This window comes from Pseudoalteromonas sp. McH1-7, from assembly GCF_013366255.1.
GTDB lineage: Bacteria > Pseudomonadota > Gammaproteobacteria > Enterobacterales > Alteromonadaceae > Pseudoalteromonas > Pseudoalteromonas peptidolytica.
In genome coordinates this window covers 115,343-165,603 of sequence record NZ_JABWPQ010000009.1, presented here as the reverse complement: position 1 = coordinate 165,603, position 50,261 = coordinate 115,343, and the positions used below count along the sequence as shown (strand labels likewise).

Annotated in this window: 49 protein-coding genes and 2 tRNA genes (1 of these 51 cut by a window edge); 14 read left to right on the top strand and 37 right to left on the bottom strand. The window is 42.4% G+C overall.

Going from position 1 to position 50,261, the window contains the following annotated elements:
* Positions 1-193: 193 nt before the first annotated feature.
* Both HUZ36_RS08730 and HUZ36_RS08725 read right to left on the bottom strand, forming a co-directional pair.
* Positions 194-1,123, bottom strand: a complete 930-nt coding sequence (locus HUZ36_RS08730; protein ID WP_125254339.1) for a porin — start codon at positions 1,121-1,123, stop codon at positions 194-196.
* A gap of 148 nt (positions 1,124-1,271) precedes the next feature.
* Complete coding sequence (locus HUZ36_RS08725; RefSeq protein WP_125254340.1) at positions 1,272-2,117, bottom strand: LysR family transcriptional regulator; 846 nt, start codon at positions 2,115-2,117, stop codon at positions 1,272-1,274.
* Positions 2,118-2,204: 87 nt separating this feature from the next.
* Here HUZ36_RS08725 and maoP point away from each other — a divergent pair, with 87 nt between their 5' ends.
* Complete coding sequence (gene maoP, locus HUZ36_RS08720) at positions 2,205-2,576, top strand: DUF413 domain-containing protein (protein WP_125254341.1); 372 nt, start codon at positions 2,205-2,207, stop codon at positions 2,574-2,576.
* 203 nt (positions 2,577-2,779) lie between these two features.
* On the top strand, positions 2,780-4,015 hold the full coding sequence (locus HUZ36_RS08715; RefSeq protein ID WP_176032596.1) for a diguanylate cyclase: 1,236 nt from the start codon (positions 2,780-2,782) through the stop codon (positions 4,013-4,015).
* On the opposite strand, the gene rarD is transcribed toward HUZ36_RS08715, so the two are convergent.
* Positions 4,004-4,894: an EamA family transporter RarD gene (gene rarD / locus HUZ36_RS08710; RefSeq protein WP_176032595.1), complete on the bottom strand. Its 891-nt coding sequence runs from the start codon at positions 4,892-4,894 to the stop codon at positions 4,004-4,006. The two genes, HUZ36_RS08715 and rarD, sit on opposite strands and share 12 nt — an antisense overlap.
* Positions 4,895-5,103: 209 nt before the next feature.
* On the opposite strand from rarD, the gene recQ reads away from it, so the two are divergent.
* From recQ to HUZ36_RS08690, 4 genes are all read left to right on the top strand, one after another.
* Positions 5,104-6,918 (top strand): DNA helicase RecQ, encoded by a 1,815-nt coding sequence (gene recQ / locus HUZ36_RS08705; protein WP_125254344.1) that lies wholly within the window; start codon positions 5,104-5,106, stop codon positions 6,916-6,918.
* The gene (locus HUZ36_RS08700) at positions 6,919-7,206 is read left to right on the top strand and encodes a DUF3630 family protein (protein WP_128729597.1); all 288 of its coding nucleotides are present in this window, start codon (positions 6,919-6,921) and stop codon (positions 7,204-7,206) included.
* Between the two features lie 112 nt (positions 7,207-7,318).
* On the top strand, positions 7,319-9,025 hold the full coding sequence (locus HUZ36_RS08695) for a POTRA domain-containing protein (RefSeq protein ID WP_176032594.1): 1,707 nt from the start codon (positions 7,319-7,321) through the stop codon (positions 9,023-9,025).
* A gap of 56 nt (positions 9,026-9,081) precedes the next feature.
* Complete coding sequence (locus HUZ36_RS08690; protein ID WP_176032593.1) at positions 9,082-9,645, top strand: mechanosensitive ion channel domain-containing protein; 564 nt, start codon at positions 9,082-9,084, stop codon at positions 9,643-9,645.
* Here HUZ36_RS08690 and HUZ36_RS08685 read toward each other — a convergent pair.
* From HUZ36_RS08685 to HUZ36_RS08675, 3 genes are read right to left on the bottom strand one after another with little or no spacing between them, the layout of a single operon-like run.
* Positions 9,635-10,663: a succinylglutamate desuccinylase/aspartoacylase family protein gene (locus HUZ36_RS08685; protein WP_125254348.1), complete on the bottom strand. Its 1,029-nt coding sequence runs from the start codon at positions 10,661-10,663 to the stop codon at positions 9,635-9,637. The genes HUZ36_RS08690 and HUZ36_RS08685 overlap by 11 nt on opposite strands.
* A complete protein-coding gene (gene rimK, locus HUZ36_RS08680) occupies positions 10,650-11,555 on the bottom strand; it encodes a 30S ribosomal protein S6--L-glutamate ligase (RefSeq protein WP_128729593.1) in 906 nt (301 codons plus the stop codon). The genes HUZ36_RS08685 and rimK overlap by 14 nt, the downstream gene beginning before the upstream one ends.
* Positions 11,552-11,986, bottom strand: coding sequence for an ATP-dependent zinc protease family protein (locus HUZ36_RS08675; protein WP_147390126.1), 435 nt, complete (start codon positions 11,984-11,986; stop codon positions 11,552-11,554). Before HUZ36_RS08675 ends, rimK begins: the two co-directional genes overlap by 4 nt.
* Before the next feature lie 394 nt (positions 11,987-12,380).
* Between HUZ36_RS08675 and HUZ36_RS08670 the strand changes: the two genes are divergently transcribed.
* Positions 12,381-13,346 (top strand): zinc transporter ZntB, encoded by a 966-nt coding sequence (locus HUZ36_RS08670; protein ID WP_176032592.1) that lies wholly within the window; start codon positions 12,381-12,383, stop codon positions 13,344-13,346.
* A 4-nt stretch (positions 13,347-13,350) separates the two neighbouring features.
* Here HUZ36_RS08670 and HUZ36_RS08665 read toward each other — a convergent pair.
* A tRNA-Arg gene (locus tag HUZ36_RS08665) sits at positions 13,351-13,425 on the bottom strand.
* A gap of 216 nt (positions 13,426-13,641) precedes the next feature.
* On the opposite strand from HUZ36_RS08665, the gene HUZ36_RS08660 reads away from it, so the two are divergent.
* Positions 13,642-13,824, top strand: a complete 183-nt coding sequence (locus HUZ36_RS08660) for a helix-turn-helix domain-containing protein (protein WP_010378988.1) — start codon at positions 13,642-13,644, stop codon at positions 13,822-13,824.
* A 70-nt stretch (positions 13,825-13,894) separates the two neighbouring features.
* Here the strand turns inward: HUZ36_RS08660 and HUZ36_RS08655 are convergent, their stop codons facing one another.
* The 15 genes from HUZ36_RS08655 to trmJ all read right to left on the bottom strand — a co-directional run bounded on the left by HUZ36_RS08655 (position 13,895) and on the right by trmJ (position 27,496).
* Complete coding sequence (locus HUZ36_RS08655) at positions 13,895-14,707, bottom strand: phosphotransferase (RefSeq protein ID WP_252094883.1); 813 nt, start codon at positions 14,705-14,707, stop codon at positions 13,895-13,897.
* Complete coding sequence (gene pnuC, locus HUZ36_RS08650) at positions 14,670-15,290, bottom strand: nicotinamide riboside transporter PnuC (RefSeq protein ID WP_128729590.1); 621 nt, start codon at positions 15,288-15,290, stop codon at positions 14,670-14,672. The genes HUZ36_RS08655 and pnuC overlap by 38 nt, the downstream gene beginning before the upstream one ends.
* Positions 15,290-15,556: a hypothetical protein gene (locus tag HUZ36_RS08645; RefSeq protein ID WP_125254354.1), complete on the bottom strand. Its 267-nt coding sequence runs from the start codon at positions 15,554-15,556 to the stop codon at positions 15,290-15,292. The genes pnuC and HUZ36_RS08645 overlap by 1 nt, the downstream gene beginning before the upstream one ends.
* 236 nt (positions 15,557-15,792) lie before the next feature.
* Positions 15,793-17,169: a Gfo/Idh/MocA family protein gene (locus HUZ36_RS08640; protein ID WP_128729589.1), complete on the bottom strand. Its 1,377-nt coding sequence runs from the start codon at positions 17,167-17,169 to the stop codon at positions 15,793-15,795.
* A gap of 353 nt (positions 17,170-17,522) precedes the next feature.
* The gene (locus HUZ36_RS08635) at positions 17,523-18,596 is read right to left on the bottom strand and encodes a phosphotransferase enzyme family protein (protein WP_176032601.1); all 1,074 of its coding nucleotides are present in this window, start codon (positions 18,594-18,596) and stop codon (positions 17,523-17,525) included.
* Positions 18,597-18,642: 46 nt separating this feature from the next.
* A complete protein-coding gene (locus HUZ36_RS08630; RefSeq protein ID WP_176032591.1) occupies positions 18,643-19,524 on the bottom strand; it encodes a nucleotidyltransferase family protein in 882 nt (293 codons plus the stop codon).
* 94 nt (positions 19,525-19,618) lie between these two features.
* Positions 19,619-21,052 (bottom strand): NAD-dependent succinate-semialdehyde dehydrogenase, encoded by a 1,434-nt coding sequence (locus HUZ36_RS08625; protein ID WP_176032590.1) that lies wholly within the window; start codon positions 21,050-21,052, stop codon positions 19,619-19,621.
* Positions 21,053-21,140: 88 nt separating this feature from the next.
* Positions 21,141-21,479 (bottom strand): ISC system 2Fe-2S type ferredoxin, encoded by a 339-nt coding sequence (gene fdx, locus HUZ36_RS08620; protein WP_125254358.1) that lies wholly within the window; start codon positions 21,477-21,479, stop codon positions 21,141-21,143.
* 1 nt (position 21,480) lies between these two features.
* Positions 21,481-23,343: a Fe-S protein assembly chaperone HscA gene (gene hscA, locus HUZ36_RS08615; RefSeq protein ID WP_176032589.1), complete on the bottom strand. Its 1,863-nt coding sequence runs from the start codon at positions 23,341-23,343 to the stop codon at positions 21,481-21,483.
* A gap of 41 nt (positions 23,344-23,384) precedes the next feature.
* A complete protein-coding gene (gene hscB, locus HUZ36_RS08610) occupies positions 23,385-23,909 on the bottom strand; it encodes a co-chaperone HscB (protein ID WP_176032588.1) in 525 nt (174 codons plus the stop codon).
* A gap of 60 nt (positions 23,910-23,969) precedes the next feature.
* Complete coding sequence (iscA, locus tag HUZ36_RS08605; RefSeq protein WP_125254361.1) at positions 23,970-24,293, bottom strand: iron-sulfur cluster assembly protein IscA; 324 nt, start codon at positions 24,291-24,293, stop codon at positions 23,970-23,972.
* Positions 24,294-24,302: 9 nt separating this feature from the next.
* Positions 24,303-24,686, bottom strand: a complete 384-nt coding sequence (gene iscU / locus HUZ36_RS08600) for a Fe-S cluster assembly scaffold IscU (RefSeq protein WP_125254362.1) — start codon at positions 24,684-24,686, stop codon at positions 24,303-24,305.
* A gap of 60 nt (positions 24,687-24,746) precedes the next feature.
* Entirely contained in the window at positions 24,747-25,961 is a 1,215-nt protein-coding gene (locus HUZ36_RS08595; RefSeq protein ID WP_125254363.1) for an IscS subfamily cysteine desulfurase, read from the bottom strand.
* A 23-nt stretch (positions 25,962-25,984) separates the two neighbouring features.
* Positions 25,985-26,476: a Fe-S cluster assembly transcriptional regulator IscR gene (gene iscR, locus HUZ36_RS08590; protein ID WP_125254364.1), complete on the bottom strand. Its 492-nt coding sequence runs from the start codon at positions 26,474-26,476 to the stop codon at positions 25,985-25,987.
* Positions 26,477-26,767: 291 nt separating this feature from the next.
* On the bottom strand, positions 26,768-27,496 hold the full coding sequence (gene trmJ / locus HUZ36_RS08585; protein WP_128729583.1) for a tRNA (cytosine(32)/uridine(32)-2'-O)-methyltransferase TrmJ: 729 nt from the start codon (positions 27,494-27,496) through the stop codon (positions 26,768-26,770).
* A 216-nt stretch (positions 27,497-27,712) separates the two neighbouring features.
* Between trmJ and suhB the strand changes: the two genes are divergently transcribed.
* Positions 27,713-28,516 (top strand): inositol-1-monophosphatase, encoded by an 804-nt coding sequence (gene suhB / locus HUZ36_RS08580; protein ID WP_125254366.1) that lies wholly within the window; start codon positions 27,713-27,715, stop codon positions 28,514-28,516.
* Between the two features lie 267 nt (positions 28,517-28,783).
* Here suhB and HUZ36_RS08575 read toward each other — a convergent pair whose 3' ends face one another.
* The 4 genes from HUZ36_RS08575 to HUZ36_RS08560 all read right to left on the bottom strand — a co-directional run bounded on the left by HUZ36_RS08575 (position 28,784) and on the right by HUZ36_RS08560 (position 31,788).
* Positions 28,784-29,959: a mandelate racemase/muconate lactonizing enzyme family protein gene (locus tag HUZ36_RS08575; protein ID WP_128729581.1), complete on the bottom strand. Its 1,176-nt coding sequence runs from the start codon at positions 29,957-29,959 to the stop codon at positions 28,784-28,786.
* Positions 29,960-29,967: 8 nt separating this feature from the next.
* Positions 29,968-30,735 (bottom strand): class II aldolase/adducin family protein, encoded by a 768-nt coding sequence (locus tag HUZ36_RS08570; protein WP_125252081.1) that lies wholly within the window; start codon positions 30,733-30,735, stop codon positions 29,968-29,970.
* A gap of 119 nt (positions 30,736-30,854) precedes the next feature.
* Positions 30,855-31,178, bottom strand: coding sequence for a c-type cytochrome (locus HUZ36_RS08565; RefSeq protein ID WP_125252082.1), 324 nt, complete (start codon positions 31,176-31,178; stop codon positions 30,855-30,857).
* 73 nt (positions 31,179-31,251) lie between these two features.
* A complete protein-coding gene (locus tag HUZ36_RS08560) occupies positions 31,252-31,788 on the bottom strand; it encodes a DUF2058 domain-containing protein (protein WP_125252083.1) in 537 nt (178 codons plus the stop codon).
* A gap of 189 nt (positions 31,789-31,977) precedes the next feature.
* Here HUZ36_RS08560 and HUZ36_RS08555 point away from each other — a divergent pair, with 189 nt between their 5' ends.
* Complete coding sequence (locus HUZ36_RS08555; protein WP_176032587.1) at positions 31,978-33,111, top strand: MFS transporter; 1,134 nt, start codon at positions 31,978-31,980, stop codon at positions 33,109-33,111.
* Here HUZ36_RS08555 and HUZ36_RS08550 read toward each other — a convergent pair.
* Positions 33,076-33,582: a prolyl-tRNA synthetase associated domain-containing protein gene (locus HUZ36_RS08550; RefSeq protein WP_176032586.1), complete on the bottom strand. Its 507-nt coding sequence runs from the start codon at positions 33,580-33,582 to the stop codon at positions 33,076-33,078. The genes HUZ36_RS08555 and HUZ36_RS08550 overlap by 36 nt on opposite strands.
* Positions 33,579-33,974 (bottom strand): hypothetical protein, encoded by a 396-nt coding sequence (locus HUZ36_RS08545; protein ID WP_176032585.1) that lies wholly within the window; start codon positions 33,972-33,974, stop codon positions 33,579-33,581. Before HUZ36_RS08545 ends, HUZ36_RS08550 begins: the two co-directional genes overlap by 4 nt.
* Before the next feature lie 129 nt (positions 33,975-34,103).
* Here HUZ36_RS08545 and HUZ36_RS08540 point away from each other — a divergent pair.
* A tRNA-Ala gene (locus HUZ36_RS08540) sits at positions 34,104-34,179 on the top strand.
* A gap of 323 nt (positions 34,180-34,502) precedes the next feature.
* On the opposite strand, the gene HUZ36_RS08535 is transcribed toward HUZ36_RS08540, so the two are convergent.
* Together HUZ36_RS08535 and proB are read right to left on the bottom strand one after the other, a co-directional pair.
* Complete coding sequence (locus HUZ36_RS08535) at positions 34,503-35,750, bottom strand: glutamate-5-semialdehyde dehydrogenase (protein ID WP_176032584.1); 1,248 nt, start codon at positions 35,748-35,750, stop codon at positions 34,503-34,505.
* Between the two features lie 3 nt (positions 35,751-35,753).
* A complete protein-coding gene (gene proB / locus HUZ36_RS08530; RefSeq protein WP_404824199.1) occupies positions 35,754-36,860 on the bottom strand; it encodes a glutamate 5-kinase in 1,107 nt (368 codons plus the stop codon).
* Between the two features lie 557 nt (positions 36,861-37,417).
* On the opposite strand from proB, the gene HUZ36_RS08525 reads away from it, so the two are divergent.
* Positions 37,418-39,289, top strand: coding sequence for a cation:proton antiporter (locus tag HUZ36_RS08525; RefSeq protein WP_176032583.1), 1,872 nt, complete (start codon positions 37,418-37,420; stop codon positions 39,287-39,289).
* Positions 39,290-39,486: 197 nt separating this feature from the next.
* On the opposite strand, the gene HUZ36_RS08520 is transcribed toward HUZ36_RS08525, so the two are convergent.
* From HUZ36_RS08520 to HUZ36_RS08505, 4 genes are all read right to left on the bottom strand, one after another.
* Complete coding sequence (locus tag HUZ36_RS08520; protein ID WP_176032582.1) at positions 39,487-40,125, bottom strand: tetratricopeptide repeat protein; 639 nt, start codon at positions 40,123-40,125, stop codon at positions 39,487-39,489.
* A 569-nt stretch (positions 40,126-40,694) separates the two neighbouring features.
* The gene (locus HUZ36_RS08515; RefSeq protein WP_176032581.1) at positions 40,695-42,011 is read right to left on the bottom strand and encodes an adenylosuccinate synthase; all 1,317 of its coding nucleotides are present in this window, start codon (positions 42,009-42,011) and stop codon (positions 40,695-40,697) included.
* Positions 42,012-42,351: 340 nt separating this feature from the next.
* Positions 42,352-43,404 (bottom strand): recombinase RecA, encoded by a 1,053-nt coding sequence (gene recA / locus HUZ36_RS08510; protein WP_128731631.1) that lies wholly within the window; start codon positions 43,402-43,404, stop codon positions 42,352-42,354.
* 66 nt (positions 43,405-43,470) lie between these two features.
* Positions 43,471-43,962, bottom strand: coding sequence for a CinA family protein (locus tag HUZ36_RS08505; protein ID WP_128731630.1), 492 nt, complete (start codon positions 43,960-43,962; stop codon positions 43,471-43,473).
* A gap of 24 nt (positions 43,963-43,986) precedes the next feature.
* Between HUZ36_RS08505 and mutS the strand changes: the two genes are divergently transcribed.
* Positions 43,987-46,578 (top strand): DNA mismatch repair protein MutS, encoded by a 2,592-nt coding sequence (mutS, locus tag HUZ36_RS08500; RefSeq protein WP_125252093.1) that lies wholly within the window; start codon positions 43,987-43,989, stop codon positions 46,576-46,578.
* Positions 46,579-46,633: 55 nt separating this feature from the next.
* On the opposite strand, the gene HUZ36_RS08495 is transcribed toward mutS, so the two are convergent.
* Complete coding sequence (locus HUZ36_RS08495) at positions 46,634-47,893, bottom strand: outer membrane protein transport protein (RefSeq protein WP_128731628.1); 1,260 nt, start codon at positions 47,891-47,893, stop codon at positions 46,634-46,636.
* Positions 47,894-48,267: 374 nt separating this feature from the next.
* On the opposite strand from HUZ36_RS08495, the gene HUZ36_RS08490 reads away from it, so the two are divergent.
* On the top strand, positions 48,268-48,585 hold the full coding sequence (locus tag HUZ36_RS08490) for a hypothetical protein (protein WP_125252095.1): 318 nt from the start codon (positions 48,268-48,270) through the stop codon (positions 48,583-48,585).
* 16 nt (positions 48,586-48,601) lie between these two features.
* Here the strand turns inward: HUZ36_RS08490 and HUZ36_RS08485 are convergent, their stop codons facing one another.
* Together HUZ36_RS08485 and rraB are read right to left on the bottom strand one after the other, a co-directional pair.
* Positions 48,602-49,876: an HD-GYP domain-containing protein gene (locus HUZ36_RS08485; RefSeq protein ID WP_125252096.1), complete on the bottom strand. Its 1,275-nt coding sequence runs from the start codon at positions 49,874-49,876 to the stop codon at positions 48,602-48,604.
* 200 nt (positions 49,877-50,076) lie between these two features.
* Positions 50,077-50,261 carry the 3' portion of a ribonuclease E inhibitor RraB gene (rraB, locus tag HUZ36_RS08480; RefSeq protein ID WP_125252097.1) on the bottom strand. The gene runs 151 nt beyond the window's last position, so the window shows 185 of its 336 coding nt (coding positions 152-336); the start codon falls outside the window, past its right edge; it ends in the stop codon at positions 50,077-50,079.

Here is a 50,261-nt window from a genome sequence, read left to right as displayed (position 1 = left end):
CTTTTCAGCGTTGCTCCCCGTGTCGGTGGATGCGCATTATAGGGAGATCCGATTTAAGTGCAACCCTTTTTTTGAAGAAAACTGCAAAAAATACGTCAACCGAACAAAAAGAAATCAAACAGTTCAAAACACATACAAAAACACCCGCTATAAGCGGGTGTTTTGCTCTTTAATCTTAGATAGCGCCTATAGATTAAAACTTATATTCAATACCTAGACCTAAATAATCTTTTTCGACCTGGTTATCTGCATCATATGTAGAATAGAAACCATACACCTTCGCATTTTTGGCAAGTTTGTAATCGACACCAACAGAGACTCCATCAACTTTGTCACCCGCGTCAAAATCAATAACTTGATACTGAGCCTTCAATGTCGCACTACCTAACTTATATGCTGCATTTAATAAATAGCCATCCGCTTCTGCGCTACCATCCACTTTTTCTTGAGTCTGGTACATTGCACCAAGTTTAAAGTCAGCTAGTTTCCCTTGCACACTAAAACGAATCGTGTCATAGCCGTTAACTTCACTGTCAGCTGCAATCGCTGCATAGACAGTTGACTCTTTTAAACCCGCGTCACCATAAGTAACCGCTGTAGAGAAGCCGTTTTCACCTTCTTCATTATCTTCAGCAATAAAACTACCTAAAACTCTAATGCCATTAAAGCTAGGTGATTTATATGAGATTGAATCGCCTAAACGATTCTCACCTTTGAACAGTACCTTAATATCACCTTCAAGGTCATTGAATTGATCTAACTTGCCTTGTGATTGTTTTAATGCGGTGTCGTTACGACCAATCACTACTTCACCAAAGTTACCTTTCAAACCAACATACTGGTTACGTGCTGTAATATTGTCTTTGTCACCTTTGGAGTCGGCGTCAGACACATCCACTTGAAATTCAAGCTTGTAAATAACTTCTAAACCTGAGTTTAATTTCTCAGAACCTTTGAAACCAAAGCGAGAAGCGTTACTTTTGATTTCAGTAACAGAGCCGGCACCATCATCTGAAGATTGCACCGATACGTTCGCTTTACCATAAACATCTACTTCAGCATTTGCTTGAAGGGTGATTGCACTTAATAATGATAGCGCCAAAGCAGTCTTAGTTAGTTTCATGTGTATTTCCTCAATATCGCAACACGTATTTTTAAAACATGCGCAGTGTGACATTGCTAAATGACAAAAATATTACACATAAAATATTTCTGAAAATAAAGTGACACTCAAAATTAAGAAATACGTCACAAAATATTCATTATAGGAACTACTGCACCGCTCCTAACAAATTTACTATCGTTTCAATCTGTTCTAACTGATCATTATCTTTGTGGTACGCTACATATATCTCCCTTGAATTACTCTCGACGTCATTAATTTGGAATAATTTTTCGGCCTCAATAGCCTCCAGCGCTAGCGCTTCCGGAACAAAGGCTGATCCGCCACATTGTAAGATCAAATCCAGCGCGATCCGTCCTGTACTTGTTCTGAAATATGGAGGTGTCGCACCTGTAAATTGCTTTGCATGCCATAATGAAAAAGCAGTACCCCAATCGACATAAACATATTGGTTGTCAAAGAAGTCTTCCTTGGTGGCAGTATCAAAGGTGCTCACAGGAATAATTGCCAAGTCACTGATCGGCCTGACCTCCAGCTCATCTACTTTAGGTGGATCGAATAGAACCGCAAGATCTAATGTTCTTTCTAATAGCAATCTTGTACTTTCTTGCTGCGTTTTGACTTCTGCTACTAGAGATACGCCTGGCATAGCAGAAACGATATGATTGATACCAAACTGTAAAAAAGCATCCCAAATATTCGCTGTGCCGCTTAGAGACAATTGTTTGTGCATATTATTTGCGAGCGCAACATCGACTTTTGCTCTTTGCATGCCCGTCAGTATCATTTTTGCGTGAGGTAGCAGTCTTTCACCGGGTGCTGTCAATTGAATATTGTTACGCTGGCGAATGAACAAGTTTACCCCTAGGCTCTGTTCTAATTGACGGATCCTAAAACTTACAGCTGATTGTGTAATGTATAAATTTTCAGCTGCCCTGCCAAAATGGCGGGTCTTCACAACTTCAACAAAAGTTTTTAATAGATCTATGTCCATTTTTCTTCCTGACGATAAAAATTACTCGTTTAAAAAATTTGAGAACTTGGTCCATACTCCAGCCAGATAACCTTAGAGGACTCAGTTATGGATCATAATTTAGCGACTTTGAAAAATGCCTTTGCAAGCAACAGAGCCTTTTATGATGATGCCAATTTCCCTAGAGGATTTGGACGCAGTGGCCACTTTACCCTTCAAGAAGCCGAGATTCTTGAACGCTGTGGAGCCACACTAAGAAGCTTATACAGCAAAGCAGCAGAACCTCAAAATAGTTTCCAGTCACAATTCGTTCAAGTGATGGATGGCTTAATCCCACCGACTAATGCCGTTGAAAAAGCTTGGACCAAATACCTCAAGCATACAACCTGCAAAACAAAGTTTCATACTCTATTTGGTCGCTCAAAAGTACAAAATGATAGCAGCGTGGTAATCCCAGCGGATATTGACGACGAACTATAACATCATGAATGTTAATAGTGTGCCGACACTATCATTGGCAGTTGTTGACAATATTTTAGTTCACAACTGTCAGTGTTTTCCTTCTTCAATCATTATGACAGTAGATTTATACGCTGTTATCCCGTTCAATTATTGATCCTCTCATTGCATTTCCTTTCAGTTAGGTTAAGAATTAATAAAACAGGAAATAATTGGCGAAGGTTGTGTTACGGAAAATCCTAATTATTGAAGACACCCCTACCATTGCGAAAGTGCAAAAGCACATTGCAACTTCTGCTGGGTATCAGGTAGATATTGCAGAGTCTCTTGCTGAAGCGCAGGCGTTGTTATCACAGCATACTTACTTTTGTGCTGTTGTTGATTTTGTACTGCCAGATGCGCCCCATGGAGAAGCTATCCCATGCACTGTTAGCGCAGATATTCCAACTATTGTTATGACTGGTAATATAGAAAGCCAGACTCGCTCTATTGTCGAACAGTACCCGATTATCGATTACATCATAAAAGAAAATAAACAGGCTTATCACTACTTACGGCGACAGTTGGAGCGCTTGCCAAGGAATGAAAATGTAAAAGTTCTCGTTGTCGATGACTCAATGGCATCTCGAAACTATGTATCGGCACTTCTAATTAGACATAAATATCAGGTTCTAGAAGCATGTGATGGGCTTGAAGCACTAGCGGTATTAAAAGAGAACCCTGAAATTTCTGTGATCATTACAGACAACGAGATGCCAAATATGCGTGGAGAAGAGCTTTGTATCGAAATACGACGACTCTACTCAGATGACGATAAAGCAATCATCGGTATTTCAGGAGTAGAAAATGCCAACCTGTCCACACGCTTTTTGAAAAATGGAGCTAATGACTATTTAAGAAAGCCATTTAATGCTGAAGAGTTTTATTGCCGCCTTAGTCAAAACGTCGATATGCTCGAACATATCCAAACAATCAGACGACAAGCTAATACTGACTACCTCACCGGACTGCCTAACCGCCGCTACTTTTTCGACACCGTAAAAAAGAGTTTAAAAGCACGATTTGGCAAAAAGCAGCATGGACTAATAGCCATGATTGACATTGACCACTTTAAACAAGTGAATGATAAGTATGGTCATGACGGTGGCGACGCTGTACTGGAATCTATTGGCAAGGTGTTCGCTACACACTTTGCGAGTGATCTCGTTGCGCGATTAGGCGGAGAGGAGTTCGCTATCTATTTTAAAGATACAAAATCAGAAGGTTGCGTGGAAAAGCTCGAACAATTTAGAAAATATTTGGAAAGTAACAGTAGCAAGCTGACAACTCAGAAAATTGCCTTTACTGTCTCAATGGGACTCGCTTCACAAGTGACAACCAATATAGAAAGCTTGATAAAAGATGCCGATGAGCAACTTTATCAAGCTAAAGATACCGGTAGAAACCGCTTAGTTTACTAAGCGCTTTCTCCTATCACGGTAAGAGTCGAGACTAAACATCACCAATGCACTCCAAATAAAAGCAAAGGTAACGGCTCGTTCAGCGTCAAACGGTTCTCCGTAAAATAGTACAGCCAACATAAACATTAAACTCGGCCCGATATATTGAAAAAAACCTAACGTTGAGTATGGAATGCGCTTGGCGGCACCTGTGAAACACAGTAATGGCAAAGTAGTTACAACCCCTGCGCTAACAAGGAGTATATTAGTATACCAATCATTGTTCATAAGGTTACTAGTAGCACTAGGTTCCACCCACCACCAGTACACCAATGCTATTGGCGTTAAAATAAGCGCTTCAACCAATAGACCCGGTAGTGACTCTACCGCTAACGTTTTTCGAAGCAAGCCATAAATCGCAAATGAGCCAGCCAAAGAAAAGGCAATGATAGGAAAAGAGCCAAAACTAATAAGCTGTAGCAATACGCCAAATATTGCAAGCATCACAGCAAACTTCTGCCCTGCTCTTAGCTTTTCAGAAAGAAATACCATGCCCAGCAACACATTGAGTAGCGGGTTGATATAATACCCAAGGCTTGCATCTAACATATAGTCGTTTTGCACAGACCAAATAAACAACCCCCAGTTAAACCCGAGTAATAAAGCAGTTAATGTCAGCATCGCCAACAGCTTGGGGTTAACTAAAATCGCTTTTATCTTTGGCCACTGTTGTCTAGCCAGCACAATAATAAAGATAAACAGCACCGACCATATTACGCGATGAATTAATATTTCAATCGCATCAACATGAGTCAATTGCTTAAAATAGATGGGGGCTAATCCCCACATCAAAAAGGCAAGTACAGCGAGTAAATGTCCTTTTTTCTGTTCTTCAATCACAGCTTTAGACCTTGTTTAATCTTGGTAGGATCCACTTAAAGGTCAAACAGTATACTATGGTTTGTAGTTAACAGCGATGAAAGTTGGATGAATATATACCAAGGCTTCCTCCAGTTTGTAGAGAGTTAAGTGTTTAAATCTTATTCACTCCCTCAATCCGAGCGTAAAAAGCAAAGACAAGGGTCAAAAAAAACTCTAAAATAGCGGCGATGAATACCCTCGAGAACACGCCAGCTAACGACCCTCATACAGTACTGAAAGATATATTCGGTTACAGTACGTTTCGACATGGTCAACTTGATATCATTCAGTCTAGCTTAGCTGGTCAGGACACGCTTGTGTTGTTGCCAACAGGCGGTGGCAAGTCTTTATGCTATCAAGTTCCTGCAGTATTACTGCCCGGGGTTACACTTGTTATTTCGCCCCTTATATCACTGATGCAAGACCAAGTTGCTCAATTAAAAGCACAAGGTATTGCCGCTGAATATATAAATAATAGTGTTGCATGGGAACAGCAGAGAGACATTTACGACAGGCTCTATAATGGAGACATAACGCTACTTTATGTTGCACCTGAAAAAGCCTTACAGCGAGAGTTTATTGACCGCATTGCTGGCTGCCACATCAGCTTATTCGCAATTGATGAAGCGCATTGTGTGTCTCACTGGGGGCATGACTTTAGACCTCATTACTTTCGCTTGAAAGAGTTACGGCAGTATTTTCCTAATGTTCCAATGATGGCATTAACGGCAACCGCTGATTTAGCAACGCGAAAAGACATCGTGCAGCAACTCGGGATGTATGAACCGTTTATTTATACTGGTAGCTTCGACAGACCGAATATCCGCTACACCATAGAAGAAAAATTTAAGCCACTATCACAACTGTTTCGGTACCTTAAAGAGCAAAAAGGCCAAAGCGGAATTATCTACTGTGGTAGTAGAAAACGTGTAGACGATATTGCCGAGCGACTTATCGATGCGGGGTTTAACGCTGCAGGTTATCATGCTGGCTTGGATAATGACCAACGACAATTTGTGCAAAACCGCTTCGCACGAGACGACATTCAAATTGTCGTAGCCACTGTTGCATTTGGAATGGGGATCAATAAGCCCAATGTTCGGTTTGTTGTACATTACGATATCCCAAAAAGTGTTGAGGCCTACTATCAAGAAACTGGTCGCGCCGGTCGAGATGGCCTTGCTGCTGAGGCAGTAATGTATTTCGATCCTGCTGACATTCCAAGAGTTAGGCGTTTTTTTGAAGATATTCCAGATGAGCAGCGCCGCAAAGTGGAAGAGCAACGTTTTCAAGCAATGTCTAGCTTTGCAGAAGCCCAAACTTGCCGCAGGCAAATTTTACTCAATTATTTTAGTGAGTATCAGCGCGAGGCTTGCGGCAACTGCGATATTTGTCTAAATCCTCCAAAGCAATTTGATGGTACTTTAGTTGCGCAACAAGCATTATCTTGTGTATACCGCGCAGAGCAACGCTTTGGCATTGGCTATATTGTCGATATTCTACGTGGGGCAAATACTGCCAGAATAAGAGAATATAACCACCATACACTGTCTACATACGGGATCGGAAAAGAACATAGTAATGAGTTTTGGCTCAGTATTTTGCGTCAACTTATCCATCATGGCTTATTAAATCAAGATATAACTCAAGGTGCGACTCTCAGACTTACCGAAGCCGCAAGAGCGGTGCTCAAAGGTGAATATGTTTTACAGCTGGCAGAGCCAAGACTCGTTGCTAAACACGTTTATCAAGACAAGCTTGCCCAGTTTAATTACGACAAAAAACTATTTGCTAAATTACGTGCATTGAGAAAACAATTAGCAGATGAAGATGACGTACCCCCGTATGTTGTATTTAACGATAGAACACTCGCTGAAATGGCACAAAAAACACCGACAAACGATAGTGAGTTTTTGCAAGTGTCAGGGGTTGGTTTCACCAAATTAAGTAAATATGGTGCTCCATTTATGCAATTAATTAGAAACTACTTGGAAAGAGACTAAATGACAACTCTGACTTTAGATCTGCTACACGAAGTGATCATCATTCACCCAGAGTTGTTACCTCAAGATGATGAGTTTGAATTATGGGGTCAAGTCTTCTTGCACCATGATGCCGTCGAGCTAATTGAGTTTTCGACAGGCGCAGATAGACATCTGTGGCGTTTTACATTTAGCGGCTGCTATTTCAACTTAAATTTTGAACACTACAGCAACAGCGTTTGGATAGCACCAGATGGTGTTGACGCCCTAGATTTACTGCCCTCGCTACACAAAAACCTTTCTCGTTAAGTCCATATAAAGCTCTTTAAGTCTATAAATATTATTACTTTTGTTGCAGATACAGAGCAAGTTGCAACAATATAATCCATACTAAAGGAAGATTCGACTTAAAGGCTTCAAGATGAAAGTAAATCGGTTATCGTACAGTTGTGTGCTACTCTTTTGCGGTACAAGCACCTTTGCTAACACAGAAAAAGTGACCGCTGAACACTACACTGACAGCTGCAGTAACAACCGTGTTGAAGCTAAAAGTGATGAAAACTTATCTCGTCAGCTTGATGTTGAGCAGATATATCCAGAGCCTGCCAATGGTAAGAAAATCGCAGAGATTACATTAAAACAGCTGAATGTTTTTGATACTAGCAACCCAGAAGAAGATAACGCATTATTTCGATTTGCAAATAATTACCATATCCAAACCAAACCTGAAGTACTGAAAAGTGTGCTCTTATTTCAAGAAGGTGATAAATACAATCCGAGGAAACTCAGCGAATCAGAGCGGCTACTTCGCAATCAGTCTTATTTATATGATGCACGGATCTTTGCCAGCGAAAACTGTGATGGTGATATCCTTGTTACTGTCGTCACTCGAGATCTATGGACTTTGCTACCCGACTTAAGCTTTAGTCGCAGTGGAGGGGAAAATACCTCAAGAGTAGGATTTCGAGAAAGTAACTTATTCGGCTGGGGTAAGCGACTTTCTTTTACTCAAATAACTGAAGTTGACCGCTCTGGGTATCAATTTGTTTATGATGACCCCAATATTTTAAATTCACGGTACCGAGGGAGAATTGAGTATTCCGATAACGACGATGGTGAGCGCCACTATATTGACGTGAGCTACCCATTTTTTGCTACGGATACGCCGTATAGTTATGGTTTTACTAGTTATTCCGATAAACGCGAGGAGCCTTTGTACTCTGAAGGGGAAACCATATCAGAATTTAGTCAATCCACAGAGGTAACCCAACTCTATTTTGGTCACTCAAAGCCATTGTCAGGGAACTGGACTCGTCGCTTAATAGCGGGTGCTCGCCATGAGCAACATACATTCGAGGAGATCGGCGACACTACATTGCCTATCGCAAAGGATCGAACACTAACCTACCCATATATCCAAGCACAATGGTTTGAAGACTCTTATGTCAAAGTGCGTAACTTTGATTCGATTTATAGGACAGAAGATCTCAATTTAGGCTGGAATATTAATGCACTACTTGGTTACTCAACACAAGCTTGGAGTGATGATACTGAGCGACTAATATATTCGTTCTCTGCTAACACTGCACATTACACCTCAGATCATAGCCTATGGCGTTTTTATTTTGATATTGAAGGAAATTGGGATAAAGAAGCAAAGAAATCTGAAAATCTCATCGCCACCACCACCTTTCAGTACTACTTTAACACCAGCATATATGAGTCTTGGTTTCTTAATGCAAGCTATACCTATGGTAAAAACCTTACCTTGGACAATCAAATTACATTAGGAGGGGAAACGGGCTTAAGGGGCTACCCAATAAAATACCAACAAGGTAGCCGCAGCATGCTGCTTAATATTGAAAAGCGTTACTACTGGGAATATGATTTATGGCGCCTATTTAAAGTAGGTGGTGCGGCGTTTTTTGATGTTGGCAGAGCTTATCATTCACACCTTGCGATAGAGGGGAATGAGTCAGTGTTAAAGAATGTTGGTATTGGGCTGAGATTAGCACCAAGTCGAGCAAATTCAGACATCATGGTACATATAGACCTAGCAACGCCTATTAACGGACCAGATAATGTCGATAGTATCCAATGGCTACTAACCGTAAAAAATCGTTTTTAGCGATGTCTTGAATAGGTAAACATGCTATAAAGCAAAAAAATTATTAGGATACCACCGTGCATTTTTTAGACTTTGCACTTAGCCAATACAAACTCATTGTTACTCTGCTGGCCATATTAAGCTTTCCACTGTTAATGAAAGCGTGCTGTAAATTACTAGAAAAAGTCACCAGAGGTAAAATTGATTCTCACCGCAAGCAACGAGCTGACTTACTCGTTAGGGTTCTAGTTGCATTTGTGTTTGTCTGCTTTATGTTGGTATTTTGGGGAATAGAACTACGAGGTCTACTTGTACTTGGGTCATCGCTTTTTGCAATGCTCGGTGTTGCCATGTTTGCTGGCTGGTCACTTCTTTCAAACCTAACGTCATTTTTACTCATGTTTATTCAAAATGATTATCGAGTTGGTAACTGGGTTAGAATAGTTGATGGAGCCAACTTTGTTGAGGGTTGTATTGTTGAAATGGGGTTGATGAGCGTCGTTTTGCGTCACGTCGACGGTCATAAAGTCGTCTACCCTAACAATTTATTCGTCACTAGACCTGTACTTGTACTGAGCCAAGAACCAGTCAAGCCAAAACAGCCAGCTGCGCCAAGACGAGCACTAGGCCCTAAGAAATAGGGCCTATATCATCGATAAAGGTTTCTAGCTGCTGCTCCACAATACTATTCGCATGAGCAAAATAGGCAATATGAAATACCGCATCACCCTCATTGACTAAAGGCAACATCTGCTGCCCAATCACTATACCACTTCTAGGAGCAATAATTGCCTCTTCACTTTGACCTAAGGGGCTGTCAATGTAAGCAAGAATTTGCCCTTTTGAAACGCGCTCACCTAGCGTAACCTGTGCACGTACAATACCGTCCACATCCGCCCTAACCCAGCTAGTCGCTGCTGCAATAACAGCATCATGAACTTGCTTTCGGCGTCGCCCTCGTAGCATTTTTAAGTGACGCATGACATTTTCTACACCTTGTAAACCAGCTGCTATCGCAAGCGCATCAAAGCGTAATGCCTCTCCAGCCTCGTATGTGATCACCGGTATATCTAGACCTGACGCTTCACTCCGAAGTGAACCATTGCGCAGTCGTGCATCAATAGCCACAGGAGTACCAAATGCCATCGCCATTTCTTTTGTCATCTCACAAGACAAATCTCCACGGATCTGAGGCAAATTTGAACGATGAATAGCGCCCGTGTGCAAGTCGATGATATGAGTGGATTTTTTCACCACTAGATCGAAAAACATATGCGCCATTCTCGCTCCAAGTGAGCCTTGCTCTGATCCTGGGAAGCAGCGATTCAAATCCCGCCTATCAGGAAGGTAACGAGACTTGTGAATAAAACCGAAAATATTCACGATCGGTACCGCTATTAGTGTACCTCGCAATGTAGCTGCATCGACTTTACTCAATAGCTGACGCACCACTTCAACCCCATTAAGTTCGTCACCATGAATAGCCGCACAGACCATTAATACAGGGCCAGACTCTGCACCATTAACGACTTCAATTGGAATAGTCATTGGAGTGTGGGTATACAGCTTCGCCACCTCCAATTGTACGGTTTGTCTTTCAGCTACCCCGACACGTGTATCGAGTAAAGTGAAAGGCTGGTTAATTTTAACCTTTGCCACGTGTCGCAGTCCTCTTAGCAGCCGCATTTTTCTCGATGAACGAAATTATCATGCCCGCAATATCTTTGCCTGTTGCTTTTTCTATCCCTTCAAGGCCAGGTGATGAATTTACCTCCATTACCAAAGGTCCACGTTCAGAGCGAAGTAAATCAACCCCCGCAACGTTCAAACCCATTGCTTTTGCAGCCGCTACCGCAGTGCGGCGTTCTTCAGGAGTAATTTTAACCAATGTTGCCGAGCCCCCTCGGTGCAAGTTAGAACGAAACTCACCTTCTTGCGCTTGGCGTTTCATCGCAGCGATAACTTTATCACCAATCACAAAACAACGAATATCCGCTCCACCAGCTTCTTTAATATATTCTTGCACCATAATGTTGGCTTTGAGACCCATAAATGCCTCAATAACACTCTCTGCTGCTTTGCGCGTCTCAGCAAGTACAACACCAATACCCTGTGTGCCTTCTAGCAATTTGATCACAACGGGTGTCCCACCTACCATTTCAAGTAGATCTTTGACGTCGTCTGGCTTACTCGCAAAACCAGTGATCGGCATGCCCACTCCCTTCCTAGACAACAACTGTAATGAACGTAGTTTGTCTCGTGAGCGCGTAATTGCTACCGATTCATTTAATGGGTAAACCCCCATCATTTCAAACTGTCGAAGTACGGCACATCCATAAAATGTCACAGACGCGCCAATCCGAGGTACAATGGCATCGAACCCACTGAGTTGCTGTCCCTTAAAATGGATCTCTGGCTCACTGCTATTAATATTCATGTAACAACGCAGCGCGTCTATTACAGCAACCTCATGTCCCCTTTGCTCAGCAGCTTCAATAAGGCGACGTGTTGAGTATAAAGATTGATTCCTTGAAAGAATGCCAATTTTCACGATTTATCCGTTTTATTACTTAAGTATGAATGTTCTGGGTCAACAATAATGCGGCCTCGCATTGCTGTGCGCCCTAGCAGCATTCTAAATTTCATGGTTTCTCTATTGCTCAGCGTAATTTCAATAGGCCAAGCCTGTTCACCAATATGTAAGTTTGTCTCGATGACATAACGCAGCTCTTTATGACCTCCAGAGTCTGTGACTACACGTTCATCGAGTACTTTTGCTTCACAACATACTTCATAGTCAGTGTCATCCTGGAGTGGATGAAGCCAAAACCTAACCCATCGCTCGCCACTATCTGATTGAAATGCTTCAACCTTAAAAGCATGAAGACAAGATGTTCTTGCTCCTGTATCAACTTTTGCTTTTATCTTATTAATTCCTAAGTCAGGTAATGAAAGCCATTCTCGCCAACCAACTGTGATCATAGTGTGCTCTTTTATAGAATGAATTTGGATTTATACGCGCAATTAAGTCATATGAAAAACAAAATAAATTTATCCTAAAGATAATACTGTTTTGTCTTGGAGCTTTCTCAATTTGAAAGATAGCCTAACTCCTATAACCCTGCACACCAATTTAATATTTATGACTCGCGCTAGCGCTCAAACAGGCAACTGAAGATTCATAAATTACCTGCGACTCAGAGTGATTGCTCTACGGTAACAGCACTCGTACACTTTTCAAGCGAGTACTCTATACTTGCTAATATTGTTCAGGGCATATCAAAACAATTTATTTTATCGCCAAGATATTGAAATGAATTTGAAAAATAAATTATCTATGTCAGGCTTGATATGAACTTTTTGCTGGGGATAAACAATGACAGGATTACTCCATGCGTGCGTGCTTGATGGTCAAGGTGGCGGTAGAGTACTGTGCGAGCTCTCTGAAATTGGATCAGTCATTCACAAAGAACCCTTATGGCTTCATTTTGATTATAGTTTTGAAGACACCACAGAGTGGTTAAAAAACCAGAGCTTTTTGGACGAATGGGAATACCAAGCCCTCACTGCTGATGAGACCAGGCCAAGAACGGTTAATGGTAATGAGGGGTTATTGGTATTCTTACGCGGCGTGAATTTAAACCCAAAGCAAAGTCCAGAGGATATGGTTTCTCTTCGCTGTTTTGCTAATGAAAAGCTTTTAATAACCTGTCGTAAGCGGCACATTATGTCTGCTCAAGACATGCTAACACAAATTAAAAAGGGTCAAGGGGCAAAGAGTATTGGTGAACTTCTCTCGACTTTAGTCATGCGTCTTTCAATGAGAATGCAAGATATTATTTGGCAAATAGAAGAGCAACTTGATGAGTTTGAGGAAGCCCTAGAAAATAGCGAGCAACTACCCAACTATCAACAACTATCGGTATTAAGAAGACAAACCATCGGCTTAAAACGATACCTCAAACCACAAAAGCTGGCGATCAACGAATTACTACTAGTTAAAGTAAATTGGCTAAATGAAGACCACTTACACCAGTTAGAAGAAACGAATAATGCACTCAGCCGTTATATTGAAGAATTAGAAGCTGCGATTGAGCGGGCACAAGTGATTCAAAATGCGATCACTAACCACCAAAATGAACAGTTAAACCAGAGAATGTACATCATGTCGGTTGTGGCGGCATTATTTTTACCGCTGGGGTTCTTAACCGGATTGTTAGGTGTCAATATTGGAGGGATACCAGGTACCGAATGGAATGGGGCTTTTGCCTTGTTTGTAATCATGCTGGTTGTGATCACCGCTGGAGTCGGAGTGTATTTCAAACGCAAAGGCTGGCTATAATGACTGGCGCTCTCGCTAGGGATCGAACCTAGAACTTAGCCTCCGGAGGGCTACGTGATATCCATTTCACCACGAGAGCGACGTCAACATAATAATGCGAAGTGCTAAGAAATACCAGACTATGTTTTCTATATGATTAATTAATAACCGAATTTTGAAAAAAAGCTGTACTTTGAGCAAAAAACCAGTTATTCAACTATGCTTTGAAAATAATAAAATAGAATGAGAGTGCTGTTTAACTGTCAATTCTGACAGAAAAAGGCAGTACCACAATACTTGATTGAGGATCACAAATATGACACCAATGACCACAGAGCAAGTTGCAGAATTTCTTGATGTTAAAGTTGAACGTGTAAGACGTCTTGCTCGAGAGAACCTGCTAGTAGCAAAAGACACTGATGCCAGTGGCGAGCCAATTTTTGACAAAGCCGATGTGGAAAAATACAAAGAGCTTGCACAACGCTTAGGTGGCATTTAAGTCCAGCTTCTCCCGGTGCCAGTATTGTCAGTCAAGGGAACTGATGCATTACTGGCGTAGAGCCTTGCGTTTATATCCAAAGCGTTAATATTTCTCTCAATTTGTTCGCTTCATCGACAACTCCTTTTTGCTCATACCAATGAATGCTCAGCAATAAGTATATTTGACAATATACCTTCAATTTAACGTCTGCATAGAATGGCGTGCACTTCTGATTAAGTAGAAAGTAGGTATCAACAAGACGATATGCTGATGCAACATCACGCTGAAAGCTGCATACTAATGCCGCCAGATCAAAAAAAATATCGTTGTGGCAGGCATATTCAAAGTCAATAAGACGCACGCCTTCAGGACTGCAAATAATATTACTAGTTACCAAGTCATTATGACAAAATGCCACGTCACTTGGTAACCCAGCAAGCTGAGACAAAAGCCATTGCACGTTTACAATAGCGCTACTCTCAAGCTCAATAGCCCTCATATAACCAACAAGGTCAAGAGTTTCATATACAGCAAGCTCAAGCCTGTGTACTTGGAGCAATGGTTTTAATAGCGTCTCATCATCTAGCACACGGTTGTACTTACCCTCAGGGATATAACTGAATATGGCCATTCGCGTATCCATATCATATTGTAGTGCCGTCGAGGTAACTCCAACGCAAGCAAGCTTATTCTGTGCTGCTAGTGCTGCAACAGGAATATCATGACTGTAGCACTTTATGACAAATTGCTGACCATCACTGGTTATCAGATAATTGTTATTGCTCACCCCTTTCGTAAGCTTTCGTATATCATTAACAGCCACACCAAAAACTGCATTTACGCTTGCTTTTATTGCTTCTAGTTCAGAGTGTCGCAAGAGACTTACCTTGCTTTGCTTCATACTCTTCATACCAACGTTTATAGCCCCAACAAGCCATTAAGGTGTAGAAGATGAAAAGTACTAACGTCGGGTAGAACCCTTTTAGATAATAAAGATAAATAGATGCTGCATCTATCACAACCCAATATAGCCAATTCTCAAGTACTTTCTTTGCCACCAAGTAGGTGGTCACCACTGCGAAACAGGTTGTAAAGCTATCTAGATAGGCTAAATCCGCAGACATATAATGTTTAGTCACATAGCCAAGTACAACTGACACAATAGCTGTCACGGCTATCACACTAAGATGTTTTGACATCGACCAAGAGGTTATCCGACTTGGGGTATTCTTGTTACCTTGACGCCACATCCACCAACCGACAACTGCCATCACCATATAGTAGAAATGCAGCAAGGACTCCATGACGAGTGCACCGTTCCAATATAAGACTGTGTATATAAAAGTATTGATAAATGCCACAGGCCAGCACCAGATATTTTCTTTAATGGCTAATAATAAATATGCCACGGCTAGCACGACTGCAATGTACTCCCAAATAGACATGGCAGTAAAGCCAGCTAGCGTATCCGTTAACCACTCCATTAAATAACCGCACTTTGTGTTGGAGATAAATCACCGGCAATAAACTTACAAACAAAAATACTCTTACCAAACGTTTCAAAAGAGCGTTTCATTTCTTGGTTTATGATAGAAGTAACGAGATCAAACTCTCCAAAGACCTGAGTCGACATGGTATTGGTGAGTACTTTTATATCATCGTGTTGATTTAATCTATCAATAAAACCTTGAATAAAAGGGATGTAGTCTTGATGAAGTGGATATTTACTGATTTCAACAGAAACTTGCATGAACGCTCCTTACAAATAGCAATCAATTGGCAATGTATGTATTCATTTTATTTTAACTTAATATGGTACTAATTTGAGGGAAAATTTAAGACTCCGGCGTTAGTCTAGTGTAAAAAATATAGTCACTTAGTAAAAGGCGAACTTCTCTTCGCGGATATAGTTCGCCCCATCTTATTACTCACTGTTTTTATTCTTTTCAATGTGCTTTAGCACCTACGAAAGCGCCATGGCCACTCCTAAACAGTAACAATCCCAAGCGGTGCTGCGGTTTGCCAAGCACCACGAGTAAAATCAGGAATGCTTAATGATTCACTACGATTTGCCACAGATTGTACCGATAGTGGCGAGATCACTGACCAAGCTGCGCCATCATAAACATCTTGATCAAGCGGCTCACCATTGCGTAAACAATAAATCATGCGCCAAAACATTAAAAAGTCCATACCACCATGACCACCATTGCGCTCTGCTTCTTTACCCATTTTAATCCATAGTGGATGGTCATATTGTTTATACCACGACTCCATGTCGTGATCCCATTCATGGAAGCTCTTAGTACCACCTTGCTCCAAAGCAATACGGTTAGGAAAGCCAGCAAAGACACCATTGGTACCTTGGATGAGGTTATGACGAGAGTAAGGTCTTGGGGTTGTTGTGTCATGTTGCACCACGATACTCCGTCCCTTAATGGTTTTGATCATTGTTGTGTTCATATCACCAGCCACGTAGTTTAACTGATTACGCTCGTGATCTGCTGAAAACTCTCGCTTTGCATATGCAGCACGGCCAAGTGCTGGGGAGCTCATTGAAGTAAGGTAATCGAAACGATCGCCTCGGTTGATATTCATGTATTGGGAGACTGGCCCCAACCCATGGGTTGGATACAAATTACCATTACGCTTCGTATGCCAATGAGTACGCCACGACCCTGTTTTATGCTCAATTTCTTTCATCTGCCAACGCAGTTCGTGGATATATGCGGCCTCTGCGTGAAGCAATTCGCCGAATATACCTTGTCGAACCATATTCAGCACCATCAGCTCATCGCGGCCATAGTTGACATTTTCCATCATCATGCAGTTCTTTTGCGTGCGCTCAGCGGTGTCAACGATTTGCCACATTTCTTCAACAGTTAATGCCAATGGCACTTCGACAAAAGCATGCTTGCCACTGTTCATCGTGTCAATGGCCATTGGCGCATGCCATTTCCATGGCGTTGAAATGATAACGATGTCAATATCATCCCGATTAAGCATATCTTGATAAGCTAAATCACTACCACGATACAGCTCAGGCTTTGGTAGCCCCCGTTCGTCAACGAGGTAACTAGCTGACTTTTCGAGAACTGCATCATGAGTATCACAAATGGCAACAATGTGCGCGCCCTCAATATGACTCATACGTTTAACATGACCATAGCCACGCTGACCCACCCCGATAAAACCAACACGAACAACATCCATTTTTGGTGCAACAAGCCCAATGACCGAACGCCCTTGCTGCTTGGGTATGATATTGCTATTTTGATTTGAACTTGCGCAGCCAGCAACAACACTGGCAGCCGCAGCAGCACCTGCGGCTTTTAAAAAGTCGCGGCGATTTACATTTTTCATTTTGACTCCTAAACGATACTTCATCAACAGCGTACATGTACCAGTTAGCCTTAATACTTGCTCAATTTGAAGAAGCAAACCTGACGTTAATTGCGTTCAAAATTTCTCATTTAAAACACTAAATAACAAATTTTTTGCCTTCCTGCATGAATGTAGGTAGCTTGGCGATAACAGGACGCAGTAGCGGTGTTAGCAACAAAGTTTTCTCGCCTCAAAATCGCAAACTCAATCAAGCTAATCGGTATCGGTGCTGAGTGTAAACAAGCTAAACCATACCGATTCTAGGTTCAAAAGATTGCGATAAAACCATAAAAAAAGCGCCTAAGCGCTTTTTATCAATACCCTATTTTCAACTAGATAGATTGTATAATTTCTATTAAGTTAGGTTCTTTTTCTAAGACACTCGCATAAAGTGCCAGCTGGTTTTTAGCCCTATCTAGATTATGGCCAGTTCGATGAATAGCAAAATAGTTATCGCCATCCAGGTAGTCGGTCAAAAAACGCAAGCCTATCATTAATGGCATAACTTTAGCGCCAAGAATAAAGCTATCTTTCTCAGCTTTTGTCACGCTAGCTTGCAAAGGTTCAATATAACCCCGAGCGAGTGCCGAAAATATGTTCTCCCTAACTCGTACTTGAGCCAAGTTGGTTGAATCTTCCGGCTCAGGAGAGCAAAAAGTGCGCACCATATCACCAAAATCAAATAGCCAATGGCCAGGCATGCAGGTATCTAAATCAATGACCGCTCTGGCTTGGTCACTATTTGTTGAAAACAGCATGTTATTGATTTTAGTATCATTGTGACAGGCTCTTAACGGTACAGCTTGCTGTACTTTTTGTAATTCATCCGCGAGCGAGAATTGTTGCTGAAAAGCCTCTATTACCTCACCGCACAGCTTAGCTCTATTATGCTCATCTTTCTTTAGCACCTTATTGAAAGTATCAATACGCATCGCCAAATTATGAAAATCAGGGATCACATGATGTAACTGGGTTGCATCAAAATCATTTAGGGCATGAGCAAATTGTCCAAACGCATTTGCAGCGGTTTGAGCCTGCTGTTCGCTTGTAACCACATCTTCACTATAACTGCGACCAATAAATGCAAGCGCACGCCAAACTTCGTCGTTAATATCAACTAAATATTGGCCTGAACTCGTTGCTAAATGCTTAATAATAGCGAGACTATATTCACCATTGAGCGCTTTCGATGTTAAGTGTTGCTCAATGGCACGAGCATTTTCTACTAAATGCTGCGGATTGGGGAACACATTAGTATTGAGCTTTTGTACTACCATGGTTTTCTGGGCGTCTTGCAACAACATTGTTGTATTAATATGCCCATTGCCGATCGGCTTCATTTTTGCTTCTTCACTAATGAGCCCATATTCATCAGCGAGCTGTTGCGCAACAGCTTGATATTCCATATTCACCTCAAAAGAAGATAAATCGAATGTTGTTGTGTGAAGAGGGTTATTTTCCTTGACGTGCTTCATAGATCTTTCTTGCGACAATATTAAGTTCGCTCTTATAGGTTATGCCATACCAATTAGATTTGGCCTGATAGACAGACACCGCTTGCGTGGCAGTATTGATACAGTGTTGAATACAATCTGGCAGATAATACTCGCTTTTGACACCGTTGTCATAATTCTTTAGAAACCCGATAAAGCCACTTTCAAGTGCAGTGAACAACTCAGGTGTAATCCCCCAGAAGGTCATAGAAGACAACGCTCTGGTGTCTAGATAACAAGGCTTTCCTGAAATTTCACCATACAATTGACCGTTCTCTAAACGGATATTGAGCGCCTCTTCAACAGAATGCAGCTTTCCTTCTTCAATTACACAAATACCTCGGTTTACACCACCTTGCTCTGATAGCGTATTAATAATTGGATATGCCACCATTGCCATATTATTGTGGTATTGAAAGTGTTCCACGAGTTGTAAGAACGCATCAGCTCCATAGTAATCGTCCGCTGTAATGACGATGGCAGGTTTATTTACATAAGGTTTGGCACATAGCAGTGCATGTCCAGTTCCCCAAGGTTTATCACGGCCAATTAGACAATCTTGGTAACCCTCAGGTATATCCGTTAACTTTTGCTCCACTAAGGTAACGGTTAACGACTCTGGTAATCTTGGTATGATGACATCTTCGATGTAATCTCGCACTTTATCGTTGACTATCATTATGACATCGCGCACACCAGCTCGGTGGGCATCTATGATGCTCAATTCCATAATGCTCTGGTTAAGATTCGGCAGCTCAGCGACCTGCTTATTACCACCAAATCGACTTCCCAGCCCACCCGCTAAAATAATGAGTGCGGGATATTGATTGATTCCTGTCATTGAAAAAATATCAAAAGTCAAATGAGCGGATTAGTGTACTGAGCTTTTGCATAGATTAAAAGCGAATACGAGTAAGCAAATGAAAATAGTATTTTTAATAAAACTTTTGACACAAATATTTTATTTCCTGATATTCACTCAACCCCTCTTGCGCACCTTCCCGGCCAAGCCCTGAGAACTTTACACCGCCAAAAGGCGCGACAGGATTGGATATGATCCCTTCGTTAATTCCAACCATACCATATTCAAGTGCTGCACTGACTCGTCTGATTTGATTAACTTCATTTGAATAAAAATAGGCTGCAAGTCCTTCTGGTACAGCATTTGCCATTTTCACCGCCTCACTCTCCTGCTCAAAGCTAATAATACTGACAATAGGAGCAAAGATTTCTTCATGGAAAAGCGCCATCGTATTATCTACGCCCGTGATCACCACTGGTGCCATAAACTGGCCAGCTTGGTTATCGCCTTGATAGGCAATATTTGCGCCTTTAGCTAACGCATCCTCGAGTAAGCGCTGTGCTTTTTGCTTTGCCTCAATAGAAATAAGTGGCCCAATGTCAACGCCTTCCTCGAAGCCATTGCCAACCTTAAGTTGTTCAACTTGTCGTGATAACTTGTCAGTGAAATCAGCAGCAATACCTTGTGCAACAAACACGCGATTTGCAGCTACACATGTTTGTCCTGCGTTTCTAAACTTCGCCGCCATCAAGCCACTTATCGCTTGCTCAATGTCGGCGCTATCAAAAATAATAAATGGGGCGTTGCCACCAAGCTCCATGGACGTTCTTTTTACCGTGTCTGCGCATTGTTTTAATAGTGCACTACCTACTTGTGTTGAACCCGTGAACGTAAGCTTTCTTACTTGAGGGGACTGAGTCAAATGCGCCACTAATCCTTTTGAGTCATTAGTAACAAGGACTTGAAAAGCACCGACTTCCATTCCCGCTTGTATCGCAAGCTTAGCTAAAGCGATGGCCGCAAGAGGGGTTTTCTCGGAAGGCTTTAGAATAAAGCTACATCCTGCTGCATAGGCTGGTGCTACTTTTCTGGTGATCATCGCCAGTGGAAAGTTCCATGGTGTGATCCCAAGTACCACACCAACCCCCTGCCGAATGGTAGTTAGCGTATGCGATTGTGAGTGACTAGGGATCACTTGACCATAGGCTCGTTTAGCTTCTTCACTATACCATTCGATAAATCCAGCAGCATAATCCGCCTCAGCAAGCGCTTCTTTAAGCGGTTTGCCTTGTTCTTTAGTCACTATCTCAGCCAGTGCTTGTCGATACTCAACAACCAGCTCATACCATTTTCTAAGTACTTTGCTACGAGTGTGGGCTGTTGAGTTAGAGAGTGTTTCAAAAGTTTCAGCCGCGGCTTGCAGCGCTATATCAGCAGCCTGATTATCTGCCTCAGAAACCTGGGTAATGGATTCACCTGTCGCAGGGTTTATCACATCGACTTGCTGTTTACTGCTATGCGATTGGCCATTGATAAGTGAAAATTCGGGATTACTGATGAGTGACATAGCGTTCCTCCTAGAAAAACAAAAAGCCGTAGTACAAGACTACGGCTTTATTAAATGCGTCATTAACAACCTAGGTTGTTAACTGTACTTAATGGTCTTCATTAACGATATTGAGATTGTACTTTGGAATTTCAACCACCAAGTCTTCATCACTAATTATCGCTTGGCAACCTAAACGTGATTCAGCTTCCAGTCCCCAAGCTTTATCTAGCATGTCATCTTCAAGCTCATCACTTTCTTCTAGTGAGTCAAAACCTTCACGGATCACGACATGACAAGTGGTACATGCACATGACTTTTCACAAGCATGTGGAATACTAATGCCATTTTTTAATGCCACATTAAGCACTGTCTCACCCGTTTTTGCTTCAATTGCAGCACCTTCTGGACACAACTCTTCATGGGGTAAAAAGATAATTTGTGGCATATTACACCTCGTCTACCGACTGCCCTTGCAGTGCTTTCTTAATTGATTGATCCATACGACGTGAAGCAAAATCGCTACTCGCCTGATCGACTTCTTCGATCGCCTTTTTGATTTGCTCTGGGTTTTCTGCACTTTCACGAATGTTAGCAAGCTCTGTCATTGCAGTACGTAGCGTATGAAGTTCGTCTTCCAGCAGCAAGTTACCATCAGTAGCTAATGATGCTTCTAGCGCTTCTAATACTCGTAGCGCTTCAACTTGCTGTTCTTTAAGCATCCGAGCACTCATGTCTTCTTTTGCGTTACTCATTGAGTCTTTAAGCATTTGTGCTACTTGATCGTCACTCAAACCGAATGATGGCTTAACTTGGATCTCAGCTTGAACACCAGTCGATTTTTCTTCAGCCGACACACTCAATAGACCATCAGCGTCCACTCTAAAGGTCACACGAATATGCGCAGCACCGGCAGCCATTGGCGGTATACCTTTGAGACTAAATTTCGCTAAACTACGGCAATCATCAACGAGCTCTCGCTCACCTTGCAATACATGCAGTGCCATAGCCGTTTGGCCATCTTTAAAAGTAGTAAATTCTTGTGCACGTGCAACCGGAATGGTGGTATTGCGCGGAATAATTTTTTCAACCAATCCCCCCATAGTTTCCAAGCCTAAAGATAATGGCAATACGTCAAGCAGCAGCATATCAGAGTCTGGCTTGTTACCTACTAAAATATCAGCTTGAATAGCAGCGCCTAGTGCCACAACACGGTCTGGATCAATTGAGGTTAGTGGCTCTTTGGCAAAGAAGTTACCGACTTCTTCTCGTACTACTGGCATGCGGGTCGAGCCTCCAACCATCACAACTTGTAGTACTTCCTCTTGGATCACATCAGCATCTTTTAACGCACGACGGCAAGAGCGTAAGGTTTTTTTAACCAACGGCATCGCAAGTTCAGCAAATGCTTGGCGCGTAATCGTCACAACAAATTTTTGCTCACGAACAGGTAGCTCAACGTTTACGGTCTCGTAACTTGATAGTGCTTCTTTACAGGCTCTCGCCTTATTGATAAACAGGCGTAGCTCTTTTGGATTTAAATCAAACAGTTGAGTTTGCTGCTTAAAAAAGTCGACCAGCAATGAATCAAAATCATCACCACCAAGGCTCGAATCACCGCCTGTTGATAATACCTCGAACACCCCTTGATTCAGGCGTAAGATAGAGATATCAAACGTACCACCACCGAGGTCATACACCGCGATAACACCTTCTTGGCCAGAGTCTAGGCCATAAGCTACTGCCGCTGCGGTCGGCTCGTTAAGCAACCTCAATACTTTCAGACCAGCAAGATCGGCTGCATCTTTTGTACTTTGTCTTTGCGCATCATCAAAATACGCAGGTACGGTGATCACCGCGCCCATTACATCTTCACCTGCAAAGCTATCGATAGCCCGTTGGTGTAATGTTTTTAAAATTTCAGCGGAGGCTTGTACTGGGCTTACAGCGCCTGTCACAGTTTCAATAGCAAGCGAACCGTTATTATCGACAAAGTTATAAGGCAACTGGCCATAGCTTTGTTCTATTTCAGATTGCGTTTTACCTAAAAAACGTTTTACAGAAATCAGCGTATTAGTCGGGTCTTCAGCAGAAGCAGCTTGGGCTTGTTCACCTACTATAACCTCTGAGTCAGTATACCTTACTACCGAAGGCAACATGGCCTTACCCATTAAGTCGCTCAGGGTTTTTGTTTCGCCACTTTGCACCGTGGCAACAAGAGAGTTTGTGGTACCTAAATCGATACCAATTGCTAATTTATGCTCATGAGGTGCCGCGCTCTGCCCCGGCTCAGCAATTTGCAATAATGCCATAATGCTCTTTTCACTTTAACGTTTGTTGATGTTACACATCATCAATCGAATAAATCATCTTCGATACGTGCTAATTCATCGCGTAATTTGTAGACAAATTTCAGCTTGCGAATATTATCGGCTGCCGCTTCCAATACGTTCGTATCATCGCTTTGAAGCTGTTCAGCAAGGGAGGCGCTAAACTCTATATCTAACGCTTTAATTTGAGTTTCAAATTCTGCAATGGCGCTGTCTGGGTCCGTGGTATTAGGGAGTTCCTCTAATGCTTCACGCAGTTCCATTTGCTGCATTAAAAACAGGGGATCTTGCAGTGTTTGTTGCTCAGCTCTAATATCAACGCCCTTCTCGCTCAGCATATATTCAGCACGCTTAACAGGGTGCTTAAGTACTGCCAGCGCATCGTTAATCTCAGCTGTTTTTTGGACCGCAAGTAGTTTCTCACGCTCACTTTTACCAGCGAACCTATCTGGGTGAACCGCACGTTGTAGCTCCAGGTAGCCTTGATTCAATTTATTTAAATCAACGTGATACTCGACAGGTAAATCAAATAATTCAAAATAACGCATACGCACCTAATACAGCAAAGCCCCACCAAGGCAGGGCTTTAAGCTATTCACTGTTGCAAACTATACGGTGAAGCTTTCGCCACAGCCACATTCGTCTTTCTGATTTGGGTTATTAAATTTAAACCCTTCGTTCAGACCTTCTTTTGTGTAATCTAGCTCTGTGCCGTCAATATAAACTAGACTCTTCGCATCGACGATGAGTTTTACGTTTTTGTCTTCAAAAACCTCATCGCCTTCATCTAAGTCGTCGACAAATTCAAGAACATAAGCAAGACCTGAACAGCCCGTGGTTTTTATACCAACGCGCAGCCCAATGCCTTTTCCACGGTTACTCAAAAAGGCTAATACGCGATTAGCGGCTGCATCTGTTAACGTCACTGCCATAATATTCTCTTACTTCGCTTGTTTACTCTTGTAGTCTGCAATCGCAGCTTGTATCGCATCTTCGGCTAAAATTGAGCAGTGGATCTTCACCGGTGGCAACTCTAGCTCAGCGCTGATATCTGTGTTTTTGATGGTCGCAGCTTCTTCTAATGATTTGCCCTTCACCCACTCTGTTACAAGTGATGAAGATGCAATGGCACTACCACAACCATAGGTTTTGAACTTTGCATCTTCAATGATACCTGTATCAGAAACCTTGATTTGTAGCTTCATCACGTCACCACATGCAGGCGCCCCCACCATGCCAGTTGCAACGTTTGGATCATTTTTGTCTAGAGAACCTACATTACGTGGATTCTCAACGTGGTCGATAACTTTATCACTGTAAGCCATAACTATTTCCTCACTACCTGCTTGCGGCTGGAGCGTATCCAGCCAGCGGCCAAAACTTGCTTAATGGTGTGCCCACTCAACGCTATCTAAATCGATGCCATCTTGGTGCATTTCCCAAAGTGGCGACATCTCACGTAGGCGACCTATTGAATCTTTGATCAGATTGACGGTGTAATCGATCTCTTCTTCTGTCGTAAAACGACCAATACTAAAACGAATTGAGCTATGTGCAAGTTCGTCGTTACGTCCTAATGCACGTAGTACATAAGATGGCTCCAAGCTTGCCGATGTACATGCTGAGCCAGAAGAAACAGCGATATCTTTTACCGCCATCAGTAGGCTCTCACCCTCAACAAAATTAAAGCTAATGTTTACAATGCCAGGTACTGATTGATCGATAGCACCGTTAAAGTAAACTTCATCCATATCCATAACACCATCTAGCAAACGCTTACGCAGCGCGCTGATATGTGCATGGTCTTTTTCAAAATCTTGCTTGGCAACTCTACATGCAGCGCCCAGCCCTACAATCTGGTGTGTCGCAAGCGTACCTGAGCGCATACCGCGCTCATGACCACCACCGTGCATTTGTGCTTCTAAACGCGCGCGTGGTTTACGGCGAACATATAACGCGCCTATACCTTTAGGACCATAAATTTTATGGCCAGAGAATGACATAAAATCGACCTTTAATGCTTGTAGGTCAATTTGCACCTTACCGGCGCTTTGTGCTGCATCAACGTGGAACATAATCTTACGCTCACGACACATTTCACCGATAGTCGCGATATCTTGGATCACACCCAGTTCGTTATTAACGTGCATTACGCTCACTAAAACAGTGTCTTCGCGCATTGCAGCTTCTAACTTTTTAAGATCAAGCAAGCCGTTCTCTTCCACATCCATATAAGTGACTTCAAAGCCTTGGCGCTCAAGCTCACGACACGTGTCTAGCACCGCTTTATGCTCTGTTCGTACCGTGATGATGTGCTTACCTTTCTTTTTATAAAACTGCGCGGCACCTTTAATGGCAAGGTTGTTTGATTCAGTTGCACCAGATGTGAAAACGATTTCACGCGGATCAGCATTGATTAAATCAGCGATATCATTACGCGCCTGATCAACCAGCTCTTCTGCTTGCCAACCGAAACGGTGTGAACGAGAAGCTGGATTACCAAAGTTACCATCCATTGTCAGGCACTGCATCATCTCGTCTGCAACACGCTGATCAACCGGTGCGGTTGCTGCATAATCTAGATATATCGGTAATTTCATTTATCTCTCCGCTTGACGTCAACTTAGAGTTGACAGCTCACTTGAATATTGTCTAATTGCTCAATTGCACGTCTTACGTGCTTGTCTTGTCGCGTTGCTACAGACTGCACATCTGCATCAGCGACTAACTCTGCTAGGGAAATATTATTTAAAAACTCTTCTATTCGCACACTTAGGTCAGACCATAAAGAGTGAGTCAGACAGCGCATACCACTTTGGCAACCACCGCCCTCGCCGTGGCAACGGGTCGCATCAACGGACTCGTCAACGGCATTAATCACATCACCAACAGAAATTGTGTGCGCATCACGGCCTAGTAAATAGCCGCCGCCAGGGCCGCGTACAGAGCTGACTAAACCATGTTTACGTAGACGGGCAAATAATTGTTCAAGGTAAGATAGCGAAATCTCTTGTCTTTCAGAGATATCTGCTAGTGGAACAGGGCCAATACTTGCGTGTAACGCAACATCTAACATTGCTGTCACGGCGTATCTGCCTTTTGATGTTAGTTTCATGCACAATCCCCGCTAATTTACCAAGCCGCAAATTTTAATTACTTGACTAGGATAGTCAAGTATTAACCAAGCATAAAAACGGCTTTAGACCGACAAACCTTGTATGCTTCACCCTAATACCTGAGTAATTTAATCAGGTATTATCGATATTGTAATTACCTGAGTATTTTAGTCAAGTATTACTGTTGAAGATTTATGCAAAAATATGAAGGGTCAATCAAACTATTTTAGGAGGGTCAAAATGAGAAGCACCGGTGTAGAGTGCTCACCGATGCCAACTGAGTGTTCATTTTATTTTTTGGTAGATTTGTCCACTGAACTTAATATCCCACGTAAAATATTAAGCTCTTGATCTTCAGGCCTGGCACGATTGAACAAACGCTTCAGTTTAGTCATCACCATGCCTGGATGCTGTTTAATGATAAAGCCTGTATCATTTAAGGTATTCTCGAGATGCTCGTAAAATAGCTCCATTTGTTTTGATGAAGGATAAATTGTTTCATCAACTTCTTCAGGCTGCTTATCAAGCGTATCCAGATACGTCATTCGTGTTTCATAGGCGAGTGTTTGCACCGCCATTGCAAGGTTCAGCGAGCTATATTCTGGGTTTGCTGGAATACACACATGGTAATTACAAAGCTGTAATTCCTCATTCGTCAAGCCACTATTCTCTCGGCCAAATACTAATGCAACGGGAGCATTTACTGACTCTGCTACTAGTTTTTGCGCACATTCACGCGGGTCGACCATTGGCCATGATAAGGTACGTGAACGAGCACTAGTGCCTATTGTTAAAGCACAATCAGCAATAGCCTCCTGAAGTGTATCGACTTTAATTGCAGCACCAAGTACATCCGTTGCACCGGCAGCCAGCGCACTGGCATGACTGTCCACTTCACACGCAGGATCAACTAAATAGAGTTTAGATAACCCCATCGTCTTCATTGCCCTTGCGACAGAGCCAATATTGCCAGAGTGTGAGGTGTTTACTAATACGATTCGAATATCTTCTAAAGCCATTTACACGAGTCTCAAACAAAAATAATGACGCAGTGTAGCATATCTCAGCGGTGTTAAGCCAAATTCAACTCTGGGGAAATAAAAATCCTATACACAGCATGAATGTACAAAAAACACCCAGAAAAATTCTCTATTAGATGTTTACTTTAGAGAAAAAACCGCTAGAATACGCCGGCTCAAAATGATCCTGTTCTTTTACAACCTAAAGGTAATGCTATGCATCCAATGTTGAACATTGCGGTACGCGCTGCGCGTAACGCGGGTAAGGTTATCCTACGTGCAAGTGAAGATTTATCGCGCGTTGAAGCTACTCAAAAAGGCACCAATGATTTAGTTACAAACATCGATAAAGATGCGGAATCAATCATTCGTGACACTATTTTAAAATCTTACCCTGATCACGCTATTGTTGGTGAAGAATTTGGTCACCACGAAGGCAAAGATGCAGACTACCTTTGGGTTATCGATCCCCTAGACGGTACTACTAACTTCGTTAAAGGTATTCCTCATTATGCTGTTTCTATCGCACTAAGAGTTAAAGGGCGCGTAGAGCAAGCAGTTGTATACGATCCAATCCGCGATGAATTATTTACCGCTTCTCGTGGTCAAGGCGCGCAGCTAAACAACAAACGTATTCGTGTATCTAAGTCTATTGAATTACAAGGTACTGTGCTTGCAACAGGTTTCCCTTTCAAGCAAAAGCACCATATGGATGCTTACCTAGAAGCGTTCAAAGCATTATTCATTCATACCGCTGATATCCGCCGTGCAGGCTCAGCTGCACTAGATATGGCATATGTTGCAGCAGGTCGTGTGGATGGTTTCTTTGAAATTGGTCTTAAGCCTTGGGATACAGCAGCCGGTGAGTTGCTAGTAAAAGAAGCAGGTGGTATGGTCACTGACTTTGCAGGTGGCGCTAACTTTAACCGTAGTGGCAACATCATCTGCGGCGCACCTAAGCTTTGCCAAGCAATTGTAAAAGAAATTCGCCCAGTATTGACTGAGTCATTGCTAAAATAATAGCGCTGGCTGAGATGAAAAAACCCAAGCATTGCTTGGGTTTTTTTGTGTCTGACTCGGTCGCAACAATAGCAAGCGCTAGCTGTTATTCCAAAACTATACCAATTTTCTTTTTTAAGTGGGCTATTTTGAGACGAGAAAATCTTGTCGATAACACCACTTCCGCGTCCTGCTCTCGCCGAGGTACCTACGTCCTGTAGGCAAGGCAAAAATTTTGCTACTTAGTTGTTCTAAATAAAAATTTTTAACGCTGTTAGCGTCAGATACCTACTTAATTTCCACACGGGCTGAGCGCATTACGATTTCATCGTTTAACTCAATACCAAGCCCCGGCTCTTCTGACACTCTAAAGATACCGTTTTTAGGTTGTGGATCTTGCAAGCACAATTCTCTGTTCCACTTTTTAATTGCATAAGTATGGTGCTCATGGATCAGGAAGTTGGGGATCGCGGTTTCTAAGTGTAATGAAGCCGCGGTTGCGACTGGCCCGCCACAAACATGCGCCTGAATACGAATATCAAAGATATCGGCGTAGTCACATACTTTCTTGGTTTCTGTAAAACCACCACATAAGCCAATATCTGGCTGTAGTACATCAATACTTTGATCTTCAAAATAAGGACGGACACCCCAACGGTTATACAATCGCTCACCACCAGCGATTGGCACAGAGGTTTTGTTTGCTACCTTTGCATGTAAAGAGTGGTTAAGATAATTCACAGGCTCCTCATAATACATACAATCAAATTCTTCAGCGATATCCGCAATTTGAATAGCTGATGTCGCGCCTGGTAGGCTGTGGCACTCAAAAATAATGTCCACTTCATCGCCTACCGCTTCACGAATAGCCTGCATTCTCGCACGGTATAATTTCATTTCTGCGCGTGAAATTAGCTTTGTTCTATCGTAATAAGTGTTGCCATCTTTATCGTACTGAATCGGGTCAACTTTAACCGCATCGTACCCTTCAGCAATGGCTTTATGTGCCGCTTCGGCATATTCGTGTGGTTGCACCAATGCTTTAAACTCGCTATCCCAGTCAAACTGTAATTGTGAGGCATAGGTGCGAAGCTCAGGGTTCACTTTACCACCAAGCAACTGATAAACCGGTAGATTTAAGGCTTTACCTTTGATGTCCCAAAGCGCGGTATCTATTGCTGACATCGCCGCATAAACCACAGGTCCCCCACCTAAACCCCAGAAGCTTTCTCTGAGCATACGTGACCAGAGCAACTCCGTTTGAAAAGGGTCGTGACCAATCAAAAAAGCTTCAGCCATTTCTTTGATCATACTGGCCGCGGCGCTGTGACCAAGGTCGTATGCAAGGCCTGCTTCACCTACTCCTGAAATACCTTCATCGGTGTGAATACGTACAAAAACCGGTGTCCAAGCAGGTCTATCTGGACAATGAATATCGAAGACTTCGACGCGATTAACTTTCATGTTGACTCCTATTGAGCAAAGCTTGGGTCTAGGCGGTAAGCTTTACGAAGCATTGCAGGCCAAGCAAGTTGGCCTCCGGTGCTACCGCTGTGCACGACATTCGCTTGATTATAAATATTATCAATAATGGGCTGTGGTACAGGTACCGCTTGTTGTCCCGTTGCTTGAATCGCAACTTGAATTTCGCATGCACGCTGTAAGTCATAAAAACGCATAAAGGCGTCACCTACCGTTGGTCCTACCGTCAAACCGCCATGGTTTACTAAGAGCATATGGTTTGTAGTGCCCAAGTCATCTTGCAGGCGCTTTTTCTCATCCATATTGACCGCCAAGCCTTCGTAACCATGATACGATAACGATGGTAAGGAGAACATACTATGCTGACTCAACGGCAGTAACCCACATTCTAGGCTTGCGACGGCTATCGTCTCCTTGGTATGAAGATGGATAACACAATGCGCATCTTCTCGCACCTCATGGATTGCGCTATGAATAGTAAAGCCCGCAGGGTTAATTTTAAATGGCGTGTCATCAAGAATATTCCCCTGCAAATCAACCTTCACCAGGTTGGAGGCGGTCACTTCATCAAACGTCAAACCAAAGGCATTAACAAGATAATGGTCTGTCCCAGGTAAACGCGCCGACATATGCGTATAAATTAAGTCTCCCCAACGAAAGTGCTCAACCAGTCGATAGCAAGCTGCAAGGTCAACACGCAGTTGCCATTCATCTGCGCTTACTTTGTCTTTTAGATTTAACTGAGGTAATTCGAACATGGGGATCCCTTATTGACTCCACATCTGGATGTATAGAAGTCTAAAATAGCTTAATTATATCTTCAACTAAAAACCACCGCGAACGGTGGTTTTTTATTTTTAACGTCGAGCTGATGTTGTTATTCAACTTTAGATAGATACTCTGCAATAGCATCGATTTCTGCATCAGAAACATTCGCAACCATCGCTTTCATTGCAGCCGACATACCATTGTTGCGTTTACCTGATTTAATGTCTTTCATCTGTGCCGCTAAGTATTCTTTGTTCTGACCGTTTAGCTTTGGATACAGAGGCATGATTGGTGCTTTACCTTCTGCACCATGGCAGGTTTGACACATTTTAGCTGTGTATAGCGCTTTACCATCAGCAGCCATCGAACTTGTTGAACCAAGTGCACATATAGCCACAGCAGTCCCTACTAGTAGTTTTTTCATCTTGCTCATATCATTACTCTTTTTTGTTGACGGTTAACATTGTAAGTCAGTGTAGACTAAAGTTTGACCTTAAGCCTAATCACTACCACATCAAATCATCTGGGACTTCAAAGTCAGCATAAGGGTCATCCTCGTCACCTTGCTGATTGTCCTCTACATGGAAAACGATATATTTTTCGTCTACCTCAGCAATCTTTCTTGCTGGTTCATCTTGTAATACGTAGAACTTATCCTCTAATACACAAATGGCCAAACGCCCCTTAGCTAAGGCTTGTTGTGTTTGAGCGTTTACGTCTAGCTCTTTAACTTTATTTTGATAAGTAAAGTTAAAGGTGACATCTCCACGGATAGCATCTTGATTGTGATGTTCCAAGATCTGTTTTACTCGAGCTATCTGCTCTTTGTTTTTTTGCGCCTCTAACTTGGCTTGATTTAACTCTTCAGCACGTTTTTGCTGCTCAAGCTTGGTTTGCTCAATATGCTTTTGAAGATCGGTTTGGTCGCTTGTAGCGCCCTTCTTTTTTTTCTTTTGCTGCTTACGCTTTTGCGTTTTCGCAACTTTCGCTTTGTGCTCAGTTGTTAGGCCAGCTTTTAGCAACTGCTCTTGCAGTGAACCCATAATGCAACTCCGTAAAATAGACTTTTCACTATTTTAACTCAGCAATTTTGATTGACCAGTGAGTAATTACGCCAATTCACTGTAAAACTATCAAAATTACTCTATAACATCGTGATGTAGCGCAAAAAATTGTCAACTAGTTTGCTTTAATTTAAGCTAAGTCATCAAAATTTAAAGCTTTCCAGCGCAATGCCCATCATCCACTTACTACTCTGCTCTGTTGCAATCTTTTTTGTATTGTACGCACCACAACCATTATTAGCTGAATTTTCAGAGCAATTTATGGTGTCCGCTTCCGATGCTGGAATGCTGATGTCTGCAACCATGCTACCGCTTGCCATTGCCCCAATTTGCTATGGTTTAATACTTGCCAAATCTAATCCCTTGAAAATTTTAAAGTGGACAATGCTGTTACTGGCGTTAAGCAACCTTGCTTTTGCATCTGTAGACTCATTCTCTGGACTGTTATTAATTAGGTTGATCCAAGGGTTATTGTTACCAGCTGCACTTACCGCCATGACGGGCTACATAGGCCAACAATTTAGTGGAACATTGTTGAAAACAAATATGAGCCTGTATATTGGTAGCAGTATCGCTGGGGGTTATTTTGGTCGTACATTGGCTGCAAATTTTGCAGTGTGGTTTGAATGGCAGAGCTTTTATTATCTTAACGCTTTATTGTTGATAGTACTTGCTTTTAGCATTAGCGCGAGTAAAAACAAACCACCTATCATTACTGCAACTAAGATTAAAGACTATTTAGCGCCACTTAAGCAGGCTCACCTAGTTCGGCTATATAGCTCGATATTTTGCATGTTTTTTTGCTTTGCTGGCTTACTTAACTTTTTACCCTTTATACTCAAGTATGACTTTAAGTTAACCGACCCTAGTAAAGTAGGCTGGGTCTATACGGGTTACTTAGTGGGAGCATTAGGCTCGACAATTACGCCTTGGCTACAAAATAGATTTCAATCAACATGGCAATTTCTGGCCATAGTGTTTTTTATCTACGCTACAACTATTGCGCTTTTACCAACAGCTTCACTCGTCTTTTTTGTGCTGTTATTTACACTTTTTTGCGCGTGTATGTTTGTCATCCACACTACCGCAGCACCGCTGGCTAACAGTATTAGTCAAGCTCCCGCAACGGTAACAAATGGCGCCTATGTATCTTTCTATTACTCAGGTGGAGTACTCGGCTCCTACCTACCCGGCCTCATTTATGAGTATGCAGGATTAAACTGGTTTGCCGTGTCACTTTTTGCAGTATGCACATTAGGGCTATGCTTAAGTCTTAGAAATGCAATCCAACCAGCGCGGTGAGTGCCCCGTTGATTGCCAAAAATGATTTAGGTTATCTAGAGTCACAACCCAAGTTTTAGTATTCACTAATGGGTGGCACTGCCATCGCATCGCAGATTGTAGTTCACTATCGAGCCACAGCTCTACTTTTTGCTCGCTATCATTACAAAGGGCAAGAGCTGAAACACAGCCTTGTTCAACACCCAAATATTTTGCTAATCGCTCTTTGGAAGCAAAACCCAAACGAGATAGTCCCTGCGCTTTTGATAACGCTTTTAAATCGACTTGCTTATCAGCAGGAATAATAAAAAGAAAATGGCGCTTTCCATAGTTGTCTCGCAAAAAAAGATTTTTCAGGCGCGTCCCTTCTCTTACTAATCCCAGCTCATCGGCATCGCTACACGTATGTAAAGGAGGATGATTGTAATTCAGGTAGTCGATACCTAATGTAGCTAACTGCTTTGCCAATGCTTCGGGATTGTTTCTAATCACAAGCACTGGCCTCTAAGCTGTACACTACGTTGGCGCCAATAAACATCGGTAATTTTATAGCCTGCGCCACAATAGCGCTCGCTAGCCAAAGCAGGCTTTAATAACGCAACAGCTTGTTCTTCGAGCTTGAGTTTGAGCGCGGGTGAATCTTCTATGCGTTCAAACTCAGCAAAACGTTTAAGCTCGCGCCTTGACACTGGCTTGCTTGAGTCCAATTCCATTCTTGGAGTTGCCTCTACCGTCACAATAAATGCAAACTCTTGCTCACCAGACGCTGACTGACGTTTGTGGAGCGATTGTTTCTCAATTACTAGCACAGGTTCGTCAGACTTAGATGCACATCCAGCGAGTGTACTAAATGCAATAACAAAAAACAGGCAACGTTGAAACATAGCTAACTTAATAATTATTCTTTCGGTTCAGTGTAACAAAGACTACAAAAAAATAGCGAAATTTTTTGCCAAGGGTTGACGAGTAAATAAAAAATGATTAAATTTCGACTCGTCTAGAAGACGAAACGTGGGGCTATAGCTCAGCTGGGAGAGCGCCTGCCTTGCACGCAGGAGGTCAGCAGTTCGATCCTGCTTAGCTCCACCACTTTTCTTTCCTTCTTTATTTTCATCCTAATACCACCTAAAAAAGAAAAAAGCCCAAGTCTATTGACCCGAGCTTTACAGTTACTTATGTCATTATTCTGTGTTATACCAATTCTCTCAATTAAGTGGTCTATTTTAACGCGAGAAAATCTTGTCGATAACTTCACTACCGTGTCCTGCTTTCGCTACGGTACCTACATCTATATAGGCAACGCAAAAATTTTGCTATTTAGTTGTTCTAAATAAGAAATTTTTAACGCTGTTAGCGTCAGATTTACTACCTCAAATTGAGCAAATATTAAGTCAAATTGGTATTAATTCACACTATTCTCTTACTTGGCCTTCGCCATTTACTAAGAACTTTTCCGTTGTAAGAGACTCTAGACCCATTGGCCCATAGGCGTGTAATTTAGTTGTCGCAATACCAATTTCAGCACCTAGACCTAACGCTGAACCATCGCTAAAACGAGAAGATGCGTTTACCATCACGACTGATGCGTCGACACCACGTTGAAACAGCGCTGCTGTCGCTTGGTTTTCTGTACAAATAACTTCAGTGTGGTGACTCCCAAAGCGGTCGATATGTGCAAGTGCCGCATCAAAGTCTGCAACTTGTCGTATCGCAATTTCTAAGCTTAAATATTCTTCACCAAACTCATCTTCATTCAGCACCACTGCATGCTCAAAATAATCAGCACTTTGCTTACACGCATTTATTTTTACGCCTTTTTCAGCCAACGCTGCAGCCGCTTTGGGTAAGAAGTCTGCAGCAATATCTTGGTGAACAATAAGCCCCTCAAGTGCATTACATACGCCTGTGCGCTGAGTCTTACCATTTAATAGCAAGGCCAGTGCTTTGTCCAAATCAGCATCCTTATCAATGTATAAGTGACAAACGCCTTTAAAGTGCTGAATAACGGGTACTGTACTGTTCTGTGTAACGAAGTTGATCAGCCCTTCGCCACCACGGGGTATGATCAAATCGATATAGTCTTTTTGCTGCATCAACTCCATTAATAAACCACGGTCTGGATCTGGAATTACAGAAACAAGCGCAGTAGGCAAGCCGTGCTTTTCTAGCGCTTTGTGCATCGCTTTGGCAATCTCTAGTGAGCTGCAAAGCGCTTCCTTACCGCCTCTTAAAATCACACCATTACCTGATTTAAAGCACAATGCTCCAGCATCTGCTGTCACATTCGGGCGTGCTTCATAAATCATGCAAACAACACCAAGTGGCACTCGCATTTTGCTAATTTTAATGCCATTTGGTCTTACCCCCATATCTCGCAGTGCACCGACAGGATCGTCTAGTTGAATAATCGTTTCGATGCCCTCAGCCATACTTTCGATACGCGCTTGGTTTAGCGTCAATCTATCTATCATGGCATCGCTAAGTTGATTATCACGCGCTGCTACTAAATCAGCTTCGTTAGCAGTGATAATTGCCTCACTGTTTTCACGAATACCTTTGGCCATATCTGTAAGGACTGCATTTTTTTCTTCTGTAGACAGCAATGCTAACTTCTTTGCAGCTGTTGCTGCTTGTGATGAAATATCTGTAATTAAACTCATACCTTAAGACTTCTCCAATAATGCAATATCTTGTTCTGAAATAACGGGCCCAATGCTGTCTTGAATTTTTTCGCTGATCGGACTTTCTTCATGTTCGGTTAAAAAGTTAAGTAGACAACTACTATAGTTGGTCGTTGCTTTCGCGAGACGCTTACCATCTTTGCTACGCACCAGCACGGTATCCCCTACAGAGAATTCTCCTTTCACTTCAGCTATCTCATCACCACTAAGCTGCCCAACAACCTGATTATCACTTTCACCATAATCACTTTCTACAACCAACTCACCTTGTTCGGATGCCGTGTGAGTCATCCAATGTACAGCCTCTTGCATTGGTTTGTCATAAGCGGTGAAAACAGTGCCAGGATTTTTACCTGCCAGTAGTTGTTCAAAAGTGGTCTCTTCAAAACCATTGACAATATATGTGTCTATACCGTGAGACGTTGCCTTTTCGGCCGCTTCAATTTTTGTTTTCATCCCACCAGTACCTACCTTGCTTGTTGGGCACCCGGCCATGTCGTAGATTTCTTCTGTGATCTCTGTCACTTCTGAAATCAACACTGCATCAGCGTGTAAATTGGGGTTTTTAGTATATAACCCACTGACGTCAGAGCAGATAATCAAGCCATCAGCATCTGCCGCAGCAGCAACCATAGCTGATAGGTTGTCATTATCTCCAACTTTCAAATTATCGGTGGTCACCGTGTCATTTTCATTGATAATAGGCAGTATTCCGTGCTCCAGTAAAGTGAATATTGTTTCACGGATACTGGTATATCGTTCCCTATCACGCAAGTCACCATGAGTTAATAGGATCTGTGCTGACGGAAAGTCGAAGAAACGATCCCATGTCGCCATCATTTCTGTCTGTCCTGCTGCGGCCATTGCTTTTTTAACCGCAATACTTGGATGATCTGAATTTGGAAATAAGTGTGACCCTGCAGCAACAGAGCCTGAGGAAACCAAGATAACCTCAATACCTCGAGCCCGACAGCGCACTATAAATTGCGCGATGCTGAGTAAGTAGCGAGAACGGCAACCATCTTGCTCAGGTGCAATTAATGCACTTCCAATTTTGATAACGATACGCTTTGATTGTTTCATCGACATAAATTCCTGCTTAAATTCACCACTCACTCACACAAGGGTACTCAAATACCTTCTACTAGAAGACAACAGAAAAGCGCAATGCTTCGACCAAAACGGCCGGCAAATAGATAAAACAAACAGACGTGCGACAAAAAATGTATATGCTTAATCGCCACACATGCTAAATCCAGACACAACACACAAAGTAGTTGGCTGACATTTCACTAATAGAAGATTGATTGTGACACCAAGTATTTAAACCTCGACGTCGAGCCGTTTTCAGCAGAGGCCACCATGGTTTGGTGCGGCTGAAAAGGCTGTACCGCAATGAATAATTGCGTAATGAGTAGATTTTAAAGATGGCGTAAGCTCGCTCACGCCTTGAGTTTTATTACCTTAACGTAAGCTTAGGTCAGATTGCAACCTTCACACATATTAATTATTTATGACGACTATAAATAAACTTAATAACAGCCTATTTTCAATTATTTATTCACTTTCCCCCCATTCAAACTATGTTATAACTGGATGATGGCTATACTGATAAAAATGTTGGGATATTCCAACTAGGAGAATCTATGTCAGCAATCTACATTGCAGGTATTGCAGTATGTTCTGTAATCGCCCAATGGCTCGCATGGGCCTTTAAGGTTCCTGCTATTTTGTTTTTACTACTGATAGGATTAGCATTAGGTCCTTTTAGTGGAACGCTCGATCCAGATGCCCTGCTAGGTGACTTGCTTTTTCCTGTCGTGTCTCTGTCTGTCGCAGTTATTCTCTTTGAAGGGTCGCTTACCCTTCACTTTAAAGAGCTTAAAGGGATCGGTAAAGTCGTTCGAAACCTATGCTCGATTGGTATGCTAGCCACATTCGCGGTGATTGCGACAACCGCAATTCTGGTACTAGAGCTTAACTGGCAAGTTGCAGCTGTACTAGGCGCAGTATTAGTCGTAACCGGCCCAACCGTTATAGCTCCTATGTTAAATGCAATGCGCCCCGATAAAGACATAGATCGTATACTTCGCTGGGAAGGCATTGTTATCGATCCGATCGGTGCTTTGTTTGCAGTATTAGTATTTGAAGCCGTTTCTTTAGTTGGCAATGAAGGGATCTTTAGTCACACACTCTGGGCGCTCATTTCCACCTTGGGTGTAGGAATAAGCATCGGTGTTATCTCTGGTTTTTTAACCAGTTTATTAATTCGTAAGGAATGGCTGCCATTCGAGCTACATAAGTTCGCTATTTTAGCTCTGGTGCTATTTAGCTTTACCATATCAAACCACCTTAGCCACGAGTCAGGTCTACTTGCCGTCACCATTTTCGGTATATGGCTAGCAAACCAAGACGATTTAGAAATAGATTCTGTGTTGGAGTTTAAAGAAGATCTTTCTATGATCCTCATTTCCAGTCTATTTATTTTACTAGCAGCGCGACTCAAGCTCGAAGATTTAATGCTACTGGACACGGATGTGTTCATCTTTTTAGCTGTGGTATTGTTTGTTGCTCGTCCACTATCCATATTTGTATCAACATTTAATACCGACTTACCGATTAAATCTCGTATTTTACTTAGTTGGATAGCCCCACGAGGGATTGTTGCTGCTGCAGTTGGGTCTGTTTTTGCACTTAGTATGACCAAGTCTGAGATTACTGATGCTGATAAAATGGTACCACTTATCTTTACAGTTATTATTATCACCGTTGTATTACAAAGCTTAACCGCAACACCATTTGCGCGCCTTTTAGGAGTTCGTCAACCCAAGCCAAACACCTTACTTATTATAGGTGCAAATCATGTTGCGCGAGCTATTGCAAAAGGCTTAAAGGATCAAAATGTTGATGTTTACTTGTCAGATCCAGCTTGGGAAAACTGTAAAATGGCAAGGATGGATGGCTTACCCTGTTACTATGGGAACCCCCAGTCAGAACATGCAGAGCGCTATCTTCCGCTCACCAGTCTCAAATCTGTGTTGGCACTTTCTCCTAATCGTCACCACAATGCACTTGGAGTTCAGTATTTCTCACACTTACTTGGAGAGCAATTTGTTTACTCCCTTAAGTCATCTACCAATCATGCGAAAGCAAACAAAGACAGTGCGACTTTTCTTTCACGTCAGATTTTATTCGGCGACGAAGGTAACTACGCCAAACTCAGTAGTATGATGGCCAAAGGTGGAAAAGTAAGTGTAACTCGGATCTCTGATGAATTTGATTGGGAACAGTATAAAGAGGTTAACTGTGAAGCAATACCTTTGTTTGTGCTAACTGAGCAAAACAAGGATGAAGAACCTTTATTGATCCGCCCATTCACTTCAGAGATGAAGAAACTACCAGAAGAAGGCGATAAGATCATTGCACTGCAGCCGCCAAAACTAACGGTGTTAAAGGATCCGAATGTCAGTAAAGAAGGGCAAATTGGTGCAAAGCTAAGTAATCAACAAATTACGTAACTTTAGTTTATACCAATTCTCTTAATTAAGTGGTCTATTTTGAGGCGAGAAAATCTTGTCGATAACCTTGCTACCGCGTTCTGCTATTTAGTTGTTCTAAATAAGAAATTTTTAACGCTGTTAGCGTCAGATTTACGCCTTCAAATTGAGCAAGTATTAAGTCAAATTGGTATTACTGGGCATACGGATATTACAGCTTATATCGGCAGCCTAGCGCGTTTTACTACGCTGCTAGGCATCTTTTGGGCTAACTGAGCAAGTGCAATTTGAATACGCTTATGCAGTTTTTTATCTGCAACTGCAGAGTGAAATAACCATCGGTAGGCATCTTCATAGTCTCTAGGACTGCCATGGCCATCATTAAATACATCAACAAGGCGCAACTGGGCATTAAGATTTCCGAGCGCAGCCGCCTCTCTCAAGTAAGTCACAGCCATCGCTTTATCCTCTTGCACCAACTGGCCAACATCGTAATAGCGGCCAAGTTGTTCAAGTGCTGCTGCCAGACCTTGCTCAGCGGCTTTTTTCATGTAGTAAAGCCCAAGCTCAACATCACGGTCTACGCATACGGCATAAGCGAGCATATCGCCATAGAGAAATTGATATGATGGTAGGGCCATTATTTCAGCGCGCGCTTCAATATCTCTCACCAACTGACACTCATCTGCTTTTACGCGGGCAAGGTGTTGGTTTTTATTAATAAGCTCAATCAACTCTTGCTGAGTATATAAGGGCACAGCTTCAATAGCTTCTTCAGCAGATGCTTTATTAGGTATTGTAAGACCTAGCGCAACGCCCAGTATTGGTGCTGCAATATAACGGAGTAAGTAGTTCATTGAAAACCCATCAAAGTAACGCTAACTGATATACCAATTCACTTAATTAGGTGCTCTATTTTAAAGCAAGAAAATCTTGTCGATAACACCGCTGCCGCACCCCGCTTGCGCCATAGTACCTACGCTCTACAGGCAAGAAAAAATTTTGCTATTTATACCAATTTTCTTAATTAAGTGGTCTATTTTGAAACGAGAAAATCTTGTCGATAACAAGGCAAAAATTTTGCTATTTAGTTGCTCTAAATAAGAAATTTTTAACGCTGTTAGCGTCAGACTTACTCCTTCAAATTGAGCAAGTATTAAGTCAAATTGGTATTAGTTGCGCTAAACAAAAAATTTAATACAGCTAACGTTAGATTTACGCCTTCAAACTGAGCAAGTGTTAAACCTTATTGATAATAACTATAGCAGGCTGTAGAGATAACTTTATCACCGCAAAAGCAATTTAATGAATAGTAGCCCAGCAGCCAGCATACATACTAACCTTAATATCGGCAGGAGTAGGAAAACTTGTAGGAAAATAGACACAAAAAAAGCTGCATTTGCAGCTTTTTTAGATTGATAGCAGATTATTCAGTAAACGGGTTACGTACAATCATGGTTTCAACACGGTCAGGACCAGTTGAAATAATATCAATAGGAACGCCTGTAATTTCTTCTAAGCGTTTGATGTAGTTGATAGCAGCTTCAGGTAGCTGCTCAACAGAAGTTGCACCAAAAGTGTTTTCACTCCAACCTGGCATTTCTTCATATACAGGTGTTACTTTTTCATAGCCTTCTGCGGCAAGAGGTGTCACGTTAGTCACCGTGCCATCTTCAAGCTGGTAACCTGTACAGATTTTTACTTTTTCTAAACCATCAAGCACATCTAGTTTAGTTAAGCAGAATCCGCTGATGCTGTTAATTTGCACAGCACGACGCATTGCTACTGCATCAAACCAGCCTGTACGACGGAGACGACCAGTTGTTGCACCAAACTCGTTGCCTTTCTCGCCTAGATGTTTGCCAACTGGGTCTTGCTTGTCTTGGCCGTCGTAAAGCTCTGTAGGGAAAGGACCTGAACCAACACGAGTTGTGTAGGCTTTAACAATACCTAAAACGTAATCTAAGTGTAGAGGACCGAAACCCGCACCAGTTGCAACGCCACCAGCTGTCGTATTTGAAGAGGTTACATACGGATAAGTACCATGGTCGATATCTAGCAATGTACCTTGCGCACCTTCAAATAGAATATGGTCGCCGGCGTTGCGTGCTTGATCAAGTAGTTCAGTAACGTCAACAATCATTGACTTAAGTACTTTTGCAACTTCCATTGCATCATCATATGTCTTCTGGAAGTCAACTGGATCTACTTTGTAGTAATTGACCAAAGCAAAGTTATGGAACTCTAGTACTTCTTTTAGTTTTGCTGCAAATTGCTCTGGGTTGAAAAGGTCACCAACACGTAGGCCGCGACGTGCAACTTTATCTTCGTATGCAGGACCGATACCACGACCGGTTGTACCAATGGCTTTTTCACCACGTGCAAGTTCACGCGCTTGGTCTAGTGCAACGTGGTAAGGCAAGATTAAAGGACACGCTTCGCTGATCAATAGACGCTCGCGTACAGGAACACCACGCTCTTCAAGCATATGGATTTCTTTCATTAATGCGTCTGGTGCAAGTACCACACCGTTACCAATCACACATTTAACGTCTTCACGTAAAACACCCGATGGGATCAAGTGTAATACTGTTTTTTCACCGTTAATTACTAGTGTGTGGCCCGCGTTGTGCCCGCCCTGATAGCGAACAACTAAAGAAGCCTTATCTGTAAGTAGGTCAACTACTTTACCTTTACCTTCGTCACCCCACTGGGTGCCCAATACAACGACGTTTTTACCCATTGCAAATTCACTTAGAAAAAATTAGGCGCAGATTTTACCAGAAAACCATAGTTGAGATCATCCCAATTTGCCTAATTTTTCTGCTTTCATTGATATTCATTATTTCTCATGTCTCTCTAAAGAATATAACTCATTGAAAAGGCGGCTGAATAGGCACAAGTAAAGATGGCTAATAAATTTTTATATCAAAATTCGTAATCCATTCGAATTAATCGATAACTATCTCCTTGTTATCAAAAGTAAACTTATCGTAAAACGCAAAAAGCCCGACATCTGATGTCGGGCTTTCCTACCATAGTCACTACAGCCAATAAGCACATGTTGCTATTGGCTAATTAGGTTATAGCTCTAAATCGTCCTCAGCTTCTGCAAGATCTTTGCCTTCTGCATCTTCAGGAATGGTAGCTTGTGCTAGTAGCATTTCTCTCAGCTTGCCTTCAATTTCATTGGCAATCTCAACGTTTTCTTTTAAGAACTTAATTGAGTTAGCTTTACCTTGACCAATCTTATTGCCCTTGTAGCTAAACCATGCACCTGCTTTATCAACGAGCTTATGTTTAACCCCAAGGTCGATCAGCTCACCTTGTTTAGAGGTACCTTCACCATACATGATGATAAACTCAGCTTGTTTAAATGGTGGTGCCACTTTGTTCTTAACAACTTTAACACGTGTTTCGTTACCAACGACTTCGTCACCTTCTTTTACCGAACCAATACGACGAATATCTAAACGAACTGAAGCGTAAAACTTAAGTGCGTTACCACCTGTTGTTGTCTCTGGGTTACCAAACATTACACCAATTTTCATACGAATTTGGTTAATGAAAACACATAGTGTGTTTGAACGCTTGATGTTAGCTGTAAGCTTACGCAGCGCCTGAGACATCAGACGAGCTTGCAGACCTACGTGCGAGTCACCCATGTCACCTTCAATTTCTGCTTTTGGTGTTAGCGCCGCTACTGAGTCAACAATAACCACATCAACTGCACCAGAGCGTACTAGCATGTCACAGATTTCAAGCGCTTGTTCACCAGTATCTGGCTGCGACACTAAAAGCTCATCAACATTTACACCAAGCTTTTCTGCATAAATTGGGTCAAGTGCATGTTCCGCATCAACGAAAGCACAGGTTTTACCTAGCTTTTGCGCTTCGGCAATCGCTTGTAATGTGAGCGTTGTTTTACCTGATGATTCTGGACCATAGATTTCAACAATACGACCTGTTGGTAAGCCACCAATACCAAGCGCAATATCTAGACCTAGTGAACCAGTTGAGATGGCTTCAATATCCAGTGCCTTGTTCTCACCTAGCTTCATAATTGAGCCTTTACCAAACTGACGCTCAATTTGTGATAGTGCTGCGTCTAGTGCTTTTTGCTTGTTATCGTTCATTTGCTTCTCCAATTCAGCCTAATGACACCTAGTATACTGTATGAAATTACAGTATCAAGTATAATTTTATGAATTTACTATCATCATGGTCTTTTTCAAAGCAAATTCAATGGCTTGCAACCTAACACTTGCTCTATCACCAGCAAAAATTTGATGAAAAGCAAGTACCTGTGTCGCATTTGCAACGGCAAACCACACGGTGCCAACGGGTTTATCAACACTGCCACCCGATGGTCCTGCAATGCCTGATACCGCAATAGCAACTTGGGCATTCGCAGCGCGCTGAGCACCTTGCGCCATTTCTAACACGGTTTGTTCACTCACGGCACCATATTGATCTAGTGTCTGTTGTGAGACACCTAATAATTCATGTTTAGCTTGATTACTATAAGTAACAAAACATCGTTCAATATAAGCAGAACTCCCGGGGGTATCTGTTAATGCGTAACTTACCCCACCACCAGTACATGATTCTGCGGTAGTGATTGTTACGCCTTTATTCGTTAGAATAGCGCCCAATTGTGCCGCAAATTCGGCTATCTCTTTGTAGTGCTCCATAGGAAAACCTTTTAGGTATCAACAATGTCGTCAGATCTTTATTCAGAACACACTATAAACCAACAAACCCCAATGATGCAGCAATACCTGAGAATAAAAGCTCAGCATCAAGAAATTTTGCTGTTCTATCGCATGGGAGACTTTTACGAACTCTTTTTTGACGATGCCATTAGAGCAGCACAGCTTTTAGATATTTCACAAACATATCGTGGTAAAGCCGGTGGCAACCCAATTCCTATGGCTGGCGTTCCTTATCATGCGGTAGAAAATTATCTAGCACGCTTGGTACAGCTTGGTGAATCAGTAGCTATCTGCGAGCAAGTAGGCGATCCTGCGACAAGTAAAGGCCCTGTTGAGCGAAAAGTCGTGCGTATTGTTACACCAGGAACAGTAACAGACGAAGCTCTACTGCAAGAACGCCAAGATAATTTGTTAGCCGCGGTCTATCAACATCCAAAACAATTAGGCTATGGCGTCGCTTATTTAGATATAAACTCGGGTAGCTTTAACATTGTTGAGCTAAAAACGGATGAAGCATTGAGTTCAACACTACAGCGTCTACAACCTGCGGAGTTGCTGTATCCAGAATCGTTTCAAAATCTTTTAGTGCTTGAATCTATAAAAGGTAGCCGCCGCCGCCCTGATTGGGAGTTTGATTTAGATACTGCTAGACATTTACTTTGCCAACAATTCGAAACACGCGACTTAGTTGGTTTTGGTGTTGAAAAAGCAGAAATGGGGCTTATCGCAGCGGGCTGCGTCATGCAGTATGTAAAAGATACACAGCGCACAGCACTCCCCCATATTCGAGCCATTACGCTCGAAAAAAATGAGCATGCAGTGATCTTAGATGCTGCAACACGTAAAAACTTAGAGTTGACGGTCAATTTATCTGGTGGAGTTGAAAATACCCTTGCCCAGATATTAGATAAGTCCTCAACAGCAATGGGCTCGCGACTATTAAAACGTCGGATCCACACCCCAGTGCGTCAGCGCCAAGAACTACATTCTCGCCTGAATGCCATCGCCTGCCTGATAGAACAGCAGCTATGTATGGAAGTCTATGATGCACTGAAGCAAATTGGTGATATAGAGCGAGTTGTTGCTCGCCTTGCACTCTATACTGCCCGACCAAGAGATCTAACCAGACTGAGAAATGCACTGCAAGCGCTGCCACCTCTGCACGATATTTTACATGATGCTAAAGATCCCCGTATTCAATCCATTATTAACCAGTCACCGGTATTGCCTAAATTACAGGATTTATTAGAACGTGCCGTTATTGATAACCCCCCCGTACTGATCCGTGATGGTGGTGTAATCGCAGAAGGCTACCACGCAGAATTAGATGAGCTCCGCGCACTGAGCGCAGGAGCAACCGATGTGTTAGAAAAGCTCGAAGAGCGTGAGCGTGAACGCACAGGAATATCAACGCTCAAAATTGGCTACAACCGAGTCCATGGCTTTTACATTGAGATCAGCCGTGCCAATTCACATTTAGTACCAGCAGAATACATTCGCAGACAAACGCTGAAGAATAATGAGCGCTACATTATTCCTGAATTGAAAGAACATGAAGACAAAGTACTTGGTAGCCAGTCAAAAGCACTTGCGCTTGAGAAGCGTCTTTATGAAGAATTGTTTGAACTGATTGCGCCATACATTGAGCAGTTACAAGTAATGGCCGCAGCACTTGCAGATTTAGATGTGTTAAATACCTTAGCAGAACGTGCGCAAACACTCGATTATTGCAAGCCGACTCTAACCGAAGGAACAGAAATCGACTTGCTCGATGGCCGCCACCCTGTTGTTGAACAGGTTAGTAAAGAGCCCTTTATTGCCAACCCAGTTAAGTTAAATGATGAGCGTAAAATGCTCATTATCACCGGGCCCAATATGGGAGGTAAATCGACTTACATGCGTCAAACTGCACTGATTGTGTTGATGGCGCATATAGGTAGCTATGTACCTGCAAGTGCTGCCACTATCGGTTTGGTCGACCGTATCTTTACTCGAATTGGAGCCAGCGATGATCTTGCTTCAGGGCGCTCAACCTTTATGGTTGAAATGACTGAAACGGCCACCATTTTGAATAATGCTACTGCACAGTCATTAGTATTGATGGATGAAATAGGTCGTGGCACCAGTACTTATGACGGTTTATCTTTGGCCTATGCCACAGCAGATTATCTTGCAAGCAAAATAGCAGCCAAAACACTTTTTGCCACTCACTATTTCGAACTTACTGAACTGGCAGAGCAACAAGCAGGTCTGGTCAATGTGCATCTTGATGCCATTGAACATAATGATACTATCGCCTTCAAACATACCGTCATGGAAGGTGCAGCAAGTAAGAGCTTTGGTTTACAAGTTGCGAGCCTTGCTGGGGTGCCAAAAGCGGTGATCAAAATGGCTAAGCAAAAACTCGCTTTATTGGAGCAGCATCAAAGTGTGGTTGGTGAACAAACAAGTACCACACAAGCACCAATACAACAAAATCTCATGTTGGCCAACGAACCGTCAGAGGTAGAGGCACTGCTCGCAGATACCGATCCAGATGAGATGACACCGAAGCAAGCACATGCTTTACTATACCAACTTAAGTCCATGCTTTAATTAATAAAAAAGCGGCCAACGAGCCGCTTTTTTGTGTTCTAAAATAATGTTGCGATTAGAACGTGTGGTTATACTGAAGACCAAATACCATCGCATGACCTTTTGAGCGGAAGCCCCACTGGCTTTGTGCTTTGTCAGTCTCGATAAAGTTCTGTGTCTTACCTCTTAGCAAGCTAATGCCGAAGTCAAGAGTTGCTTGATTTGGTAACGTGTATTCAGCACCAAAAGAGTACCAAGTACGGTCTGTATCTGGGATTGAAATCGACAATAAGTTTTCATCCGCTGGCGACTCATCATAAGCCATACCCGCACGTAACTTAACATAGTCATTTAGCTGGTAATCTGCACCAAATGCAAAACGTAGCGAGTTCGAGAAGTTTTCTTCTTTTGTGAATGCTGATTTAGAAGTACCGATGATAGCTTGTAGCTCATCAAAGCTGCTCCATCCTGTCCACAATACGCTGTAGTGTACAGAGGTTGCCGCATTTAACTTATGTGAACCAGAAATTTCAGCGATTGCAGGTAGTGTGATATCGACATAGCCTGGAACAGACGCATTACTCGTTCCACCCAAGGTTACTGGTAACGCGCTGCGGAAGTGACCATCAAAAGTGATGTCTGTTTCGCTACGGTAGTGGAAACCAAGACGGTTGTTTTCATCGATTTGATAAGCAACACCTACGTTCCAACCAAAGCCTGTATCGTCGCCTTCAAGATGTACCGCTTCAAGGCTTGCCGGTTGACCTAAGTTATTCGCACCTAAGTTACGGATAATTTTTGCATCGGCATAGACATGATTCACACCTAATGCAACACTCCACTGCTCGTCTACCTGATATGAAGCTGAAATACCGGCATTCACAGTCACAATTTCAGTTTCACCGGCGATTTGACCGGCAACATAATCTTCATCAAACTCTGTCGCTAAGCCAAACTGCGAGTATACACCTGCACCGATGGACCACTTGTCGTTATACTTGTGAGTGGCATAAACCGCTGGAATAACTGCGCTTGGTGCGATGCTATTGTCATTTAGTGCTACAGCTGGAACACCATTGTTTGTACTCGTCCCTGTTAGGCTTACATCAGGCTGTACGTACATAGCCGCCACAGAAAGCTGAGTACCAGATAACTGCCCCATTAGCGCTGGGTTACGGGCAACAACTGAGGCATCATCAGCCACAGAAGCCTCACCGGCATAAGCACGGCCAAGTCCAGATACATTTTGCTCAGCTAGCTGAAAAGCAGCTGCTAATGCCTGCGAAGACGATAAAATCGCACCCGAGGCTATAAGACCTAATAATACTTTGTTCATTCTCTGATCCCCTGTGTAATTATCACTGACATGCCAATGACTAAAAAACTACGCTTTATGAACATCTAGCTGAGTTACACCAGCTCATTGAGTGAGCTCAGACACTTAGCTATTGTCACTTTACAAATAGGTTGAATATTAAATTCCAGACACCCTACCTAAAAGCTGACTAGAAATCTCCTTTTTTGCGACTTTTTGGAGATTAAGTGAACATTTAACGTACAAATTACGCACTTTACATACTCATCGGATGAGCAAAACCGCACAAATGATAATAGTTATTAATATCATTGACGACTTTGCGACTCTTATATAAACTCTTGGGTCTAAGTGTGAATTCCTTTTTGAATGCCTACCCTAGCAAGGAGAACATCATGTCAATAGCATTACTACTTTTCGCTTTAGCATTTTGTGGTATTAGTGTTTATTGTCTTTGTAAAGCAAACTATTGTGCTTGTCGCCATGCTGGAGAGTGCGATAATCCTGTGAGCCAATTCTGGCTAGGCTCGATTGTTGCGGCGTTACTTTCTTTGCTACTCAGTTGCTCAGCATTACATTCGGAAAAGGGAACTTTGTTGTGGATCCTGATGATGGCAAGTTGTATGACAGGGGCGTTACTTTCAGCAAGGTGGCAGAACCTTAAACGACGTTGTAAAAATGCCTTTTCTCCCGCTGCACACTCAAAACCCTAAAAAACCTGAACTTTGGTTAAATAAGCAGTTGATCTCTTAACAAACGAGAAAGATTGATTTGGTAATCTAATGGCCGCACACTGGCAATCACTTTAATATCAGACCCACTTAGATCTACATCTTTGGCGGTCACATGATGCAAGTGCTTGGTATTATAAAATACCCGAACCAAGGGTGCGGTTGGCGCATGTTTATTCCCTTCAAGCACCAGCCCCAAACGTTCGTTTGTTAGCTTTACAATAGTACCTACGGGATGCACCCCCATACACTTTATAAAACGTTGTACAAGGATAGGATCAAATTGTGCTTTACTTGATAACAAAAAGCGCAGTGCGTTAATCGGTTCATCAGCTTCTTTGTGATACTGATCCGAGGTAATAGCATCGTATACATCAACAATCGCCATCATCCTCGCCGCAGTACTCAGTGCATCCCCCTTAATTCCGCGAGGATACCCAGTACCGTCTAACCGCTCGTGATGATTTATAATCATATCTAGCATGATAGGGGTTATCCCAGCTTCCCCTTTACTGAGTCCTAACGACTGTGCGACGTGTTTTTTCACCGCCTTGTACTCAAGCTCTGTAAAGTGACCTGGTTTATTAATTAACCCTTGTGGCAACTTCGCATGACCAATATCATGCAACATCGCTCCTGTGGCTAACTGTTCAATAATATGGGGCTGTAAGCCTAGGTGTTTTCCAAATACCGTGATCAAAATGGCACAGTTAGTCATATGACGCCAGTTATAGCCATCTTTGTCTTTGATCCGAGTTAAGATCGCCATAGCATTCGTGTTACGTAGCACCGAGGCGACAATATCTTTGCTCACTTCGTTAATTAGCGTCATGTCAACTTTCAAGCCTGAGGTAACATCACCATACAAGCTTTGGATCTTACGATTGTTGTTTTCAAACTTCTGCATTGCAACAGCAAATTCTTGCTGTAATGTTTGCTCTTTAGTTTGTACTTTTCGCTTACTTTTGGGCTTGCTACGCGCTGTCGATAAATTGCCCTCAATTCCCTGCTTGGGCTTCGTCTCGGGTTCATCTTCAGTTGTTTGAGGGGCTGGCTCTTGTGGTTTTTGATACTTTTGCGGTATGGGAATATCACTTTGTGTAAAGTCTATCGTTAGCTCAAGTACCCCCTTGTCTATGAGCTTTTGAATGATCGATTCATCTCTAACCATTCCCCGCGATTTAATCTTAATACCCGCGTCAGATCTATGCTTGTGAACACTATCTACAAACATACCGGGTTTAAGATCTTCAATAGGGAGAATAATCTGCATGGATCATTTACACTGCGAGTTAGCCAATCAATATTAATACCATTGAATTAGATAAAACACCATCAATTCAGAATAAATTCACACTAATGTATGGATAAATTGCAAGCATTAAGAAAATCAATGTGAGCAGGTTTTGTACAAAGAGACAATAACATAATCAGACGGGTGAAAAGCCCTGCAAGCAGGGCTAGAGGCAGTGACTACTCTTGGAAATAAGTTCCCCAACCGTCATATTCAACACCTGTATCCATTGCAACCTTTTCAAGCTTTTCCACATCTTCCATAATTACATCAGTGTCAAGCTCAGCTTCTACAACAACATCAAAGCCCCAAATTTTACCACCGTCTTCTAGCTCAAGCTCAGCAGGCTCTTCAACATCATAAC

Bases quoted from the DNA above. Each gene is read 5' to 3' on its own strand.
- HUZ36_RS08730 (WP_125254339.1), bottom strand. From the start codon at position 1,123: ATGAAACTAACTAAGACTGCTTTGGCGCTATCATTATTAAGTGCAATC.
- HUZ36_RS08725 (WP_125254340.1), bottom strand. From the start codon at position 2,117: ATGGACATAGATCTATTAAAAACTTTTGTTGAAGTTGTGAAGACCCGC.
- maoP (WP_125254341.1), top strand. From the start codon at position 2,205: ATGGATCATAATTTAGCGACTTTGAAAAATGCCTTTGCAAGCAACAGA.
- recQ (WP_125254344.1), top strand. From the start codon at position 5,104: ATGAATACCCTCGAGAACACGCCAGCTAACGACCCTCATACAGTACTG.
- HUZ36_RS08700 (WP_128729597.1), top strand. From the start codon at position 6,919: ATGACAACTCTGACTTTAGATCTGCTACACGAAGTGATCATCATTCAC.
- HUZ36_RS08695 (WP_176032594.1), top strand. From the start codon at position 7,319: ATGAAAGTAAATCGGTTATCGTACAGTTGTGTGCTACTCTTTTGCGGT.
- HUZ36_RS08675 (WP_147390126.1), bottom strand. From the start codon at position 11,986: ATGATCACAGTTGGTTGGCGAGAATGGCTTTCATTACCTGACTTAGGA.
- HUZ36_RS08670 (WP_176032592.1), top strand. From the start codon at position 12,381: ATGACAGGATTACTCCATGCGTGCGTGCTTGATGGTCAAGGTGGCGGT.
- HUZ36_RS08660 (WP_010378988.1), top strand. From the start codon at position 13,642: ATGACACCAATGACCACAGAGCAAGTTGCAGAATTTCTTGATGTTAAA.
- HUZ36_RS08655 (WP_252094883.1), bottom strand. From the start codon at position 14,707: ATGAAGCAAAGCAAGGTAAGTCTCTTGCGACACTCTGAACTAGAAGCA.
- pnuC (WP_128729590.1), bottom strand. From the start codon at position 15,290: ATGGAGTGGTTAACGGATACGCTAGCTGGCTTTACTGCCATGTCTATT.
- HUZ36_RS08645 (WP_125254354.1), bottom strand. From the start codon at position 15,556: ATGCAAGTTTCTGTTGAAATCAGTAAATATCCACTTCATCAAGACTAC.
- HUZ36_RS08640 (WP_128729589.1), bottom strand. From the start codon at position 17,169: ATGAAAAATGTAAATCGCCGCGACTTTTTAAAAGCCGCAGGTGCTGCT.
- HUZ36_RS08635 (WP_176032601.1), bottom strand. From the start codon at position 18,596: ATGGAATATCAAGCTGTTGCGCAACAGCTCGCTGATGAATATGGGCTC.
- HUZ36_RS08630 (WP_176032591.1), bottom strand. From the start codon at position 19,524: ATGACAGGAATCAATCAATATCCCGCACTCATTATTTTAGCGGGTGGG.
- HUZ36_RS08625 (WP_176032590.1), bottom strand. From the start codon at position 21,052: ATGTCACTCATCAGTAATCCCGAATTTTCACTTATCAATGGCCAATCG.
- fdx (WP_125254358.1), bottom strand. From the start codon at position 21,479: ATGCCACAAATTATCTTTTTACCCCATGAAGAGTTGTGTCCAGAAGGT.
- hscA (WP_176032589.1), bottom strand. From the start codon at position 23,343: ATGGCATTATTGCAAATTGCTGAGCCGGGGCAGAGCGCGGCACCTCAT.
- hscB (WP_176032588.1), bottom strand. From the start codon at position 23,909: ATGCGTTATTTTGAATTATTTGATTTACCTGTCGAGTATCACGTTGAT.
- iscA (WP_125254361.1), bottom strand. From the start codon at position 24,293: ATGGCAGTGACGTTAACAGATGCAGCCGCTAATCGCGTATTAGCCTTT.
- iscU (WP_125254362.1), bottom strand. From the start codon at position 24,686: ATGGCTTACAGTGATAAAGTTATCGACCACGTTGAGAATCCACGTAAT.
- HUZ36_RS08595 (WP_125254363.1), bottom strand. From the start codon at position 25,961: ATGAAATTACCGATATATCTAGATTATGCAGCAACCGCACCGGTTGAT.
- iscR (WP_125254364.1), bottom strand. From the start codon at position 26,476: ATGAAACTAACATCAAAAGGCAGATACGCCGTGACAGCAATGTTAGAT.
- trmJ (WP_128729583.1), bottom strand. From the start codon at position 27,496: ATGGCTTTAGAAGATATTCGAATCGTATTAGTAAACACCTCACACTCT.
- suhB (WP_125254366.1), top strand. From the start codon at position 27,713: ATGCATCCAATGTTGAACATTGCGGTACGCGCTGCGCGTAACGCGGGT.
- HUZ36_RS08575 (WP_128729581.1), bottom strand. From the start codon at position 29,959: ATGAAAGTTAATCGCGTCGAAGTCTTCGATATTCATTGTCCAGATAGA.
- HUZ36_RS08570 (WP_125252081.1), bottom strand. From the start codon at position 30,735: ATGTTCGAATTACCTCAGTTAAATCTAAAAGACAAAGTAAGCGCAGAT.
- HUZ36_RS08565 (WP_125252082.1), bottom strand. From the start codon at position 31,178: ATGAGCAAGATGAAAAAACTACTAGTAGGGACTGCTGTGGCTATATGT.
- HUZ36_RS08560 (WP_125252083.1), bottom strand. From the start codon at position 31,788: ATGGGTTCACTGCAAGAGCAGTTGCTAAAAGCTGGCCTAACAACTGAG.
- HUZ36_RS08555 (WP_176032587.1), top strand. From the start codon at position 31,978: ATGCCCATCATCCACTTACTACTCTGCTCTGTTGCAATCTTTTTTGTA.
- HUZ36_RS08545 (WP_176032585.1), bottom strand. From the start codon at position 33,974: ATGTTTCAACGTTGCCTGTTTTTTGTTATTGCATTTAGTACACTCGCT.
- HUZ36_RS08535 (WP_176032584.1), bottom strand. From the start codon at position 35,750: ATGAGTTTAATTACAGATATTTCATCACAAGCAGCAACAGCTGCAAAG.
- proB (WP_404824199.1), bottom strand. From the start codon at position 36,860: ATGTCGATGAAACAATCAAAGCGTATCGTTATCAAAATTGGAAGTGCA.
- HUZ36_RS08525 (WP_176032583.1), top strand. From the start codon at position 37,418: ATGTCAGCAATCTACATTGCAGGTATTGCAGTATGTTCTGTAATCGCC.
- HUZ36_RS08520 (WP_176032582.1), bottom strand. From the start codon at position 40,125: ATGAACTACTTACTCCGTTATATTGCAGCACCAATACTGGGCGTTGCG.
- HUZ36_RS08515 (WP_176032581.1), bottom strand. From the start codon at position 42,011: ATGGGTAAAAACGTCGTTGTATTGGGCACCCAGTGGGGTGACGAAGGT.
- recA (WP_128731631.1), bottom strand. From the start codon at position 43,404: ATGAACGATAACAAGCAAAAAGCACTAGACGCAGCACTATCACAAATT.
- HUZ36_RS08505 (WP_128731630.1), bottom strand. From the start codon at position 43,962: ATGGAGCACTACAAAGAGATAGCCGAATTTGCGGCACAATTGGGCGCT.
- mutS (WP_125252093.1), top strand. From the start codon at position 43,987: ATGTCGTCAGATCTTTATTCAGAACACACTATAAACCAACAAACCCCA.
- HUZ36_RS08495 (WP_128731628.1), bottom strand. From the start codon at position 47,893: ATGAACAAAGTATTATTAGGTCTTATAGCCTCGGGTGCGATTTTATCG.
- HUZ36_RS08490 (WP_125252095.1), top strand. From the start codon at position 48,268: ATGTCAATAGCATTACTACTTTTCGCTTTAGCATTTTGTGGTATTAGT.
- HUZ36_RS08485 (WP_125252096.1), bottom strand. From the start codon at position 49,876: ATGCAGATTATTCTCCCTATTGAAGATCTTAAACCCGGTATGTTTGTA.